Origin of the sequence: Variovorax sp. H27-G14, assembly GCF_046156345.1 — a bacterium.
GTDB lineage: Bacteria > Pseudomonadota > Gammaproteobacteria > Burkholderiales > Burkholderiaceae_C > Variovorax.
This window is the reverse complement of record NZ_JAYLVN010000005.1, coordinates 224518-280580: the sequence shown is the minus strand read 5'-3', so window position 1 is coordinate 280580 and position 56063 is coordinate 224518. Positions and strand designations below refer to the sequence as shown.

Sequence of the window (56063 nt, the reverse complement as noted above, 5' to 3'; positions counted from 1 at the left end):
GGCGCGCATGCCCGCAGCGCCTTTGGCGTGGCGCAGATCCCGATGGGTGCCTGCGTCGAGATCGAACTGATCGCCGAAGTCGGCTGACCACGGCAGCGCCTTGTAACTGACGCCCGACAGCCTCATCGCGCAGGCGATGCAGGACCCGGTCAACGCAGCGCTGGCCACCCGCCTCCCCGGCCTGGGCCTCAAGCAAGGCCACCTCACGGCGGGCTGCCTGTTTCAGGCGGTGTGGAACCACACCGCCGGCAGGCCGCCCGGCTGGGGCGTGAAGGACTACGACGTTTTCTACTTCGACGACACCGACCTGTCGTGGGAGGCGGAAGACGCCGTCATCCGCCGCGTGCATGAAGCCGTGGCCGACCTGGACGTGACCGTCGAAGTGAAGAACCAGGCGCGCGTGCACCTCTGGTACGAAAAGCGCTTCAAGACGAGCTACCCGCGCCTGGGCTCGGCGCGCGACGGCATCGACCGCTACCTGATCGCCTGCACCCGCGTGGGCATCGACCTGTCGGACGGCTCGCTCTATGCGCCCGACGGGCTCGCCGACCTGGCGGCCGGCATCCTGCGGGTGAATCCGCTGCTGCCGATGCCGGCCATGTTCCTGAAGAAAGCCGCGGACTACCGCGCGCGATGGCCCTGGCTCACCATCGAGCCCATCGCCGTCACTTCTATTTGCGCTTCCAGCTCGACACCGTGATGAACACGCCGGTCTCCTTCGCATCGCGAAGTCGAACGGTGTAGCGGCCCGCGCCGTTGTTGCCGTTGATCATGGCGCTCGCGCGCCCCACTTCCACGCTGGCGTCTTTGGCCAGCGCGCGGTATTGCTCGAGCACCGTGTCGAATGCGGCATAGCTGCGCAGCGTGACCTCGGCGTCGGGCCAGCGCGGCTCCTTCAGCTGCGCCTGTTCGTAGTCGGTGCGCATCGGCATGCCGGCCAGGGCCTTGGGCAGCACGACCTTGCCGCCGCTCGCGCTGCTGTTCACTTCGCCCTGCTGAATCAGCAAGGGCTTGAGCGACGCCGGAAAGCCCGCTGGCAGTTGCGCGTCGTGCCATCCGGGCACCGTCGGCTGACCGGTGATGTATTCGACGCTTGCAATCTGCTGTGCCTGTGCCACTTGCGCCGGGTGGTCGCTCTCGGCCATGCGCGCGTGATAACTGGGCAACTGCTTGGCCCATGCGATCAGCGGCGCGGCCTCCGCCTGCTGCGCACCGGCCGGCTGGAACACGGACAGCACCGACTTCGGCGCCGGGTTGCACACCTTCGGCGCGTCGCGCTCGGTCGACTTGCGGCAATGGCCGTTGACCAGACCCAGCGCGAGCAACCGGCCCTGCGCGTCGAGCAGCAAGGCCCCGCGTTCCTCGCCATGCCCGTCGCCGCTCACCGACGCCATCACGCGGCGGCCGTCGGGCCACACGGTGCGCGTGATGTCGTGGCGCGAGCGCATGCCGTTGAGCACCTGCTCTGCGATCAGGCTGTCGCCCTCGGTGAAGCTGCCGCGTGCGTAGCCGACCATGTCGATCACCGCGGCGCGGATCTTCGGCTGCTCGCTGAGCCGCAGCGGCGGCGCGGGAAGCTCGGTGGTAACGGGCGCACCGGACATTTCAGATGGGTCAGGCTGCGCGGCTTGGGCCGTTGCGGCGAGCGCGCAGGCCAGCATCAGCGATGCGAACGCTGGACGGGTGATGGCTTTCATTCAGAAATTTCGATCTCGATGTTGGTGACCACAGGCATGTCGCGCGGCTGCTGTGCATTGACGGAAAAGCTCACGCCATCGCGCGTGCCCAGCACATAGCCCGTGCGGCCGTCCGCGCCGGATTGCATGCCCGCCAGAGGTGGCGTCAGTTGCTTGTAGAAGGCCAGCACCTGCGCAATGCTGTCCGTCGTCTGCAGGCGCAGCACGCGCTTCGCTTTCTCATCGCTCAGCGCGTCCTGGCCGTTGCGGTAGACCACCGCGCGCGGGTACAGCGGCACCTTCGCCGAGAAGCCCTTCGGCCGCTTCACCGGCACTGCCGCGGTGTGCGCGGCGTCCAGCGTGATGTAGTCGGTACGCACGATCTTCTCGGCCTCGCCCGACTGCAAGTCTTCCTTCGGCACTCGCGTGCTCCACGCCAGCAGCGGCTGCGCGTTGGCGCGGTCGAAGCCGGGGCGCAAGAACACGACAAGCTCCGCGCGCTGGTCGTTGCCGCGGCAGGCCGCTTTGCCATCGGCACCGCAGCCGCGGTGCGCCAGCGCCGCGGCCAGCACGTCGCCGCGCGCGTCGAGCATCACTGCTGCGCGCTCACCGCCGCCGCCGGTCGAGCGGTACGACGACAGCAAGCGCGCATTGCCGGGCAAGGCAAGCTGCTGTCGATGCAGCGATGCCGACAGACCCGCGATCAATTGCTCCGCCACCAGGCCTTCGGACCAGAAGTAGGAGCCCGACGCCACGCCCGCGAAGCGCGCCACCGCGCGGTCCAGCGCGGGCGCTTGGGCGTCTTGCGACTCGCTGTCGGTGTTCAGAACCAGCACGGGGCTGGCTGCAAAGGCGGTGCCGAAAGTGGAAAGCGACAGCACGAGGCAAGCCGAAAAGGAGAGGGCAAAACGAAATCTGGAAGGCATCGAAAAAAGAAGAAGCAGAAAGAAAAAATGGAGCGTTGCGCTCCCAGCGCGCTGCGTGCAACCGCGAGGCGCCGGATTCTAGAAGGCGTGTACAAACACGTGGCTTTCCCATGGTTGTCGCTGCGCGCATTCCATCGATTCACCCTGCCCACACACCATCGCCATGTCCCGATACGTTCCACCGCCGCCCGCACCGCAGAGCGCTATCAGTGCGCTAGAAGGCAAGCTCAAAGCGCCGCTGCCGCCCGTGCTCAAGGGCCGCTACGCCGCCTCGAACGGCGGCAGCTTCGGCGACCCGCGCAACCGCGATCGCGAATGGCAGCTGCATCCGGTCTTCGATGCCAGCGACCGCAAGCAGATGAAGCGAAGCGCCGAAGACATCGCGCACTACACCCGGCTCGCATTGCAGGACAAGCGCTTTCCGCGCAACGGCATCAGCATTGCGCACAGCTTCTCGCTGCACGAGCAGCTGTTGGTGCTGCGTGACGAGGCGAGCGGTGCCATCGGCGAAGAGATCTTCTTGTTCGACGTGTACACCGCCCAGTGGTGCGCGCCGTACGCCACAGACCTGCAGGCGGCCATCGACCAGGCGCGCGTGCCCGAGGCCGTGCAACCCGACCCGGCCCGCGCGCTGCCCGCGTTTCGCTATTACGCCGACCCCTTCCAGTCCGGTGTGATGCGCACCTCCGGCGAAACCTGCGAATGCTGCGGCAAGGCCACTGGCTACATCTACAACGGCGGCTTCTATGCGGTGAGCGACGCATCTCATTTCTGCCCCTGGTGCATTGCCGACGGCTCGGCCTCAACAAAGTTCGACGGCGAATTCAACGACGCCGCCGGCGTGGGCATGAACGAGGTCGCGCTGCCCGCGCACGTCATCGACGAGGTCGCGCAACGCACGCCAGGCTTCTTCAGCTACCAGCAGGAACAGTGGTGGGCGCATTGCAACGACGCGGGGCGTTTTCTGGGCGAGATCGAGCATGTCGACCGCGCACTGCTGGCGTCCGACGCGGGCACGGAATTGATGCGCAGCACCTGCGACGAAGCACACCTGGGCGGCGACACCGACTGGCAATGGCTGCTCGACACACCGTCGCGCAAGCGCGGCATGGCCGTGTTCGTGTTCGGCTGCCTGCGTTGCGGCAAGCTGGGTGGGTATGTGGACCACAGCTGAGCCATGACCCCGCGCAAGATCGTCATCGGCACCCCGCGCTAGGCCTGGGCCGTGCGGGGCGGCGGCGCGCCTGAAGCTGTTCGCGCGATGTCGAGCTGCCCACACAGCTGTCGCATGGCAGCGGAAATCGGCGCGATCACCGGCACGCCGAAGCGCGGTGCCAACGCCAGCGCGGCCTGGCCCAGCGGGCCGCCGCCGATGATCACGGCCTGCGCGCCGTCTTCGTCGATGCAGCGCTGCACCGCGCGCGCCAGCGCCTCTTCGAGCGCCTGCGGGTCTGCAGCCAGTTCGCGCGGGTCGCCCTGCGTCAGGCGGATGCCGGTGTACAGCCCCAGCAGGCCGAGCACGCGCGCGCGCTGCTCGATGGGCGCCACCAGATCGGGCGTGACGGTGGCGATGCCGAAGCGCCGTTGCCCCTGGCTCGCCTCGCGCATCGACGCCTCCGCGATGCCGACCACCGGCACGCGCGCGTTCGCACGCACAAGGTCGATGCCCGGGTCGCCGAAGGCGCTGACGATCACGCCGTCCCAATGCGCGGAGGCGGCCTCGTGCCACACCTTGAGCACCTCGACGGCGGCGGCCTCCAGCTCGCGCTCGTTCACGATCATCTGCGGCCCGCCCACGGCGGTGCGGCCGGTCACGCAGCAGCCCGCGGGAGCCTCGGCGTTGGCGATGTTCACCATCATCTCGGTGGTGGCGCTCGACGCGTTGGGGTTGATGAGCAGGATGTGCGTCATGCAAAGTGCTTTCAGAAAATTCAGCCCGGCTGCGCCGCCTTGGCGGCCGGGGCGGTGTCTGCCACGTGGCCTTCACCGGGCAGGGGCAGCGCGTCGGGCGACTGGCCGTAGGTTTCCGGCACGCTCTGCACGCTGATGACGAACACGGCGTACATGCCCGCCGCCAAACTGAACACGCCGACCAGGCCGAAGGCATCGAACAGGCGCCCGGCCACCAGCGGCATCAGCGCGCCGGCCGCGGTGCCCGTGGCCAGAATGAACGCCGTGCCGAAGGCCCGCACGCGCGTCGGGTACAGCTCGGGCGCGAAGATCCAGATGGTGGTGTTCAGCAGCAGCACGAAGAACTGGAACACCGCACCCGCGATGAGGATCACCACGATGCTCTTGGCCACGAAGCCGATCGTCAGCGCCGCCAGGCAGGCACACACCGCGCCGGCCGTCAGCACGCGCTTGCGCGGAAAGTGAAAGCCCAGCAGCGACGCCGCAATCGCGCCCAGCAGGCTGCCGCCCTGCATCACCATGGTGAAGAGCAGGCTCTTCGACATGCTGTAGCCCAGCGTCACCAAGATGGTCGGCATCAGCGTGAGCACCGAAATTTGCGCGCCGTAGGTCATCCAGATCGTGATGCACAACGGCACGGTGCGCCGCGCCAGTGCACCGCGAAAAATCTCGGTGACGCGCACCGTCACCTTGGCCGGTTGCGCGTCCGCACCGTCCTCGTTGATGTACTGCTGCTGCGGCACTTTCTTTGCGGAAAGCCGACCCGACGCCAGCCGCGACAGCACCGCATTCGTTTCTTTCACACGCCCTTGCGAGAGCAGAAAGCGCGGCGTCTCCGGTATGTAGCGGCGGTAGAACGCGCCCAGCAGCGCCGGCACCATCAGGCACGCGAAGAGCCAGCGCCAGGCGTTGTCGCCGGGGAACATCCAGAACACCAGCAGGCCGAAGCCCGGCGCAAGAAAGTTGCCCAGCCCGCCCGCGCCCACGTTCACCAGCCCCACCGCCGTGCCGCGAAACTTGGTCGAGCAGAACTCGGCCAGCATGGTCACCGCAATGGCAATTTCACCGCCCAGCCCAAAGCCGACGATGGCGCGCCCCAGCGCCATCACCGCGAAGTTGGGCGCCATGGCGCACACGCCCGCGCCCAGCGTGAACAGCAGCAGGTCGATGGACAGCATCACGCGGCGGCCATAGCGGTCGGCAACAAAGCCCGAAATGATCCGCCCGATGGCCGCGCAGCTGAAGGTGACGGTGTTCAGCAGGCCGATGTCCGACGCGCTCAGGCCCCACTGCGCGCGCAGCATCGGCCCCACGATGCCGACGGCGTTCTGCTCGAAGCTGTCGAACAGGCAACCGATGAGGATCAGAAAGATGATGGTGTGGTGCGAGCGCGTGACACCGATCTTGTCGAGCGCGCGATCGAGCTCGGCAACCCGGGGCGAATCGGGCCCGGAGGAAAGTGCAGGTCCAGCCATGGGAAACCCCTTGAGAAAGGAAAAACTACTTGCTCGGTGCGGTGCGGGTTCGCGTGGCGGATGCTAAGTGGCGAGCCCGTTGCAGTGACATATCGATTTCACCTATATTTGCTCTGTGAAATCTGAATTTCAGTCACGGAGGGCATCAAGCAAGCGTCATGCCCGGGTTTTGGGGGCTCTGTGAGGGGGATTTCGGGCTGGATGCACCGGAACGGGTATGGCGGCGCACCGTTTGCAGCCAGCTTCAGTTCAACAGCGTCAGCGGCGACCAGATTCCGTACGCACGGCACACGGATCTCCTCTGCTGCCTTCAAGGATGAAAGGCACACCGCTGAGACAGACCGCGAAACCGAGGGTTATCCCGTAACCCGTACGTTGAAGATGGTCAGCCCCGCGGCGCGCTGCTGGTTGCTTCGGAGATGCCGTCCGCCAACTGGCGCAGCAGCGGGACATAGCGCGTTGCGACCTCCCGGTCGGACACCACGTTGCTCTGGAGAACAAGGTTGATCGCACCAATCGCATGCTCGCCGATTCGGATCGGAAACCCGATGGCGGTAACGCTCGATTCCGATGCCCATTCCCCTCTGTTGATGGCATAGCCGCGCCGCCTCGTCTCGCGCACGATGCGCTTCACATAGGCTGTGTCGCGCGCCATCTCGCCGATGGCATCCGTGCGTTGTGCCAGCAGGGCCAGCGTGGCCACACGCTCTTCTTCCGCGCACCAGCTCAGCCACGCTCGCCCCAGTGAAGACACGAGCATCGGAATTCGAATACCGATCGTGGCGCGGTGCTGCGACAGCATGCTCACTCGATGCGTCGACTCCCTCACGATCATGAAGCCCGCGTCAGGCGTGGCCAGGTCGCTGGGCCATGAGAGCGCCCGCAAATGGGCCCGCATCGCAGGCCCCGCCACCCGGTCGATCCAGTCGGCCCCGACATAGCCCTCCGACAAGCGGCGCACCTCGAAGCCCAGCGCGTAGGAAGCGCCGTCGTCCTTGTGGTGCACCAGGCCTTCTGATCTCAGTGTCTCGAGCAGGCGCTTGACCGTCGTGCGATGGATGCCGGTGACCCGTGCGAGTTCGACAACGCCACCGATACCACCAGGCAGCGCGTTCAGGGCCCGCAGCACGGCGAGGCCACGGCTCAGGCCTCTGACTTCGCGATAGAGGTGCTCCTGCGGAGCGCGCGGAAAGGTCGCCATCTCGGATCCGGTTTGGTGCACTAGGTGCACCGACTATACGTCGCCGGTTTGCGCTCGGACACTTCCTCCTGTCAGCAAAAAACCGAACGGGCCCAAGAGGCCTCTACCTGGAGACATGGAATGAACATCACCCGACGCGCGCTGTGCGCCTCGCTCGCCCTTGGCCTTGCCTTCTCCCCCGCAATGGCGCAGGAGTCCTCGAAGCAGCCCATTCGCATCGTCGTGCCGTACCCGGCGGGCGGCAACGCCGACTCGGCGGCACGGGCCGTCGCGAACCTTGCTTCCGAGACCTTGAAGCAAACGATCCTCATCGACAACCGCCCCGGCGCCTCTTCGATCATCGGCACGGAGATCGTCAGCCGTGCGCCGGCCGACGGCCTGACCATCGGCGTCGTATCGGATTCGCACGCCATCAACCAGGTCATGGCAAAGAACCCCAAGGCAGCCGACATCCTCGGCGGCAGGGTGCCCTACGACGCGGTGCGCGACTTCGTTCCGATTTCCGGAATGATCCTGGTGCCGCTGGTTCTGGTCGTGAGCCCGAAGGTGCAGGCGCGCACTGTGAAGGAAGTGGTGCAGCTCTCCAAGGGCGGCGACAAGTCTGGCCTCAATTTCGGAACGATGGGCACGGGCAGCCCCTGGTTTCTGCACATGCACCAGTTGCACGACCTCACGCAGGGCACCTTCGTCGATGTGCCATACAAGGGCCTGGCTCCGGCAGCGACCGACCTGATTGCCGGTCAGATCGACATCATGGTGATGCCCGTTCACTACGCGCAGCAGTACGTCAAGACCGGCAAGCTGATCGCCATCGCGACCCTTGGCGAGAAACGCCATCCGCTGATGCCCGATGTCCCGACGCTCGCGGAGAGCGGCTACCCGGGTCTTGCCATCTCCAACTACCTGTACTTCGTTGCGCCGGCGGCCACACCCAAGGCCACCGTGGATCGCCTGAGCGCTGCCTTCATCGCTGCCCTCAAGCAGCCCTCGATGAAGGACAAGTTGGCCGTGTCGGGCGACCCCTACCCGGCAGAGCCTGCCGAGCTGTCCGCGCGCCTGCGCAAGGACATCGAGGCTTACGGCACCGTCGTTCAAGCCACGCTCAAGTAAGAAAGAAAAGGATCCATCGTGAATCGACCGGAACAGTTCCAGACCGACGTGCTGGTGGTGGGCACGGGCCCCATGGGCGCGACGAGCGCGCTGGCGCTGGCGACCTACGGCGTGCGTGTGCACGTCGTCAACCGCTTCAACTGGACCGCAAACACGCCCCGTGCCCACATCACCAACCAGCGCGCCGTCGAGGTGCTGCGAGACCTGGGTGTGGAGAAGGAAGCACGTCTCGAAGCAACGCCGTGGGAGTGGATGGGCGACACCCTGTTCACCACCAGCCTTGCCGGCCCCGAGATTGCGCGCCTGCGCACCTGGGGCACCGGAGACGACCGCATCAGTGACTACCTGCAGGGCAGCCCCTGCACCATGCTCGACCTGCCGCAGGACAAGATGGAACCCCTGCTGGTGAAAAACGCGGCCGCTCGCGGCGCCGTTTTCTCGTTCAACACGGAGTACCTGCGCCATGAGCAGGACGGTGAAGGCGTGACCGTCTTTCTTCAAGACCGGGCCACTGGCCGCGAGTACCAGATCAGGGCTCGCTACCTGATTGGTGCCGACGGCGCTCGCTCCAAGGTGATGGACGACGCCGGGCTCCAGGTCCAGGGGCAACTGGCGCGCGCGGCAACTGCCTACGTGCTCTTCAAGGCGGACCTCTCGCGGTACGTCGCGCATCGGCCCAGCATCCTGTACTGGATCGTTACCTCCAACGCAGCGTTCGGTGAGATCGGCATGGGCCTGTTGCGTGCGATCAACCCATGGGACGAATGGATCGCGGGATGGGGTTTCGACATGAACCAGGGAGAGCCCGACTTCTCACCCGAAGAGATCAAGCGCAAGGTGCGCCTCCTCGTCGGAGACCCGGCGCTCGAGTTCGAGGTCAAGAGCACGTCGGTCTGGCACGTCAACCAGGCCCACGCGCCCGTCTATTCCAAAGGGCGTGTGTTCTGCGGGGGCGACGCAGTGCACCGTCATCCGCCGTCGTCAGGGCTCGGCTCCAACACCTGCATGCAGGACGCGTTCAATCTGGCCTGGAAGCTGGCCTTCGTGGTCAAGGGCTACGCAGGCGAGAGCCTGCTCGACTCGTACACGCTGGAGCGCGCGCCGGTTGGCGCGCAGATCGTCGCGCGCGCCAACCAATCCCGCGTCGACTACGCGCCGCTGAACCGGTGCTTCCGCGACGCGGATGCGTCCGATCCCGTCGAAGCGGGGCTGCAGAAGCTGGCGGACCCGGGGCCGGAAGGCATTGCCCGGCGCGCGGCTCTGGCAGAGGCCCTCAAGGTCAAGAACCATGAGTTCAATGCCCAGGGCGTCGAGCTCAACCAGCGCTGCATATCCGAGGCCGTGATTCCGGACGCCGATGTTGCCGACGAGGTGTGGAAGCGCGATCCGCAACTCCACGTTCAGCCGACCACGCGTCCCGGCGCGAAGCTTCCTCACGCCTGGCTGGTCGGCTCGGACGGCCGCCGCGTGTCCACGCTGGACCTCGTCGGCAAAGGGCGCTTCACCCTGGTGACGGGCATCGCCGGAAGGCCGTGGGTGGACGCCGCCGCCGCGATGGCCCGCCCTTACCTGCGAACGCTGGTGGTGGGACTGCCCGGCGCGCTGGACTCCTACTGCAGCTGGCAGGCGTTGCGCGAAGTCGACGAGGCCGGCGCGATCCTTGTGCGACCCGATGGCGTCGTGGCCTGGCGCCAGCACGCCGCCGCCGCCGATGTCGACGCCGCAACGCGCGCATTGCAAGGCGCTCTTGCATCCTTGCTCGGCTCGGCACCCGCGGAGACGCGCGCATGAGCCGCCGTGCGTTTCTCGGCATGTCGCACTCGCCGCTGATGGGGCTGAACCCGGTTCCCCCCGCGGTCGAAGGCGAACTGAAGGCCGCGATCGCACGGGCTCGCGAGCAGGTCCTGAGCTTCGACCCGGAACTCGTCGTGTTGGTGGCGCCGGATCACTACAACGGTTTCTTCAACCAGCTCATGCCGCCTTTCTGCCTCGGCACGCAGGCACGAGCGGTGGGCGACTACCTCTCGCCGGCGGGCGATCTGAACGTCGATGCCGCAACCGCTCAGGCCCTGGCCACGCATTTGATGGACGAAGACTTCGACATCGCCTTGTCGCGGCGCATGGAGGTCGACCATGGTTTCTCACAGGCCCTGCAATTGATTTGGGGTGGCCTTGCCACGCCACCGGTGATTCCTCTCTTCATGAATGCGGTGGCCCAACCAGGAATCCCACGAATGCGCCGGTGTCGGGCCCTGGGCGAAGCCATCGGCCGGTTCCTCGACGGGCGCTCGGAACGAACATTGCTCATCGGGTCGGGCGGCCTGTCGCACGAGCCACCGGTGCCGACGCTCATGCACCCCGATCCGGCGGTGCGCGAGCGCATCACCGTCAAGGTGGAACCAACGCCTGCAGATCGAGACGCGAAGACCCAGCGCGTCATGGCCGCGGGCCGCGCGCTGGCCGAGGGCTCCAGCGCCATCAAGCCCATCAACCCGGCCTGGGACCTGCGTTGGATGGAGCTTCTGTCGCAAGGCACCCAAGGGCTCGATGAACTCTGCGCCACCACCGAGCAAAGCATCGAGCAAGAGGCGGGCTTGTCCGCACACGAATCGAAGACCTGGCTGGTTGGTCGAAGCGCGTTGCGCACGGATCAAGCCATCCCCTGCACCTTGCGCCACTACCAGGCCATACCGGAATACATCGCCGGCTTCGGCCTGATGTTTCTCGAGCAGCCGCCCATTCACTGAAAGCGAACACCATGGACAAACGAATCGAACAATGGGCCGAGCGCCTGCGCCAGGCAGAGCAGCAGCGCGAACCGATCCCTCCGCTGCGCGATGAAATCGGCGACGACGCGGGCGGCGAGCTTGCCTATGCCATTCAGCAGGCCAACGTCGCGCACGCGGTCGCGCAGGGCCGGCGCGTTGTCGGGCGAAAGATCGGCCTCACATCGCTGGCCGTGCAGAAGCAACTGGGCGTCGACCAGCCCGACTTCGGCACGCTGTTTGCCGACATGCTCTACGGAGACGACGAAGTCGTGCCGCTCTCGCGCACGCTGCAACCCAAGGTAGAGGCCGAGGTCGCATTGGTGCTCGAACGCGACTTGCCGGCGGCGGACACGACCCTCGTCGAACTGATGAGTGCCGTCGCCTACGTGCTGCCGGCGATCGAAATCGTGGGCAGTCGCATCGCCAACTGGAACATCCGTTTCACCGACACGGTGGCGGACAACGCCTCCAGCGGGCTGGTGGTTCTGGGTGGCGTTCCCACCAGGCTGAACGGGCTGGACCTCAAGTTTTCCAGCATGACCATGCTGCGCGGTGACGAGTCCGTGTCGAGCGGCAGTGGAGAAGCCTGCCTCGGCCATCCGCTGAACGCCGCTGTCTGGCTGGCGCGAAAGCTCGCCGCTCTGGGGCAGCCGCTGCGCGCGGGTGACTTGGTGCTCACAGGCGCTCTGGGCCCGATGGTGCCCGTGGTCGCAGGCGACCGTTTCGAAGCGCGAATCGACGGTGTCGGCAGCGTCCGCGCGCGTTTCGGCAACGCGTAACTGGCAGCCGACCTCCTTCTTCATCCACACGAGCAGCCCGCGGGCTGCGAGAGGTATTCATGACTCGAAAACTGAAGGCCGCGATCATTGGCAGCGGCAACATCGGCACGGACCTGATGATCAAGATCCTGCGGCACGGCAGGCACATCGAAATGGGCGCAATGGTGGGAATCGATCCCACGTCCGACGGCCTGGCCCGCGCCGCGCGCATGGGCGTCGCAATCACGCATGAGGGCGTAGCCGGACTGGTCAAGCTGCCGATCTTCGCGGAGATCGATGTGGTGTTCGACGCCACCTCGGCCAGCGCGCATGTCAAGAACGATGCATTCTTGCGCCAGCACAAGCCCGAGATCCGCCTGATCGACCTGACACCGGCGGCGATAGGCCCTTACTGCATTCCGGTCGTCAACGGAGACGCTCATCTGGATGCGCCCAACGTCAACATGGTGACGTGCGGCGGGCAGGCCACCATTCCCATGGTGGCTGCGGTGTCCAGGGTGGCCAAGGTGCACTACGGCGAGATCGTCGCAAGCATCTCGAGCAAGAGCGCAGGGCCGGGCACGCGCGCCAACATCGACGAATTCACCGAAACCACTTCGAAGGCCATCGAGGTCGTCGGCGGCGCGGCAAAGGGCAAGGCCATCATCGTGCTGAACCCGGCGGAGCCGCCGTTGATGATGCGTGACACCGTCTACACGCTCAGCGAGTTGGCGAGTGAAGACGCGATCTGCGAATCCGTCGAGCGCATGGTCGGGGACGTACAGGCCTATGTGCCCGGCTACCGCCTCAAGCAACGGGTGCAGTTCGACAGGATCGAGCCCGGCAGCCCCATCCGCATTCCCGGCGTGGGCGCGCAACTGCACGGCTTGAAGACCTCGATCTTCCTGGAAGTCGAGGGTGCCGCCCACTACCTGCCGGCCTATGCCGGCAACCTCGACATCATGACCAGCGCCGCCTTGCGCACCGCCGAGTCGATGGCGGCGCGGATGCTCGCGCCTGCAAGCGTTTGAAGGAACTACCGTGAGCAACCCAGTCAAGAAAATCTATATCTCTGACGTGACGCTGCGCGACGGCAGCCACGCCATTCGCCATCAGTACAGCGTTGCACAGGCCAAACAGATTGCCAAGGCCCTGGACGACGCGAAGGTCGACTCCATCGAAGTCGCGCACGGCGATGGCCTGCAGGGCGGAAGCTTCAACTACGGTTTTGGTGCGCACACCGATGTGGAATGGATCGAGGCGGTTGCCAGCGTCATAAGCCACGCCAAGATCGCCACGCTGCTGTTGCCCGGCATCGGCACCGTGCACGACCTCAAGGCGGCGTATGACGCCGGGGCGCGCATCGTGCGTGTCGCAACGCATTGCACCGAAGCGGACATCTCCCGACAGCACATCGAATACGCGCGCCATCTCGGCATGGAGGCCGTCGGCTTCCTGATGATGAGCCACATGACCACGCCGCAGGCCCTGGCCCAGCAGGCCAGGCTGATGGAGAGCTACGGCGCGACATGCTGCTACGTGGTGGACTCCGGCGGCGCGCTCAGCATGAATGACGTGCGCGATCGCTTCCGGGCATTCAAGGACACCTTGAAACCGGAGACGCAAACCGGCATGCACGCCCACCACAACCTCAGCCTGGGCGTGGCCAACTCGATCGTGGCGGTGGAGAACGGCTGCGATCGCGTGGACGCGAGCCTCGCGGGCATGGGCGCGGGCGCGGGCAACGCACCGCTCGAAGTGTTCATCGCCGCGGCCGCCCGGCTTGGCTGGGAGCACGGCACCGACCTCTACAAGCTCATGGACGCCGCGGACGACATCGTGCGCCCGCTGCAAGACCGCCCGGTGCGGGTGGACCGCGAGACGCTCGCTCTGGGCTATGCGGGCGTGTATTCCAGCTTCCTGCGTCACTCCGAAGTGGCCGCGAAGAAGTACGGACTGAAGACCGTCGACATCCTGGTGGAGCTGGGCAAGCGCCGCATGGTCGGGGGTCAGGAAGACATGATCGTCGACGTGGCACTCGATCTTCTGGCTGGCAGACCGGCGCAGCCTGCACTGGCCGATTCGGCATCTGCGGCGCTCGCCGGTTCCTGAGATTCACCTGAAAGACAACACCACATGACCACCGACAACACCGCCATCTCCGACGCCTCGACCAGCCGCCTCGTGCGCATCAAGGAGGGCGATCTCGACCTGCAACTCCATTACAACGATGCCGGCAACGGCGAACAGACCGTGGTGATGCTCCACGGCTCCGGCCCGGGCGCAAGCGGCTGGTCCAACTTCCACCGCAACGTGGAGCCGCTTGTGGCGGCAGGCTACCGGGTGGTTCTCATGGACGCTCCCGGATGGAGCAAGAGCGACCCGATCGTGTCGAAGGGATCGCGCTCGGACCTCAATGCCACGGCGTTGAAAGGTCTGCTCGACGTCCTGAAGATCGACAAGGCTCACCTCATCGGCAATTCGATGGGGGGCCACAGCGCCGTGGCCTTTGCCCTCGCCAACCCGGCCCGCGTCGGCAAGCTCGTGCTCATGGGCGGCGGCACCGGCGGCGCCAGCTCCTTCGTTCCCATGCCCACCGAAGGCATCAAGCTCATTGGCGCGCTGTACCGAGACCCCAGCATCGAGAACCTGAAGCGGATGATGAATGTGTTCGTGTACGACACGAGCGCGCTCACCGAGGACCTGTTCCGGCTGCGGCTGGACAACATGCTGTCGCGGCGTGAACACCTCGACAACTTCGTCAGGAGCGCAGAGGCCAACCCGAAGCAGTTTCCCGACGTGGGGCATCGCCTGGGCGAGATCGCAGCCGAGTCGCTGGTGATCTGGGGACGTGACGACCGCTTCGTTCCGCTGGACACCGGGCTGCGCCTGCTAGCTGGCCTGCAGAAGGCCGACCTCCACGTCTTCAGCCGTTGCGGCCACTGGGCGCAGTGGGAGCACGCCGACAAGTTCAACCGCATGGTGATCGAGTTTCTGGGCCGCTGAGCGCCTGTCGTTTCACCACGGATGGCCGCCGCCGGCCGCCGCCCCAACCGCGCCTTCTCCCGGGGCGCGTCAAGTACCGGGCTACTGCGAATCAAGGAGACAAAAAATGACGAAATCGATGCGTGCCGCGCGCCTGCATGTCGAGGGCCAGCCTTTCCAGGTCGACAGCGTGGCAGTGCCAGAAGTGAGACCCACCGACGTTCTGGTCGAAGTGAAAGCCGCCGGCGTGGTGCCGAACCTGCGCAACGTCGTGACCCACTACTCGCAGTGGTTTCCGTTCCTTCCGCTGCCTCGCCTGCCTGCGATCTACGGACTCGACTCGGCGGGTGTCGTCTCGGCCGTGGGAAGCCAGGTGCGCTCGGTCAAGGTCGGTGACCGCGTCTACGTGAATCCGGGTCTTTCCTGCGGCAACTGCACGGCGTGCAGGCGCGGTGAACACATCAACTGCACGGCCTACACCTTCCAGGGCTACTTCGGGTTCGGCCCTGGTTCGCAGCAGATTTTCGAGGACTATCCGTACGGCGGTTTCGGCCAGTACCTCACCGCCCCCGCTGCCAACCTGGTCAAGCTTCACGACAGCATCACCTTCGAGCAAGGTGCGCGCTTCGGATACCTCGGCACGTCGTATTCCGCGTTGCGCAAGGCGCAGTTCTCGCCCGGACAAACACTGCTGGTGGATGGGGGCACCGGCACGCTCGGGCTTGGCGCGATCATGCTCGCGCTCGCCATGGGTGCATCGAAGATCTTCGCCACAGGACGCAACACCAAGCTGCTTGAGAAGCTCGGCAGCATGGACCCGCGCATCGTGCCGATCGAACTCGGCAAACACCCTGTCGCCGAGATCGTCATGCAAGCGACCGAAGGGTACGGCGTCGATGCCTTGATCGAGACGCTCGGTCCGAACGCGCCTCCGGCGACAGTTCTGGACGCGTTCAATGCGCTTCGCCGCGGCGGCAAGGCCATCAACATAGGAGGCGTTGCGGAACCGATTCCGCTCGAGCCGTTCCCGCTGATGTGCATGCAGAAATCATTCATCGGCTCGCTGTGGTTCACGACCGCCGAAGGCCAGGACATGGCCGACATGGCGCATGCCGGAACACTGGATCTCGGGGTGTTCGAGCACGAGCGTTTCTCGCTGGAACAGGTCAATGAAGCGCTCGAGGCGGTAGACAAGCGCGGTGGTGGCTTCACCAACGTCGTGATCATGCATTGAACAACGCACAGCAAGGAAAAATGCCATGGACACCAGACGCATCGTGACCGGCCACAACGCTGCCGGAAAGTCGGTCTTTGTATCGGATACGACCACCCCTCGAAATCACAAGTTCACGCATGTCCCGGGCTTCGAGACCGCACTCGTGTGGGGTACCGAACCCGGTGCCGCCGTACCGGGAGTTGCCGGCGATCCAGCCGCCCAGGCGGCGTCCTGGGTGCCGGAGAGGGGTGGTACGCGCTTCCTGGTGGTCACGTTCCCGCCCGACAGCGCGACGGGGTCGCCGGATTTCGATCCCGCCGCCGCGGGAAACGAGTACATGCAGGCCGTCCCCGGGCTCGCAGAGCGCTTCGAGATGGAAAGCCCCGGGATGCACACGACAGATACGGTCGACTACGCGATGTTGCTCGCCGGCGAAATCCACCTGGAGCTGGATGACGGTCTGAGCACGCGGCTCGCCGTCAACGACATCGTGGTGCAACAGGGCACCCGGCATGCGTGGCGCAACCACAGCACGGCGCCTGCCACGATGCTCTTCGTGCTCATCGGTGCAGAGCGGAGCGCTTGAGTTCTTTGCAGCGGCCGCACGCAGCGACCCCGCACAGCATCTCAAAACTCCCCGTTCTCCTCATGCCCAAGCTCGATCGCCGCCAGCCGCTTGCGCCCCGCCGACCCCGCGGCCTCGATCACCATCGTGGCCAGCAGGTCGCACACCCCCATCACCGCGGTGTGGTTGTCCAGCAGCCCCGGCCCTCGGCAATCGCACTGCAGTGACCACGTCGCACCCGCAAAGTCCGGCGACGCCTGGTCGCTGATGTACACGATGCGCGCGCCGATGCGACTGGCGGCTTGCAGCAGCGTGTCCATCTGCCGCGTCTGCCGCCGCGTGCCGAACACGATCACGCAATCGCGCGCACCCAGCCCGGCCAGGTGCTCGGCCAGGGTCTCCCCGGGCCCCGGAATGGCTGTCACGCGCGGCACCACCTGAATGATCTGCCAGCGCAGGTACTGCGCAAAGGCATGGCTGCTGCGGCTGCCGAAGATCAGCACCTGACCCGCGCCGATGATGGCCTTGACGATCTCGTTCATCTGCCGGTCGTCGAGCCGCTCGAAGGTGCTGGCCAGGTTGGCCTGCGACTGCTGAAAGTGCGTGGCCACCAGCTGGCCGCGCCTGGAGGCCTGGGTGGCGTTCTGGAACAGCGGGGAGCCGCTCTGCTTTTCTTCGCGCACCTGGCGGCGCGCCTCCTCGTAGTTCTCGTAGCCGATGCGGCGAATGAAGCGGCTCACCGTCGAAGGCGACACGCCCGCCAGCTCGGCCAGTTCGTTGCCCGCGTAGCTGGCCAGCTCGCCCGGAAATTCAAGAACGAAATCGGCAAGCTGGCGCTCGGTGGCGGAGAGCTGGTCGAGCTGGCTGCGCACACGGCGCACGAAGGAGTCTGTGGAAGGTGGCATGGCGGTGTTGAAACGCGATGATGCCACGGCCTGCCTGCCGCATTTCAGCCGTGGGCCGCGGCTGAAAGCAGGATTGCGGCGCCCGCCAGGCCGGCCCGCTCACACGGCCGCAGCCGCAATCTCCAGCTGGGTCAGTCGCCGCGCCATGCGGCCGACAAAGTTCTGCGTCACGTGCGGCAGCACGCGCTGCGACGGCACCACGATGCCGACCTGCAACTGCTGCAGCGCGGGCAGCTCGAACGGGCGCCAGATCAGGTCGCCGCGCTTCAGGTCTTCGATGAAGGCGATCTTCGAGAAGCAAGAGATGCCCTTGCCGGCCATGATCAGCCGCTTGAGCATGGGCGTCGAGTTGCAGGTGGCGGCCGGTTCCATGTCGTCCCAGAACGCGGCAAATTCGGGTGACAGCGCCGCGCTGATCACCGGGTGCGAGCTGGAGCGCAAGAACGGGTAGCGCGCGCACTCCTTCAGCGACACCCTCGCATGGTTGGCCAGCGGATGGCCGGGCGGCATCACCACGCCAATGGGCAGGTTGGCCAGCGCCACGGCCGCCACGCCGCCCGGCAAGCGGCTGACAAAGGTCAAGCCCACGTCGACCTGGCCCGACATCACCATCTGCGCCACGTCCATCGGCTGCACCGCGGTGATGGTGTATGTCACGGCCGGGAACACCTGCAGAAAGTCTTCCACCGCCGAGGGCAGCATCTCCTCGAAGAACGAGTCCATGGCCGCCACCTTCACGTGGCCGGTGCGCTCGCCCTTGAGCGCGTCGAGTTCGGTGCGCATCACCTGGTACTGGTGCAGCGTTTCCTGCGCGTGCTTCAGCAGGCGCTCGCCGGCGGCGTTGAGCCGCAGGCCGTTGGGCATGCGGTCGAACAGCTCCACGCCCAGTTCGTCCTCCAGCTTGTGGATCTGCCTGTTCACCGCGCTGGCCGCCACAAAGAGCCGTTCGGACGCCTTGCGCACCGAGCCGCAGCTCGCCACCTCGATGAAGTATTTGAGAATGCTGGCGTGCATCAGCCGGCCCTCACGCCGTGCGCTGGCTCAGCCGGCCAGCCTTGCAATGTCGGGGTGGTCGCAGGCCACGCGGCCGGTGTCGGCCGCGCCGCCGGGCGAGCCCAGGCCGCTGATGTGAGCCGCGAAGAAGTCGCGGTTGATGGCCGTGAAATGGGCCATTTCGGGCGGCAGCCGAAGGTCTTCGTAAATGGCCTGGGTGGGGCAGGCGGACACGCAAACGCCGCAGTCGATGCATTCATCCGGGTGAATGTACAGAGTGCGCTCGCCTTCGTAGATGCAATCGACCGGGCAGCACTTGACGCACGCGCCGTCCTTGATGTCGATGCAGGCAGCGGTGATGACGTGGGGCATGGCATCCAGCGCGGGCCTAGCGGCCCTGCCACTGCGGCTTGCGTTTTTGCTGGAACGCCAGCACGCCCTCGTTCGCGTCTTCGGACTGCAGCGCGTCCACCAGCGCCGGCAGCCGCATGCGGTGCGCCTCGGCCGGCGACAGCGTGCCGGTGCGGCGCACCACCTGCTTGATGGCCTTGAGCGACAGCGGCGCGCAAGCCAGCAGCTGCTGCACCCAGCGGCCGACGGCCGTGTCCAGCTCCGCGCGCGGCACCACCTCGTTGACCAGGCCCATCTCCAGCGCGCGCGGCGCCTTCACGCGCTGGCCGGTCAGCATCATGCCCATGGCCTGGCGGTAGGGAATCTGGCGCTGCAGCAGCAGCATGCCGCCGTCCAGCGGCAGGCGCCCGACCAGCGGCTCCGGCAGGCCGAAGCTGGCCTCCTCGCAGGCCACGACGATGTCGCAGCCCAGCACCATCTCGAACCCACCGCCCAGCGCAAAGCCGTTGACGCGCGCAATCACCGGGACGTCCAGCGTCTCGCGCAGCGCGATGCCGCCAAAGCCGCCAGGGCGCGCCGCGGCCCAGTACTCCACGCCCTTCAGGTTCGAGGTGTTCTTCAGGTCCGCGCCCGCGCAGAAAGATCGCTCGCCGGCGCCGGTGAGCACCACCGCGCGAATGTCGTTGCGCGACTCGATCTCGCACCAGATGCGCTGCAGCTCGGCCTCGGTCGGCAGGTCGACGGCGTTCAGCACCTCGGGCCGGTCGATGGTGACGGTGGCGACATGGTCTGCCACTTCGAACAGAACGCTCATGCGTCGGCCTCCTCGATCAGCGCGCGCGCTTCGGCCAGCACCTCGGCCGTGTGCTGCCCCAGCCGGGGCGGCTCGCGGCGCAGGCCGGCCTTGGCGCCCGACATGTGGATGGGGCTGGCAATGAATTTCAGCGGCCGGCCTGAAGAAGAACCGGCCTCCAGAATCATTGCGTTGTGCAGCGTCTGCGGATCGACCAGCGCCTCGCGCATGTCGCGCACGGGGGCCGAGAGCAAGTCTTGTTCTTCGAGCTTCGCGAGCCAATGCTCGCGCGTGTCGCTCGCAAAGCGCTCATGAAAAATCGCGTGCAGCGCCGTCTTGTTGGCGAACTGCGCCTTCAGCGTGGCGTAGCGTTCGTCCAGCGACAGGTCTTGCAGGCCCAGCGCGGTGCAGATGTCGCGCAGCGGGTTGGCCTTGAAGGCACCCACCAGCACCAGCGGGCCGGTCTGCGTGTCGAACACGCCGGACAGCGGCATGGCGGCCCAGTTGACCTCGGAGTCTTCCATCATCACCATGGCGGCTTCCTGCATCTGCATGGCCAGCATGGAGTTGTAGAGCGACACCGCAATCTTCTGGCCCTCGCCCGTGCGTTCGCGCTGCAGCAGCGCCAGCAGAATGCCCTGCACCATGTGCATGCCGGCCGTGTAGTCGGCCAGCGCCGTGGGGTAGATCGACACCGGCACCGACGCATCGGCGCGGCGCGCCATCACGCCGGTGAGCGCCTGCGCCAGCACGTCTTGTCCGCCCTTGTGGGCATACGGGCCGGTCTCGCCGAAGCCGGTGCCCACCGCGTACACGATGCGCGGGTTCAGCCGCTTGCAGTCTTCGTAGCCCAGGCCCAGGCGCTCCATCACGCCGGCGCGAAAGTTGTTGGTGACCACGTCGGCACCGGCAATCAGCGCCTTCACCAGCTCCATCTGCGCCGCGTCGCGCAGGTCGATTTCCACGCTGCGCTTGTTGCGGTTCAGGCTGCAGAAGATCGGGTTGTCCTGCCCCGCCACCGGCGCAAAGGTGGAGCGGCTCAGGTCGCCCGCGCCCTTGCGCTCGATCTTGATCACGTCCGCGCCATGGTCGGCCAGCATCTGCGTGCAGACCGGGCCCATCATCACCTGCGTGAAGTCGATCACGCGAATGCCGTCCAGCGGCAAGGCACCCGTGCTCATGCGGCCTCCTGGGTGAAAGAGCGCGCGATGGCGGGCACGTCGGCGTTGGGCCCCTTCTGGTCGCCGGGGTCGGCACCCTGAGCGCGCAGTGTTTTCTGCAGCTTGGCGATGTCGACTTCGCGCACCGACACGCCCGCGTTCAGCGCCAGCGCCGCGGCCGTGCCGGTGGCCTCGCCCATGGCCATGCAGGGCGGGATCTCGCGCGAAATTTTCTGCGCGGCCGAGGTGGCCGAGTAGTGGCGCCCGGCCACCAGCAGGTTCTCCACGCTGCGCGGCAGCAGCGTGCGGTACGGGTAGTAGTAGTCGCGCCCGCGCGCCACGCTGTCCTCGAAGCGCGTGCGCTGGGCCACGTCTTCCTTGGTCATCACGTAGGCGCCTTCGAGCAGGCGGGTCTGGCGAATGCCGGTCTGCGGCGCCATGTCGATCAGCGTGCACTTTGCAAAGCCCGGCAGCCTGGCGCGCACGAACTCGATCACCTTGTGGATGGTGTTGCGGCCCTGCACCTCGGCGCGCGTCAGGTCGCTCACCTTCAGGCCGTCCAGTCCCGGCATGTGGGGGCAGTTGCACCACACCACGCCCGGCAGCGGCGTCTTCAGCCACCAGGCCTCCCAGGCGCCGCCCAGCATGTGCTTGATTTCGCGGTCCAGCGCCTGCCAGGCCACGGGGTCTTCGCGCTCGAAGCGCTCGGCCTCTTCGGTGTCGACCGCGCCCAGGCGGAACACGGTCGTCACGATGTAGCTGCCGCTGATGTGCGGCGCGCCGGCCGACGCGGCCACGTCGAGGTCGCCGGTGGCATCGATCACCACCTTGCCCAGAATGGCCTCACGCCCGCCCTTGGTCTCGCAGACAACGCCCTTCACCTTGCCGTCTTCCACCAGCGTGCGCGAGAACCAAGAGTGCAGCCGCAGCTCGATGCCGGCCTGCGACACCATCTCCAGTGAGGTGCGCTTCCATGCGTCGGGGTCGAAGGCGGCGGCAAAGCAGATGGGGTGCGGCTTTTGCTTGCTGTGAAAGTCGTAGGTGCCCCAGCGCTTCCAGCGCCGCACCGACTCGGGCAGCGTGCCCCAGTCTTGCTGGCGCGGGTACTCGGCCAGGCCCAGCGCGGACATGCGCTCGATCATTTCCAGGCAGATGCCGCGCACCGAAATCTCCTGCTGGTGGCTGTCCCACATGTCGTCCAGCACCAGGACCATGCCGCCGGAGGCCAGGCCGCCCAGGTGGTTGTAGCGCTCCAGCAGCGTCACGCTCGCGCCGTTGCGCGCGGCGGCCAGCGCCGCGGCCTGGCCCGCGGGGCCGCCACCGACCACCACCACGTCCGATTCGGCTGCCACGCGCACGTCGTGCGCGCTCTCTTGCATCCAGTCGCCAATACGGCTCATAGAACTGTCTCCTGTTGAAATGTTGGGATGGGTGTGAAGCACGCGGCGCGGTTCATAGCGCGGGTGATGGCGCGCGTCACTGCGTGTTCTCGGGTTGCCAGCGAATGACCCACTTCTCCGCCAGCGTCACCAGCAGAAAGAAGAGCCCCGAGAGCGTGGCGCTCATGACGATGGCGGCGTACAGCAGCGGCGAATCGAAGTTGAAGGTGGCCTGCAGAATCATGGCGCCGATGCCCACCGTGGCACCCACCCACTCGCCCACCACCGCGCCAATGACGCACATCGACGCCGCAATGCGCAGGGCCGAGAACAGGTAGGGCAACGCGTTCAGCAGCCGCAGGCGAAAGAAGATTTCGGTCTTGCTGGCCGACAGCACCCGCATCAGCTCCATGGCCTGCGGGTTGACCGACTCCAGCCCGCGCACCATGTTCACCAGCGTCGGAAAAAAGCACACCAGCGCGGCGATGGTGATCTTCGGCTCCATGCCGTTGCCCATGATCAGCACCAGCACCGGCGCCTTGGCCACCAGCGGCACGGCGTTGAACATCAGCACCACCGGAAAGAAGATGTCCTGCAGCGTCTTGTTGTGCACGAACACCGTGGCCACCGCAATCGCGGCCAGGTTGCCGAGCACGAAGCCGCCGGCGGCCTCCATGGCGGTGGGCAGCAGGTTGTCGAGCAGCACGGCGCGCTTGGCGTAGAGCGTCTCCAGCACGGCCCAGGGCGTGGGCGCGATGAAGGGCTTGACGTCGAACACGGCAATCACGGCCCACCAAAGAAAGAGCAGGCCGCCGATGCCCAGCGCCGGCAGGATGCGCCGGCGCCACAGACGCCGTTGCCGCGCGGCGGCCCAGGCCTGGTACTCGGGGTCGGCCGGGGCGCTTGCGGCACCTGCAAGGGCTGAGGCGCCCGGTACGCCGGTATCGATGGAGCGTGTGTTCATGGCATCGGCCTCAGCAGGTTTCCAGCACGCGCCGCAGATGGCTTGTGAGGCGAATGAATTCGGGGGTTTCGCGCATTTCGAGCGTGCGCTCCGCGGGCAATTCGACGGGCACGATCTCGCGCACGCGCCCCGGGTTGGCCGCCAGCATCAGCACGCGCTGGCCAAGGAACGCGGCCTCGTGGATGCTGTGGGTGACGAAGAGAATCGTCACGCCGGTCTCGCGCCACACGCGCAATATTTCTTCGTTGAGCCGGTCGCGCGTGATCTCGTCGAGCGCGCCGAAGGGCTCGTCCATCAACAGGATCTTGGGGTCGCTGGCCAGTGCGCGGGCAATCGACACGCGCTGGCGCTGGCCGCCCGACAGCTCGTGCGGAAAGGCGCCCGCGCGGTCCTTCAGGCCCACCAGGTCGAGCAGCTCCAGCGGCGTGCGGCGGCCCCTTCGGCTTGCGCCGCCGCCCACCTGCAGCGGCAGCTCCACGTTCTGCAGCGCGGTGCGCCAGGGCAGCAGCGCCGCGTCCTGAAACACGAAGCCGATGTCGCGGTTCTTGCGCGCGGCCTGCGGCGTGGAAGACAGCACCTGAATGTGGCCGCGGCTGGGTTGCAGCAGGTCGGCCACCACGCGCAGAAAGGTCGACTTGCCGCAGCCCGACGGGCCGAGCAGCGTAAGGAACTCGCCCTGCGCCACGTCGAGGTCGAGGCTCTTGATGGCGGTAACGTCGCGGCGCTCGGTGAAAAAGCGCACGCCGATGTCGCGGCAAGTGATGGCCGGTGCGGTGATGGCCGGTGCGGCGATGGCGGATGCGGGTGGCGCGTTGAGAACGGCGGCCATCGCGTCAGCCCTTCATCGCCCGCGCGGCGGCGGTGGCCTTCAGCGCGTCGAGCGACATCACGTCTTCCACCTTGGGCGTGCGCGCAGTGAACTGGCCCAGCTCCGCGTAGGTGGCAATCTGCTCCTGCCACACGGCCGGGTCCATCGCGCCCCAGCCCTGCGTCTGCGCGGCGCCGCCAAAGGCGTATTCGAGCATCACGTCGACCGCCACGCGCTCGTCTTCGCGCTTCAGGTTGGGGTACTCCTTCACCAGCATGTCGACCGCCTCGTCGCGGTGGGCGCGCACGTGGTGCCAGCCCTTGGCCGTGGCACGCAGAAAAGCCTCGATGACCTTGGGCTGCGTCTCCAGCGTCTTGGTCGATGCGTAGTAGGGCAGCGCATACAGGCGCACGCACGCGTCCCACTGCGTGAGCGTGGCAATGTCGGGGCCCAGCACCTTGATGGCGGTGGTGTTGGTGAGCCAGCCCGTCACCACGTCGACCTGGCCGGTGAGCAGCGGCGACATGTCGGCGCCGATGGAGACGATCTTCACGTCCTTCTCGGCGATCTTGTTCTTGGCCAGCAAGGCGCGCAGCAGAATGGCCGCGGTCGACGGAATGCCCACGCGCTTGCCCACCAGATCGGCCGGCTTGCGCACCGGGTTCTTGGCCAGCGAGAAGTAGGTGTACGGGTGCTTCTGTGCGCCCACCGCAAAGCACTTGATGGGCAGGCCCTGCGACACGGCCAGCATGATCGACGGGCTGGACGACACCTGCCCCACCTCGTAGCGACCCGAGGCGATGATGGCGACGCCGTCGATGTTGGGGCCGCCCGGCTGAATGGCGAAGTCGATGCCTTCCTGCTCGTAGAAGCCCATGCGCTTGGCCACCACCTCGCCGATCTGGTTGCCCCCGACGATCCAGCCCAGCTGCATGTTGATGCGCGCCTTGCCCTGTGCGAAGGCGTCCACGCTGAGCAAGCCGCCGGCGGAGAGTCCACCGGCGATGAGGGACGTCTTCAGGAGACTTCGGCGACCGGGGTCGCGGAGCTGGGCCATGGCGAATTCCTTTGGGATGCGATGAGGTGAACGGATGCTAGGAGCGCGCGGCGAGCGCACCAAGCACCGTTTTTCGCAACGGGTGAACTAAAAAATAGGTCCCTCCCCTTCCTCGGTTCACGCCCCCAATGACATTGCGGTGCACGTGGCGCACCGGCACGCACCACATGCGGGAAAACCTGCATCCCCGGTGGGCGGCTTGCGGGGCCTCGCCCCTTTTTTCGGATGCGCTAGAACAGGCCTTGCTGCGAGGTCATGAGCGCGATGAAGCTCTCGCCCATCGGATGCAGGATGGCGTCGGCAATCGGCTGGAGCTGCTTGCTCAGGTAGTGCTCGTAGTCGATGCGGGAATGGCCCGTTTCCAGCGTTTCCAGCGGCTCGGGCCCGTTGCGGGTCATGACGTATTGAATCCACCCGCCGTTCTGGTACTGCATGGGCCGGTTGACGCTGGCGTTGTACGCGTCGGCCATGCGCGCGGCGCGCACCTGCGGCGGCACATTGACCAGGTAGTCGTCGAGCCGGTGGCGCAGGCGCTTGCGGTAGATGAGCAGGTCGTCCTTGCCGCCGGCCATCGTCGCGCGCGCGTAGTCGGTCACGAAGGCCTTGTAGGGCTCGCCCTGGAAGATGCGCGACAGCAGCCCCTGTTGAAACTGGCGCGCCAGCGGGGTCCAGTCGCTGCGCGCCATCTCCAGGCCGCGGTACACCATCTCCTGCTTGCCGGATGCATCCGTGCTCAGGCCCGCGTAGCGCTTCTTGCTGCCCACGTCGGAGCCGCGGATGGTGGGCATGAAGAACTTGCTGTAGTGGGTGTCGAACTCGATCTCCAGCAGGTTGCTCAGGTCCTGCTCTTCGCGCAGCGTGCGCGTCCACCACGCGTTGATGTCTTGCACCAGGCTGGCCGCCACGGCGTGCGCCTCGTCGTTGGTGTGGGTGCGCCGCAGCCACACGAAGATGGAGTCGGTGTCGCCGTAGATGACTTGGTAGCCGCGCTGCTCCACGAACTCGCGCGTGAGCTTCATCATTTCGTGCCCGCGCAGGGTGACGGCCGACACCAGCTTGGGGTTGAAGAAGCGGCATTCGGACGCGCCCAGCACGCCGGCGAACGAGTTCATGAGCAGCTTCAGCGCCTGGGACAGCGGCTCGTTCTTCACCCGTTTGGCTTCGTCGCGCGCGCGCCAGAGCGTGGTCACGATCTCTGGCAGGCAGTGCTTCTCGCGCGAGAAGGCGGTGTCGTCCGGCCCCATCACCACCCGGCCCGGGTCGCTGGCGTGCGAGCCTTCCGCAAAGCCCACGGGGTCGACCAGAAAGGTGCGAATGATCGAGGGGTAGAGGCTCTTGTAGTCGAGCACCACCACGGAGTCGTAGAAGCCGGGCACCGAGTCCATCACGTAGCCGCCGGGATAGGCCTTGCTGGCAATGTCGCCCACGCTGGGCGCCACGTAGCCCATTCTGTGCATGCGCGGCAGGTAGTGGTGGCTGAACGCGGCAATGGAGCCGCCGAAGTGGTCGGCCTGCAGGCCGGTGGCATGGGCCCGCTCCAGCACGAACTGCAGCAGCTTGGCCTTGTCGAAGATGCGCAGCACCAGCTCGCAGTCGCGAATGTTGTAGTGCGCGAGCGCGGGCTTGTCGTGCTGGTAGCGCCGTTCGATTTCGGCCATCTTGTCGTACTCGTCGCCAATGGACTTGCCCTCGCCCAGCAGCGTTTGCGACACGGTCTCCAGGCTGAAGGACGGAAAGCTCCACACCGCGGCCTTGAGCGCGTCGATGCCGTCGATCACCACGCGCCCCGGTGTGGGCGCGAACAGGTAGCCCTGCTTGCCCGGGTGCGTGCGCCACTCGATGCGGCTGCGCTCGCGGCCCAGCAGCAGTTGCGCGCCGCAGTCGTCGGCCGTTTTCTGCAGCACGCGCAGATCGAACTGAATGACGTTCCAGCCGATGAGCACGTCGGGGTCGTTGCGCTCGAACCAGTCGTTGAGCGACTCGATCAGGGCTTTGCGGGTCGGGCAATAGATGAGAGCGAAGTCCGTGGGCTCCTCTGGTTCGGCCGGTGGGTCGCCCAGCATGAAGACCACGCGCTCTGGCAGGCCGTCCAGCGCAATCGAATAGAGCGCCTCGTGCTGGCTCGTCTCGATGTCCAGCGACACCACCTTCAACGCCGGCCGGAACTCCGGCGCGGGCTTGAGCTTGCAGTCGATGAGGGTGGCGCGGCCCGCGGGGTCTGCGCGCCCGCCTTCCACCAAGACACCGGCAGTGATGAACCGCTCCATCAGGTAGCGGTCGTGCGGGCGCACGTCGGCTTCGAGCAGGGGAATGTCCTGTGCCTGAAGCGCACGCGCCAACCGGCCGAGCTGGCGAAAGTGCTTCGCGTACACGCCGATGACAGGGTCCTGCTGAAAGGTCTTCAGCGCCAGCTCGCGCAACGCCAGGCCAGGCATGGACGCAATCTGCGCCTGCACCGCCGCCTGGTGCCGGGTGGCGACGAACGCGACGGAGCGCCGCGAGGTCAGCACGACCTTCACCGGCCCGGCGTCTGTCGCCAGCCAGTAGGTGATGTCGGTGCCGGTGGGCGTGTCGCGCCAGTGGCGGGTGAGGATGAAGCCCTTGAGTTCGGTGGAGGCCACGGGCGCTGGGTGAGTCGGGTGAGTCGGAAGAAAAGGGCGAGCCGAAAGGGCTGAATGCAACAACACCGATTTTCCCCCGGCAACGTGCCGCGCCGAGGGAAAACGACAAGCCATTGCTGCACGTTCGTTCCTACAGTCGAATCCCTCCGTCCATGCATCCGTCCGTCCCTCGGTGCGGGCGCGAACCGCACAGAACAAAAGGAAGATGCGCCATGGAATTCGACTATGTGATCGTGGGCGGCGGCTCCGGCGGCGCCACGCTGGCCTCGCGCCTGAGCGAAGACCCCGGCGTGCAGGTCTGCCTGCTCGAGGCCGGCGGCGACGGGCGCGGCATTCTGGTGCGGGCGCCGGCCGCCACGGTGGCCATGTTGCCGGGCCGCCCGCGCATCAACAACTACGCTTACCGCACCGTGCCGCAACCGGGCCTGGACGGGCGCCGCGGCTACCAGCCGCGCGGGCGCTGCCTGGGCGGCTCCAGCGCCATCAACGCCATGCTCTATGTGCGCGGCCACCGCGAGGACTACGACGACTGGGCCCGCGCGGGCTGCGCCGGCTGGTCGTTCGACGAGGTGCTGCCGTACTTCATTCGCGCCGAAGGCAACCAGCGCGGCGCCAGCGCGCTGCACGGCGCCGACGGGCCCTTGCAGGTGGCCGAGCAGCAGAGCCCGCGCGCCATCACCGAAGACTTCGTGCGCGCCGCCGGGTCATGCGGCATTGCGCGCAACAACGACTTCAACGGCCCCGAGCAGGAAGGCGCCGGCCTCTACCAGGTCACGCAGTTCCATGGCGGCGCGAAGAACGGTGAACGCTGCTCGGTGGCCGCGGCCTACCTGCACCCCGCCATGAAGCGGCCCAACCTCACGGTGCTGACCGCCACGCAGGCGCTGCGCGTGGTGTTTGAAGGTCGGCGCGCGGTGGGCGTGGAAGTGCGGCGTGCCGGCAAGGCCGAAACGCTTTCCGCGCGGCGCGAGGTGGTGCTGTGCGGCGGCGCGTTCAACTCGCCCCAGCTGCTGATGCTGTCGGGCATCGGCGACCCGGCCGAACTTGCGCGGCACGGCATCGCGGTGCGGCATGCGCTGCCGGGCGTGGGCCGCAACCTGCAAGACCACACCGACTTCATCCTCTCGTACACCTCGAAGAACACCGACCTGTTCGGCATCGGCGTGGTCGCGGGGTGGAAGCTGATGAAGGCGGTGTTCGAGTGGCGCAAGCGCGGCACCGGCCTGGTCGCCACGCCCTTTGCCGAAGGCGGCGCGTTCATCAAGTCGTCCCCCGAACTGCGCCGGCCCGACTTGCAACTGCACTTCGTGATTGCCATCACCGACGACCATGCGCGCAAGCTGCACACGGGCTTCGGCTTCTCCTGCCATGTGTGCGTGCTGCGCCCCAAGGGCCGTGGCGACGTGCGGCTGAACGATGCAGACCCGGCGTCGGCGCCGCGCATCGACCCGCGCTTTCTGTCGGAACCCGAAGACATGGCGCTGCTGCTGGCGGGCGTGAAGAAGACGCGAGAAATTCTGCGCGCGCCGGCGCTGGCCAAGTACCGGCAGCGCGAGCTCTACACCGCCGACGCCCACACCGACGAAGACCTGGCGCGCCACATTCGCGCGCGTGCCGACACCATCTACCACCCGGTGGGCACCTGCAGGATGGGCACGGACGCCATGTCGGTGGTCGACGCGCAGCTGCGCGTGCACGGCATCGAGAACCTGCGCGTGGTCGATGCCTCGGTCATGCCCACGCTGATTGGCGGCAACACCAATGCGCCGACCGTGATGATCGCGGAGCGCGCGGCCGACTGGATGCGCGGGCCCCTCACCTTCGAGCGCGCGGTGCAGGACGCTAGGGCGCCTGCGACGAGCCCCTGACGACCAGCTCGCCCGGCAGCAGCAACTGGCGCGGCGGCACGTCGAGGCCGCGCAGCCGCTCGATCAGGCAGGTGGCGGCGGTGCGCCCGATGGCGTCGGTCGGTTGCGCCACGGTGCTCAGGCCGGGGCCGATGAGCGAGGCCCATTCGGGATCGTCGAAGCCGACAAAGCCCAGGTCTTCGCCGAACTGCCAGCCCAGCCGCGCCATGGCCTGCGCCACGCGCAGCGTGACCACCGCATTGCCGGCCACCACGGCTGCGCGCCGGCCGCGCTTGGCGCGCTGTCGCAGTGCGCGCAAGGCCTCGTCGAGGTCGTCGTGCCCGCCCTCGACGCATTCGAAAATTTCACCCGCCACGCGCGGCTCGTGCGCGGCCACGCAGGCGCCGAATGCGGCCGTGCGTTCGCGGCGCGAGCTCACGCCCTTCTGCGGCTCGGTCACGTAGAGCAGCTCCCGAAACCCGCCTTCGACCAGGTGACCGCAGGTGGCCGTCATGGCGGCGTGGTTGTCGAGCGAGACGAAGTCGGTGTGCATGCCGGTGTGGCGGCGGTCGACCAGCACGGCCGGTTTGCCGTGCAGCGTGACCGCGTCGACCATGTTGCTGCCGCGGCCCAGCGTGTTGAGGATGAAGCCGTCGACCTGGTAGCCCGCGAGTGCATTGATGGCCTCGCGCTCGCGTTCGCTTTCATTGCCCAGGTTGAACAGCATCACGAGGTAGCCAGCGTCCTGGCAGGCCTTCTCCGCACCGCGCAGCACGGCCACGGAGTACGGGTTGGTGATGTCGGCCACGATCAGCCCGATGAGCCGCGAGCGGCCATGGCTGAGCGCCTGCGCCATCGGGCTGGGCGAGTAGGCCAGCTTGGCGATGGCCACCTCGACGCGTGCGGCGATGTCGGGGCTCAGCAGGCGTTCGCGGTGGTTGAGAAAGCGGGAGACGGTGGCTTTGGAAACACCGGCCTCTTCAGCCACGTCGCCGATGGTGGCGCGCCCGGTCGGCTTCATGGTGTTGCTCCTTCCCCCTCTGGGGGAAGGCTGATGTGAGGGCCCCTCTCGCTCCCTCTCCCCTTGGGGAGAGGGCTGGGGTGAGGGCCGGCGGCGGTGGCACGGGCAGCGCTTGCACTGCGGCCGACACCCTCACCCCAACCCTCTCCCCAAGGGGAGAGGGGGCAAGACAGGGCAGTCATGCCGAAGCAGTGTCGTACGGCGCCGTCGGCTTCTCGCCCGCCAGCACCTGCAGCAGGTTGGTCGTGGCCAGTTCCGCCATCGCGTGGCGCGTTTCGATGGTGGCCGAGCCGATGTGCGGCAGCGGCGTCACGCGCGGGTGCGTGCGCAGCGCGGAGTCGGCCGGCAGCGGCTCCTTGGCGAACACGTCGAGCCCCGCGGCGCGCAGCGTGCCGTGGTCCAGCGCGTGCAGCAGCGCCTCTTCGTTCACCGTGGCACCACGCCCACCGTTGATGAAAGAAGCACCCGGCTTCATGCGCGCGAAAAAGTCGGCGTCGATCATGCCGCGCGTGGCATCGGTCAGCGGCAGCATGGCCAGCACGATGTCGGCGCTCGCCAGCAGGTCGCTCAGCGGCGTGTGCGTGGCGCGGCCTTGCAGCTCGGGCGCCTGCGTGGCCAGGTCGACCGCGCGGCGCGAGTGGTACAGCACCGGCATGCCGAAGCCCAGCGCGGCGCGGCGCGCCACGGCCTGGCCGATGCGCCCGAAGCCCAGAATGCCCAGCGTCTTGCCATGCACGTCGGTGCCGAAGAGTTCTTCGCCGATGTTCTTTGTCCAGCGGCCTTCGCGCACCAGGTTCGACAGCTCCACCACGCGGCGCTGCGTGGCCATGAGAATCGCGAACACCGTGTCTGCCACCGTTTCGGTCAACACGTCGGGCGTGTGGCACAGCACGATGCCGCGCTTGTGCAGCTCGGCCAGTGCGTAGTTGTCGACGCCGACCGACACGCTCGAAATCACCTCCAGCAGCGGCGCCGCGTCGAGCAGCGCGGCATCGACCGTGTGGCTCGAGCCGATCAGGCCGTGGGCGGTGCGCAGCGCGGCGGCAAAGGCCTCGGGCTCCCTGCGCGGGTCGACCACGCTCACATGGTGCTTCGCCTGCAGGCGCGCCAGCTGGTCTTCAGGCAAAGGCCGAAAGACAAGAACATTTTTCTGCGTCATGGTCATCAGAGTCCCGCTTCTTCAAGTTGGGCCCGCGTCGGCAGGCCTTCGGTATCGCCCAGCACCTGCACGGCGCGCGCGCCGATCCAGGCGCCACGGCGCACGGCGTCGGGCACGCTCCTGCCTTCGAGCAGGGCGCTCACCACGCCGGCGGCAAAGCCGTCGCCCGCGCCCACGGTGTCGATCACTTCCTTCACCGGGAAGCCGTCGACATGGCCGGTGCCGGCCACGTCGCTGTCGTAGTAGGCGCCCGCGGCGCCCAGCTTCACCACCACCAGCCTGGCGCCGCGTTCGCGGTAGAAGCGGGCCACGTCCTCGGGCTTGTCATGGCCGGTGAGCAGCAGGCCCTCTTCGATGCCGGGCAGCACCCAGTCGGCGCGCGAGGCCAGCTCGTTGACCCAGTGGCGCATGGTGTCGGTGGACGACCACAGCGTGGGGCGCAGGTTGGTGTCGAAGGAAATGGTGCGGCCGGCGGCACGCATCACGTCCATGGTTTTCAGCGCGGCCTGCAAGCTGGTCTCGGAGATGGCGGCGAACACGCCGGTGGCGTGCAGGTGGCGCGCGGAGCGCAGCCAGGCCTCGTCGACATCGCCCGGGCCCATGTGGCTCGCGGCCGAGCCCTTGCGGTGGTATTCGATCGGCGGGTCGCTGCCGTCGGTGACGCGGCCCTTGAACTGAAAGCCGGTGCGCTGCGCGGCGTCGGTGATCACGTGCGAGCAGTCGATGCCTTCGGCGCGCATGGCGGCCAGCAGCGCGCGGCCCATGGAGTCGGTGCCCAGGCGGCTGGCCCAGCCCACCTTCAGGCCCAGGCGCGACAGGCCGATGGCCACGTTGGTCTCGGCGCCGGCGGTGCGCTTGAAGAACGACTCTGCGTTTTCCAGCGGCCCCGGCCGGTCGGCCACGAGCAGCAGCATCGCCTCGCCAAAGAGAGCGACATCGAAGGCAGTGGGTTCTGTCATGTTGTGGTGGGTTCTCAGAATCTGCGAGCGCAACGGCTAGGCCCGCGCGGCGCGGATGAAGTCGATCTGCGCGCGGGTCACGGCCAGCAGGTCGTCGCCCAGCAGCGGGTATTCGATGGCGTGCGGCACGTCGGCCGGCAGCGCGCGCAGCACGGCGCGCCACGGTGCTACCGAGTCGGCCAGCGGCACTGCCACCCACTTGTGGGGCAGGCGCTGCGCGCCCTTGCAATGCACATAGCGCACACGCTTGCCCAGTGCCTGCGCGGCCTGCAGCGGGCACTCGCCCACCCAGTGCCAGTTGCCCATGTCGAAGGTCATGCCCAGCGACACCCCCGCGCGCTCGGCCACCTCGAAGAAGGTCTGCAGCGCGGGCAGCGTGCCGGCGCGCACCGTCTGGTCGTTCTCGATCAGCAGCTCGACGCGGGTTTCGGCCAGCTCCACCTTCAGGCCCCACAGCGAACCGTGCGACGACGCCTGGAAGTCGCCGATGGACATCTTCAGCCGCTTGGCGCCCACGCGCGTGGCAGCGGCAATGCCGCGCTTGAGCGCGGCGCTGTCGAGCCAGCCGCCTTCGGCCCACAGGCCTTCGGGGCTGGAATAGACAGAAGCAAGGCCGTTGAGCGCGGGCAGTTCCGCGACGGCATCGCGCAGCATTTCGCCACGCACTTCCACCGAATCGGCACCGGCCGCACGGGCCAGTTGCGCGCACCACAGTTGGCCGTGCCGGCCCACCTCGGCCGCGCCAAAGGACGACAGAGAAATCAAGACCTCGAAGGACATCAGTGGCCTTGGTGCGAGCTGAGAATTTGGCCGAGGAACTGGCGCGTGCGCTCGTCCTTGGGGTTGCCGAAGAATTCTTCGGGTGGCGCCTGCTCCACGATCTTGCCTTCGGCCATGAAGATCACGCGGTCGGCCACGCTGCGGGCAAAGCCCATTTCGTGCGTGACGCACAGCATGGTCATGCCGTCTTCGGCCAGGCCGATCATGGTGTCGAGCACCTCCTTCACCATCTCCGGGTCGAGCGCCGACGTGGGCTCGTCGAACAACATGATCTTGGGCGTCATGCACAGCGCGCGCGCAATGGCCACGCGCTGTTGCTGGCCACCCGAAAGCTGGCTCGGGTACTTTTTGGCCTGCTCGGGAATGCGCACGCGCGTGAGGTACTTCATGGCCACTTCCTCGGCCTGCGCCTTGGTCATGCCGCGCGAACGCATGGGCGCGAGCGTGCAGTTCTCCAGAATGGTGAGGTGCGGAAACAGGTTGAACTGCTGAAACACCATGCCCACTTCGGCACGCACTGCGTCCACGTTCTTGCCGCCTGCGGTGAGGTCGATGCCGTCGACCACGATGCGGCCCTTCTGCACCGTTTCCAGCCGGTTGATGCAGCGGATGAGCGTCGATTTGCCGGAGCCCGAAGGCCCGCAGATCACGATGCGCTCGCCCTGGCGCACCGACAGGTCGATGCCGGTCAACACCTGGAATTCACCGTACCACTTGTTGACCGCTTCCATGCGGATGATCGATTCCGTCGTCATGCCAGAGACTCCTTGCTGCGCGCGTGTGCGCTCTTATTGCATCTTGGGCAGGTCGGCCTGCAGCCACTTTTGGTAGAGCTTGTTCAGCTCGCCATTGGCGGTGTTTTTCTGCACGAATTCGTTCACCGCCTTGGCCAGCTCTTCCTGGCCGGGGCGCATCGCGATGCCCATCGATTGCTGCACCAGCGTGAACTTGTTTTCGAAGGTGTTGGCAGGCACGCGCTTGGCGATCTGCGCGGCCACGGTCACCGAGCAGCCGATGGCGTCGACCTGGCCCGAGATCAGCGCCTGCATGGCCGATGCGTCGTCGTCGAAGCGGCGAATTTCGGTGCCTTCCGGTGCGGCCTTGGTCACGGCCACGTCTTGCGTGGATGCACGGGCCACGCCCACGCGCAGGCCCTTCAGGTCGCCAGCGGCCTTGATGGGGGTCTTGGTGGCGCCGTACAGCACGATGGTGGCGGCCGCGTAGGGCTGCGAGAACTGCACCTGCTTCGAACGCTCCGGCGTGATGGCCAGCGAAGCCACCAGCACGTCGACCTTGTTGGTCAGCAGGAAGGGAATGCGGTTGGGGCCCGTCACCGGCACGATGTTGGCCTTGACGCCCCAGTCCTTGGCCAGCAGCTTGGCCACGTCAGCGTCGTAGCCGTCTGGCTGGTTCTTGGCGTCGGTGGTGCCGTAGGGCGGAAAGTCGACCAGCATGCCGATGGTGATCTCGCCCTTCTTCTTGATGTCGGCCACGGACTGGGCCGATGCGAAGGGTGCGAACACGGTCAGCGCGGCGCCGAGGCCCAGGGCTGCAATGGCAACGCGGCGGGTGGTGGTACGGGTCATGGAATTTGTCTCCTGAAGAAAGAAAGGAACGACGAGAAAGAAAAAATCTGAATCAACGGGGGAGCGAGTCAGCGGGCAAGCGCACGCCCGCGTCAGCGGGCAAGCGCACGCCCGCGTCAGCGGGCAAGCGCCCTGGCGCGCTTGCGCTCCATGTGCGACGCCAGCAGCGACAGCGGCCAGCAGATCGCAAAGTAGATGGCCGCCACCACCGAGAACACGATGAGCGGCTGAAAGGTCGCGTTGTTGACGATCTGTCCGGCCCGCGTGACCTCCACAAAGCCGATGATGGCCGCCAGCGAAGTGCCCTTGATGATCTGCACCACGTAGCCCACGGTGGGTGCCAGTGCAATCTTGAAGGCCTGCGGCAGCACCACGTCGCGCATGCGGGCGGTGTACTTCAGGCTCAGCGCCTCGGCCGCTTCCCACTGGCCGCGCGGAATGGCCTCGATGCAGCCGCGCCAGATTTCGCCCAGGAAGGCGGCGCTGTTCAGGATGAGCGCCACGCCAGCGGCCACCCACGGGTTGATGTCCAACCCCAGCACCGGGGCGCCGAAGAACACCAGAAACAATTGCAGCAGCAGCGGCGTGCCCTGAAAGATCTGGATGAAGGTGGTCGAGATGCCGCGCGCCCAGCCCGACTGCGACGTGCGCATCAGCGCAATGACGAGCCCCAGAATGGCGCCGCCCACGAACGCGATGGCCGACAGCGCCAGCGTCCACTTGGCCGCTTCGAGGATGAAAAGAAATTCGGGAAAGCCGAAGGTACGCATGATGTGTGTTGCTCCGTTCCGGGCCTGTTACCGGCGGTCCGGGTAGTTGAGCGTGCGCTTGTAGATCAGCTTGAACATGCCCGAGAAGGCCAGTGCCAGCGCCAGGTAGATGCCCGCGACCACGATGTAGATCTCGAAGCTGCGGAAGGTCTGCGACTGCAGGTTGGCGGCCACCGACGTCAGGTCGTCGGCCGAAATGACCGACACCACCGCGGAGCTCAGCATCAGCAGAATGAACTGGCTGGTGAGCGCCGGGTAGATGGCCTTCAGCGCGGGCTTGATGATCACGAAGCGAAAGATTTCCCAGGGCTTCAGGTTGAGCGCGCGGCCCGCCTCGATCTGCCCCTTGGGAATCGACTCGATGCCCGCGCGAATGATTTCCGTGGCGTAGGCGCCCAGGTTCACCACCATGGCCACCAAGGCGGCCGTTTGCGGCGACCAGCGCAGCCCGATGGCCGGCAGCGCGAAGAAGAAAAAGAACAACTGCACCAGAAACGGCGTGTTGCGGATCACCTCGATGTAGGCATTGACGATGAAGCGCAGCCAGCCCGGCCCCGAGGTCTTGCCCCAGGCGCAGAAGATGGCCACGATCAGCCCCAGCACCGTGGCGATGAGCGAGAGCTGCACCGTGATCAGCGTGCCCTTGAGCAGCAACGGCCAGGCGGCAAAGACGGCGTCGAATTGAAACTGGTAGTTCATGGTGGGCTGGCCCCGGATATGCCCCGTGTGTGGGCCGAGTGGGCGCCGGGTGGGCGCATGCATGCCTCTAAAGCAATGCTTGCAGCTTATATGAAACCGGTTTCAGAGCGCCCTAGGGATTCCCCTAGCTGGTCGCTAGTTGGTCATTTTGTCCAGGGCGCTGCCTACACTGCGCCATGCTGAACCCACCCCCTGCCACCACGCCCGCAGAGGCGAACGCACTTCATGCCAGCGCCCCCGCCGTGCAGCATTTCAGGCAGGCGCTGCTGTGGCCCCTGCGGCTGATGCCCACGCCCACCGCGCCGGACTCCAAGTCGGCGCACCACGGCCCCTGGCAAGTGCTTCGCGACATGGGCGAGGCCTCTCCCTGGCGCGAGGAGGTCGACGAATACACCGGCGACAGCAGCCGCTTTCATGAGCGGCACTACAACGAGTTCGTGAGCTTCCTGCCCTATGTGCAGCGCTTTCTGTATGGCGAGGGCCGTGCGCGCGGCGCGCCCGACGGCGCCGCGGGCAACGGCGATTCGCCCATGCGCATCTTTCGCCGCCACGACATTGCGGCGGTGCGGCTGGTCGCGCAGCCGGGCGACGCGCCCGTCACGCTGCAGGTGATTCACTGCGACCTGTACTTCTTCTTCGACATCGACGTGGTACTGCTCAACCTGGAGGTGGGCGCCGACCACCTGAGCCTTGCGCAGGCGCAGGAAATTCTCTACCGCTTCGGGCGCGCCTACCCCGCCGGCTGGGAGCCCGACGGCACCGCCCTGCACTGCATGGCCAGCGTGGAGTGGCTGGCCGCCGACGGCCGCGTGCTCGCGCGCTCCGACGCGCAACAGCGCGACGCCTTTCTGTCGCACGTGGCCCAGTACCGCGCGCCGCGCATCTCCTCGCACTGGGCGTACCTGATGCAGCCGCTGGTGACCGACTACTCCGACGAGCCCGGCGTGCTGCGCTACCGGCAGATCGAGTACTACCGCATGCCGGTGATGGCCTACCTGTCGCTGGACGACCCCCGCCGCCTCACGCGCGACGACTTCGTGCGGCTCGCGCTGGTCACTGGCGCCGGCACGCCCGACGCGCACCTGCCCTATGCGGACCACCACCTCGCCGACTTCGAGCACAGGTACTGCTACGACCGCTTCTGGGTGAACGCCGGCGCGGCGCCCAACACGCGCTACCTGTGCAACGGCCATGCGCTGGTGGTGGTGGGCGACGCGCAGTCCGAGTTCTTCTGCTGCCGCGACCGCGGCGTGCTCGCGCAGTTCAGGCACCAGCACTTTCTGCTGTTTCTCATTGCGCACTTTCAGAAGGCGTCGCTGCTGATGTTCTCCGACCAATTGGTGGAGGCACTCAAGCGGCTCGACATTCGCAGCACGCCCAGCGTGAAGCAGTTCAAGCGCGCCATTCGCGCGAGCTTCGAGCGCTTCTTGCGCTTCACGCACCGCTACTGGTTCCACGAGATTTCCGAGCAGGCGCAGGTGCGCGCGCTGTCGCACATGTGCGCCAGCCACCTGGGGCTGGACGCGCTGTACGACGAGGTCAAGGCCCGCATCGCCGACATGAACACCTACCTGGACGCCGACAGCCTGCGCCGCCAAGCCAGCACCGTGGTGCGGCTCACCGTGGTCACGCTGTTCGGCCTCATCGGCACCATTACCACCGGCTTTCTGGGCATGAACCTGCTGGCCGAGGCCGACGCGCCGCTGTGGCGCAAGGCGCTCTGGTTCGGCGTGGTGTTCGTGGCGACGACGTGGCTCACCATCTACACGATGGTGAAGTCGCAGCGCTTGTCGGACTTCATCGATGCGCTGTCGAACGACAGGCTGGGGTTCAGGGGGAAGATGGCGGCGCTGGGGCGGGTTTGGAGGTCGGGGGCGGACTGATACCGGTCAACGCACCGAGAAAGTCCGTTGGCGCTCAGCGCGAGGGCTATGAAGCAGCCGAGGCAGCAGCCCGTGCCACGCGCCGCAAGGCCTGCGGCGGTTGGCCATACACGCGCACGAACGCACGCCGCATGCGCTCCGGGTCCTCGAAGCCGGCAAGCCGCGCGACCGCCTCGATGCTGCTGTCGCCGCCCTCGATGTGTGCGCGTGCCACTTCAGCGCGGATGCGCTCGACGGCCTTGGCCGGCGTCTGCCCCGTTTCGGCCTTGAAGGCGCGCATGAACTGGCGCGGGCTCACGCAGGCCACGTCGGCGAGCCGTTCGATGCCAAGGTCTGCGGTGAGGTGTTCGCCGATGTACGCCAGCACGGCGCGCATGCGCTCGCTCTGCGGCGCAAGGTCTTGCAGCGCGGAGAACTGCGACTGCCCGCCCGTGCGCCGGTGGTACACGACCATCTCGCGCGCCACCTTGCCCGCAATGTCCGCGCCCAGATCGGCCTCGACCATGGCCAGCGCAAGGTCGATGCCCGCGGTGATGCCGGCCGAGCTCCACACGTTGCCGTCGCGCAAGAAGATGCGGTCGCTGTCGACGGTAACTGCCGGGTAGTCGCGTTGCAGCCGCGTGGCGTGCCGCCAGTGCGTGGTGACGCGGCGGCCGTCGAGCAGGCCCGCCTCGGCCAGCAGGAAAGCGCCCGTGCAGACGCTGGCCACGCGCCGCCTGGCATCGAGCGCGACGCGCAGGTGCTGCTGGAGCGCGGGCGTGGCGGCGCCGGGTTTGCGCGCGCCCAAGCCGCCGGGCACGATGAGCGTGGCAGCCTGCGTGTCGCGCCAGGTGCGCGTGTGCACCTCGATGCCGCCCGAGCATGCGACACGCCCGCCGCGCTCCGACAGCACCGCAATGTCATACGCCGGGCCGCGCCGGTTGCGGCCCGCCTCGCCCGCCACCTGGAACACCGACAGCGGGCCGGCCATGTCCAGCAGCTGAAACTCGGGCACGAGCAAGAATGCGACGGAACGGGTCATGTCGGTTTATGAGGGAAATAAGTCATTCTTGCCGCAGTGTCTTTGCATAGATTCGGTGCTGTCAAACCCCTTGTGCCCCACGCCATGACCGACACCCACACCACCACGGCCCACACTGCCACGGCCCACGCCGGCCGCCGCGACGCACGCGTGCTCGCGATCTGCCAGGGCCTGTACACCGCGGCCCTCTCCATCGACCTGACGCTCACCGCGCTGACCGGCCACATGCTCGCGCCCGACAAGTCGCTGGCCACCCTGCCCTTCGCGCTCATCACGGTGGCGGGCGCGGTGGTGACATGGTTCGCCTCGCTGCTGATGCAGCGCATCGGCCGGCGGGGCGGTTTCACCCTGGGTGCGCTGGCGGGCACGGCGGGCGGGCTGGTGTCGGTGTGGGCCGTGTTCCACAGCAACTTCTGGGTGTTCTGCGCCGGCACGGCGCTGGTGGGCGTGTACCAGGCCTTCGCGCAGTTCTACCGGCTGGCGGCGGCCGACGGCGTGGCTGTGGCGGACAAGAGCCGCGCCGTGTCGACGGTGCTGGCCGGCGGCGTGATCGCAGCCATTGCGGGGCCGGCGCTGGCGGCGTGGAGCAAGGACCTGTTCCCGCCCGTGCTGTTCGCGGGCGCCTACCTGATGGTGGCGGTGCTGGGCGCGATTTCGGTCGTGCTGATCCTTGCGTTCTACCGCGACACGCAGATGCAGGCGGCGGCGGGCGCACCGGTCGACACGCGGCCGCCGCGCCCGTTGAAGGAGATTGCACGCCAGCCCATCTTCATCGCCGCGCTGGCCAACAACGTGGTCGGCTCGGTGTCGATGATGTTCGTGATGACGGCGGCACCGCTGGCGGCCGTGGCCTGCAACCACAGCATCAATGACGGCGCGGGCATCATGCAATGGCACCTGGTGGGCATGTATGCGCCGGCGCTGTTTGCAGGCGCGCTCATCCAGCGCTGGGGCCTGCCGCGCGTGGTGAGCCTGGGCATGGCGCTGAACGTGGTGTGTTCGGTGGTGGCGATGAACTCGACCACGCTGCCCGCTTTCTATGCAGCGCTGTTCTGCCTGGGCGTGGGCTGGAACTTCATGTTCGTCGGCGGCACCACGCTGCTGGCGCAGTCTTACCGCCCTCAAGAGCGCGGCCGTGCGCAGGGCGCCGCCGAACTGCTGCGCAACGTGTGCACCGCCTGCGCGACGCTGGCCGCCGGCCCCGCGCTCGACCACTTCGGCTGGGCACCGCTCAATGCCGCGATGCTGCCGGTGGTGGCGCTGGCGGCCGTCATGACCTTCATGTGGACGCGTTCCGCGCGCCATGAGAGGGCCGCCGCCTGAGCCTCGTGAACCGCGTGAACCGCGTTGCTCGACGACGCACTTCGCTTGTATTGAACGGGCCTACGCCAGCAGTTCTTTCGCAATCATGTTCCGGTGAATCTCCGAAGCCCCCTCGTAGATGCGCAGCACCCGCAAGTCTCGGTACACCCGCTCCACGATCGTGCCGCGGCAGTAGCCCGAGCCGCCGAAGATCTGCAGCGCCTTGTCCGCGATGCGGCAGGCGGCCTCGGTGCAGATCACTTTCACCATCGACGCCTTCATGCGCGCGTCTTCCCCGCGCGCGGCGCGCCACACGGCCTCGAACAGCACCACGCGCGCGGCGTGCAGGTCCATCGCCATGTCGGCAATCATGTGCTGGATGGCCTGGTGCTCGCCCAGCGTCTGGCCGAAGGTGACGCGGGTCTTGGCGTGCGCAATGGTTTCGTCCAGCGCAATCTGCGCGGGGCCCAGCGCCTGGCAGCCGACATCGAGCCGGCCTTCGTTCAGGCCCGACATGGCATACGAGAGGCCACGGCCTTCCTCGCCCAGCAGGTTTTCCACGGGAATGCGGCAGTCGGTGAAGGCGATCTCGCACAGGCTGTTGTCCATCCAGCCCATGGTCGGCATGGTGCGCGTCACCTGAAAGCCCGGCGTGGTGGTGTCCAGCAGAAAGGCCGAAATGCCGCGCTTGCCGGCCGATCGGTCGGTGGAGGCCAGCACGGTGATCGAGTGTGCGTGGTTGGCGTTGGAGATGAAGGTCTTCACGCCGTTCAGCACGTAGTGGTCGCCGTCGCGCTTTGCCGAAGTGAGCATGCGGGCGGCGTCAGACCCCGCATGCGGCTCGGTGATGGCGATGCAGTTGCGCGAGCGGCCCGATGCAATCTCGGGCAGCCACTTCTGCTTGATCGCCTGCGAGCCATGGTCCACGATGATGTGCACGCCCGGCCCGAGCGCGGAGCGCACGAAGGGCCAGAACTGCGGCGGCAGGCGTGCCAGCTCCAGCTGCACGGCCACGCTGGTGAGGTGGTCCATCGGCATGCCGCCCCACTCCTCCGGAATGGCCATGCCGTAGAAACCCATCTCGCGCAGCGTGGTCTCCACCTGCTCGGGCACCTCGCCGGTTTCATGGAAGCGCGGCTCGAGCTTGAGCAGTGCGTCGACCGCGTCGCGCGTGGCCACCCGCATCTCTTCGGCTTCGGGGGGCAGATCGAAATTCATGACATCTCCTTGGGTTGAACGGTGAGGCGCAGGCCGCGGCTGAATCAACTCAGCTCAGCTCGGCCTGGCCGTGCGTGAGCACCAGCACGTCGCGCTCCAGCGCGCGCAGGCGAAAGGCCAGCCCGGTGCCGTTGCGCCAGCTTTCGAGCCGCAGCGTTTCGCCGGGGTAGACCGGCGCCGAGAAGCGCGCGCGCATGGCGCGCAGCCGCGCGGGGTCTGCATCCGCATGCGCCGCCAGCAGACCGCGACCGGCCATGCCCCAGGTCGCAAGGCCGTGAAGAATGGGGCGCGCAAAGCCCACCTTGGCGGCGAACGCGGGCTCGGCGTGCAGCGGATTCATGTCGCCAGACAAGCGGTACAGCAGCGCCTGCTCGGGCCGGGTCGGCAGATCGAGCAGGTGCTCGGGTGCGGCGTCAGGCACGGCGGGCGAAGGCGGTGCGGGTTCGTCGCACTGCCCATCCGCCGCCGAAAAGCCGCCGTCGCCGCGCAGGAAGTACACGCTCTCGACCGTGGCCAGCGCCTGCCCTTCGGCGTCGACCAGCTCCTTCTGCGCATGCAGGATCGCGCCCTTGCCTTCGCCTTTGTCGACCACGCGCGTGACCCGCGTGCGGCCGACGACCGTGCCCGACGGCGGCAGCGGCGCATGCAGGCGCACCGCCTGCTCGCCGTGCACGAGCTTCATGAAGTCGATGCCGATCTCCTTGCGATCGCGCATCCAGAAACCCGGCGAGGCCAGCACGGCGGCCATGGTGGGCAGTGCCACCAGCTCCTTCTCATAGACGAAGCGCAGCTGCTTCTCGTCGAGCGGGTCGGTGCCCAGGCCCAGCCCCAGGGCGTAGAGCATCGTGTCCCTGGGCGTGTAGGTGTGGCGCACGTCGCCGGAGTGCCAGTCGCGTGCCTTGCGGTAGTCGAGCATGGGTGTCCTTGCGGTTAATTCAGGCAGCCGCCGGCCAGCGGAACTGGGCCGGCTCGCGAGCGGCAAATCGCCGCACCGCTTCCTTGGCGTAGTCGCTGCCCGCGGCCAATGCCTGGCCTTGCGCTTCAGTCTGCAGCAGCGTGTGCAGGTCGTTGCTTAGCGAGCCCTGCAGCGCGCGCTTCGACAGGCCCATGGCCACGGGCGACGCGCCGGCAAAGCTGCGCGCGATGGCCTGCGCGCGCGGCAGCAGCGCGTCGGCGGGCAGCACTTCCATCGCGATGCCCAGCCGCAATGCCTCGGCCGCATCGACCTCGCGCGCCGAAAAAATCAGCTCCTTCGCGCGCTGCAGCCCCACCACGCGCGGCAGCGTGTAGTGCGCGGCCATGTCCGGGATGAGCCCGATGCGCTGGAACACCATGCACAGCCGCGCACGCTCGCTCAGCAGCACGATGTCGCACATCAGCGCAATGCTGAAGCCCGCGCCGAAGGCCACGCCGTCCACCGCCGCGATGACCGGAATGTCCAGCGCCATCAGCTCGGTGCAAACACGCGTGTAGCGCGCCATGCCGTCGCGGCGCTGCGCCTCCGTGCGCGGCCCGCCCTGCCCCATGGCCTTGACGTCACCACCCGCGCAGAACGCGCCGCCCGCACCGGCAATGACGAGCGCGCGCACCGACGCGTCCGCGCGCAGCGCAGCGAGTTGCTCGCCAAGTTCGTCGGCCATGACGGGGTCGAGCGCGTTCTTCGCCTCGGGGCGGTTCAGCGTCAGCAGCGCGACGCCTGCGTCAACGCAAAAGTCGATCGTCTTCATGGGGCGGGCTCCTCCAGCACGGAGATGGGTGTGCCGTTGACCATCACGTCGCAGTACTCCGACATGCCGAGCACGCGGCGGCCTTCGCAGCTGTACTCGGTGATGGCTTCGGTGATGCGGGTGTACGAGGCTTCTTCTCCGGTCTCGCCCACACCGCCCGTCCCGCCCACACCGCCCACACCGCCCGCACGCTTGTGCCGCAGCGGCACCAGCGCGCCGACCTTTCCCAGCAGCGTGTAGCTGCGCTCGGCGGTGCGCAGGTGCGCGGTGAAGCTGCGCGGAAAGTAGCGCGCGTCATAGACCGTGTCGATGCGCCCATCGAGCACCGGCTCGTGGCGGCCGTTGCGCAACACGTTGCCACTGACGTGGTTGGCCTGCCCCTTGCGCCCCTTCACCGACAGCAGCACCCCGAAGTCGCGGTCGAAGGTCACGGGCAGCCACTTGTACCAATAGAAGCTGTGCCAGTGGCGCGGCCCCCACGACTTGTCGCGGTAGCCGGTGCCGTCGATCTCGAAGCGCTGGCCGTCCACGGCGATGTGGCCGCGCACCGCCATGCTTTGTTCGGTGTGGCCGCGGTACACGGCGGTCGCGGGGTCGAGCGCGAGGCGGCTGCCGTCGGGCGCGACGATTTCGCCGCCGTGCATCGGCGACACGCCCTCGAAGTCGAGCGCCATCGACGCGGGCCGCTTGGGGTAGCGCTTGAAGGCGCTGCCGGGGTCGGCCATGGCGTGCGGGTCGTCCATCAGCAGCAGCTCGCCTTCATACGTTGCGCGCAAGCGCTCGAAGGGCGCGATCACCTCGAAGCGCAGGCCGCCGGCGTGCATGGCGTCGTTGTTCGCGATCTTCGGGCGGGCATGCATGAAGCCGACGCGCCCATCTGGCAGGTAGACGCAGCAACTCATTTCCGCATGGCCTTCGTGGGGCCGGTTGCCCAGCCGCATCCACGCACCGATGCCGCGCGCGGTGTCGAACGCGTTCGCGTACATGCTCTCGCTGTAGTTGGCGGCCTCTTCGGGCGCGTGGGTGTACTCGTCCCGCGGGTCGAGGCGCAGCGTGCTGCCGGGCGGCATGTACATGGCCGGCCGATCACAGGCTGATGTGAAAGCCGCCGTTCACGCCCAGGTGCTGGCCCGTGATGTAAGAGGCCGCGTCTGACATCAAGAAGCACACCGTCTTCACCACCTCTTGCGGCGTCGACCAGCGGCCCAGCGGAATCTGCGCGAGCATGCCGTCGCGGAATTTCTCGCCGCGCACCACCTCGGTCATGGGCGTTTCCACCACGCCGAAGCAGATGGAGTTGGTGCGGATGTTGTAGCGCCCCCATTCGCGCGCGGCCGTCATGGTCACGCCCAGCATGCCGGCCTTGGCCGCCGCGTAGTTGACCTGGCCGATGGAGCCCTTGCGGCCCGCGTCCGACGAAATGTTGACGATGGCGCCGCCCGTGGTGTCGCCGCCCTTTGCGCGCGCCACCATGTGGCGGCCCACGGCCTGCAGCCAGTAGAAGGTGCCGGTGAGGTGCACGTCGATCACCTCCTGCCACTGCGTGGGCGTCATCTTCTCGATCATGGCGGGGCGCGTGATGCCCGCGTTGTTGACCAGCCCGTGCACGGCGCCAAAGCGCTGCACGGCCGCCTCCACGGCGCTGGCGGCCAGCGCCGCGTCGGTCACGCTGCCCACCACCTGCTGCACGCGCGCGGCGGGCAGCGCGGCCATGGCGGCCTGCAGCGTTTCAGTGTTCAGGTCGAGCGCGACCACGTTTCCGCCGAGTTCGATCACCAGCTCGGCAACGGCCTTGCCGATGCCCTGCCCCGCACCGGTGACGACGATGGTGCGGCCTTTGAGAGTGACAAGGTTCTGCATGGGTTGTTCGCTCATATTCAGTTTGGTTGAACCAATGATAAGCAACTTGCCGCCAGCGATCAAGCGGGCGCGCGCGAGGCCTTGGCGCGCTCGGCGTCCTGCAGCTGGCGCCAGGCGATCTTTCCGGTGGCGGTCTTGGGCAGCTCGCTCACAAACTCCACGATGCGCGGGTACTTGTAGGCGGCCATCCGCTGCCTGGCCCATTCGATGATGTCGTCCTCGCCCACCTTCGCACCCACCTGCGCGCCAACCTGTTTGCCCAGCCCTTCGCGCAGCACCACCACCGCCTTGACGGTCTCGCCGCGGTAGGCGTCGAAGGCCGCGATCACGCAGGCCTCCGCAATGGCCGGGTGCTCGTGCAGCATCGCCTCCACCTCGGCCGGCCACACCTTGAAGCCCGACGCATTGACCATGCGCTTGAGCCGATCGACGATGAAGAAGTAGCCCTCTTCGTCGCGCCGCCCCAGGTCGCCGCTGCGCACGAAGCGCCGTCCGTCGATCTGCAACGTGGCCGCGCGCGTGGCCTCCTCGTTGCGCCAGTAGCCGGTGAACACCTGCGGCCCGGCCATCACGATCTCGCCGACTTCACCGGGCGGCAGCTCGGCCAGCGTGTCGGGGTCGACGATGCGCAGGTCGGTGTTGAACAGCGGTACGCCCAGGCACTGGCGCTTGAACGCGTCCGGCGGGTTACCCGACACGTGCGCGGTTTCCGAGAGACCGTAGCCTTCCAGAAAGTCGAGCCCGGTCAGCGCCTTCAGCCGCTCGCCCACCGCCTCGGGCATGCCGGCGCCGCCGCCACCGATGCGGCGCACCGAGCGCAGGTCGTACTCGTGCAAGCGCGGGCTCGCCAGAAAGTCGATCACCATGGTGGGCATCGCGGTCCAGTGGCTGACCTGGTGGCGCGCGATGAGCGCGGCCGCCTCGTCGCGCTGCCAGCGCTTCATCAGCACCAGGGTGCCGCCGCCGTACAGCGGCGCGTTCAGCAGGTTCTGCATGCCGGTGATGTGAAAGTAAGGCAACGCCACCAGCTGCACCGAATGCGGCACCAGCCCCATCCAGTGCGCGACGCACACCGTGCTGGCCATGAGCGTGCGGTGCGTGTGGATGCAGCCCTTGGGCGCGCCGGTGGAGCCGGAGCTGTAGAGGATGAGGGCCAGCGCATCGGGCAGGTGCTCGAGCGGCGCCAACGGCCGCGGCGCCATGGCCAGCACGCGGCGCAGGCCGATGGTGCGCGCGGGGTTGGGTGCGGCTTCCAGGGCGGCGTCAGCCAAGGCATCGGCCGGCCCCGGGTTGCCCACGATGACCACGCGCCGCAGCTGCTGCGCACCCGGCACCGCAAGCAGCTCGGCCACGTTGTCGGACCCGCAGAAGGCCGCCACCGCGCCGGTGTCGCCAAGGTAGTGCGCCAGCTCGTCGCGCTTGTTCATCGGGTTGACCGGCACCACCACCGCGTTGAGCCGCAGGATGGCGTAGTACGCCGCCACCCAGCCGCGCCCGTTCTGCAGGCAGATGAGCACGCGGTCGCCGCGCTGCACGCCCAGCTCGTGGTGCAGAAAGGCCGCGATGCGCTCCACCTGCTCGACCAGATCCGCATAGGCCAGGCTGCCGAAGTCGTCGACCAGCGCTGCGCGCTGCGGTGAGCGCATGGCCGACACCAGCAGGTTGGTGCACAGGTTGGTGGGCGGAACGTCGATGTCGCGCGGCAGGTTGCGCGGCCAGGTGCTCAGTTGATGCGGGGTCACGCTTGTCTTTCTTTGTGCTTCACGCCTGGCATGCCGGAAAGGCTAAAAAGCTCAACCGGCAGTTCGCCATCTTGCATTGATTTGGTTGAACCAATGATAATGATGCCGACAATCCACTGTCAACACGGAGCAAACCGAATGAGCATCAAACGGCAGGCCTGCATAGCGGGCGCTTTCGAACACCCCACGCGCAAGGCGCCCGACAAAACGGTGGCGCAACTGCATGCCGAATGCGCGCGCGGCGCGCTGGCCGACGCCGGCCTCACGCTGCAGGACGTCGACGGCTACTTCTGCGCCGGCGACGCGCCCGGCCTGGGGCCGCTGAGCATGGTCGACTACCTGGGCCTGAAGGTGCGCCATGTCGACAGCACCGACACCGGCGGCTCGGCCTACCTGGTGCAGGTGTCGCATGCCGCGCAGGCCATTGCGGCGGGCAAGTGCAACGTGGCGCTGATCACGCTGGCGGGCCGGCCGCGCAGCGAGGCCAGCGGCGTGGGCACCGGCCCGCGCAACGTAACTGCGGCCACGCCAGACGTGCCGTGGGAAATGCCCTATGCACCGGTCACCGTCAACATGTACGCGCTGGCCGCGGCGCGCCACATGCACCAATTCGGCACCACCAGCGAGCAGCTTGCGTGGATCAAGGTGGCCGCCGCCGCGCATGCGCAGCACAACCCGAACGCGATGCTGCGAGAGCCGGTCACGGTCGAAGACGTGCTGGCCTCGCCGATGATTTCAGACCCGCTGCACAAGCTCGACTGTTGCGTGGTCAGCGACGGCGGCGGTGCGTTGCTGGTGGTGCGGCCGGAGATTGCGCGCGCGCTCAAGCGCCCCATCGTCACCCTGCTGGGCGCGGGCGAAACCGTGAAGGGCCAGGCCAACGGGCAGGTCGACCTCACGTATTCCGGCGCGGCCGTGTCGGGCCCGATCGCCTTTGCCGAAGCGGGCGTGACGCCGGCCGACATTCAGTACGCGTCGATCTACGACAGCTTCACCATCACCGTGCTCATTCAGCTCGAAGACCTGGGCTTCTGCAAGAAGGGCGAAGGCGGCCGGTTTGTGATGGACGGCAACCTGATCTCCGGCATCGGCAAGCTGCCCTTCAACACCGACGGCGGCGGCCTGTGCAACAACCATCCGGCCAACCGCGGCGGCATCACCAAGGTGATAGAGGCGGTGCGCCAACTGCGCGGCGAGGCGCACCCCAAGGTGCAGGTGCCCGACTGCCGCCTCGCCCTGGCGCAGGGCACCGGCGGGCTGCTGGGCTCGCGCCACGGCAGCGCCACATTGATCATGGAAAGGAGCTGAAATGACCACGCTGTACCAAGAACGCACCCTGGGCACGCCCATCGTCGATGCCGCGACTGAGGCTTACTGGAACGCCGCGAAGGAAGGCGTTCTGCGCATCAAGCGCTGCACCGCCTGCGCCAAGCTGCACTGGTATCCGCGCGCGCTGTGCCCCTACTGTCTGGGCGACACCGAATGGGTCGATGCCTCGGGCCTGGGCACCGTCTACAGCGTGAGCGTGACGCGCCGCGCCGGCCCCATTCCCTACGCCATTGCTTACGTGACGCTCGACGAAGGCGTGACCATGCTGACAAACATCGTCGACTGCGACCTCGATGCGGTGCGCATCGGCGACCGCGTCAAGGCGTGCTTCAAGCCGGCCGAGGGCGGGTTCGCGGTGCCGATGTTCGCGCCGCTCTCCGCCTGAGTCAGCGCGCCGTTATTCCGACTTGATATTCGCCTCGCGAATCACCGAGGTCCACGTCGCATATTCCTCGGTGATGCGCGCACCCAGCTGCTCGGGCGTGCTGCCGGTGGCGGACGCGCCGGCGGTCTCGAACTTCTCCTTCACCTCGGGCAGCGCCAGCGCCTTGACGATGGCCTCGTTCAGCTTGGCCACCACCTCGCGCGGCGTGCCGGCCGGCGCGAACAGGCCGAACCACACCTCGGGGTTGAAGCCGGCCAGCGTGTTGGCGATGGGCGGCGCGCCCGGCGCCAAGGGCGAGGGCTGCAGCGACGTCACGCCCAGCAAGCGCACCTTGCCGTCCTTGATGAAGGCGTTCATCTGCGACGAGCTGGTGCTCAGCAGCACCTTCGATTCACCCGTGAGGATGGCCTGCGTGGTCGGCGCCTGGCCCTTGTAGGGAATGTGCGTCATCTCGATGCCGGCGCGGCGGCTGAAAAGCTCGGTGGCCAGGTGGCCGAAAGACGCGGGGCCGGCGGTCGCAAAGTCGAGCTTGTGCGGGTTGGCCTTGGCGTAGTCGATGAGCTCTTTCACCGACTTGGCCGGCACCGACGGGTTGACCACCAGAATCATCGGCTGCAGCGACACCAGCGACACGGGCGCGAAGTCTTTCAGCGGCGCGTAGTCGGCATCTTTAGACACCTGCGGCGAAATGACCAGCCCGTTGTTGGGGAACAGCAGCGTGTAGCCGTTGGGCGAAGCCTTGGCCACGAACTTGGTGCCCAGCACGGCCGACGCGCCGGCCTTGTTCTCGATGATCACCGGCTGCTTCAGAAAGCGCTGCAGCGGCTCCTGCAGCACGCGCGCGAGCACGTCGGTGGTGCCGCCCGGCGGATACGGCACGACGATGGTGATGGGCTTGGTCGGAAAGTCCGACGCCTGCGCGATGCCGGCCTGCGGCAGCGCCAGGGCGCCGGCCGCAAGAAGTGCGGCGCACAGCGCCCGGGCGTTTCGCGCGATGAGGCGCTTCAACCTGCTTGTCATGTCTTGTCTCCTTCGTTGTTCGAACCGCAAGCGCGGCGGTGTCAGCCGTTCACATGCAGCGTGCGGCTTTCCCTCAGCGCGCTGATGCGTTCCGCGCTCAGGCCCAGCAGGCTGCCGAGCAGCGCGGGGCCGTCGCCACCCAGCATGGGCACGCTGCCGCGGGCATGCGCGGCGGTGTGGGCAAACCGAAAGGCGGGGTTGGGCACCTGGAATGCGCCTGCGCCGTCGTCGATGGTCTGAAAGGCCTGGCGCTCGACCAGCGGCGGCAGCTTCATCGCCTCGCGCACGGTGAAGTAGCGCGAGCACGGCACGCCGGCGGCGTTCATCTCGGCCTCGCATTCGGCGGCGGTGCGCGAGGCGGCCCAGTCGTCGAGCAGCTGCATCAGCTGGCCCCAGTGGTGCTCGCGCTCCTGGCTGGTGAAAAAGCGCGGGTCGGTGATCCACTCCGGGTGGCCGGTGCCGTGCGCCAGCGCCTCGAAGTTGTTCTGGCTCACGGGAGCGATGAGCAGAAAGCCGTCTTTGGCCTTCGTGGGGCGGTAGAGCGGGCGCCGCCGCTCGGCCGGGAATTGCGCCTCCTGGCATTCATAGACCAGCAGGCCGAGCATGGCGTCCATCAGCGACAGGTCGACATGGTCGCCCTCGCCGGTGCGCGCGGCGCGGAACAGCGCACTTTGAATGGCGCCGAAGGCCAGCGAGCCGCCCAGCACGTCGGCCACGAAGATGCCGTTTTTCAACGGCCGTTCGACGTCGCCTTCCTGGTAGTCGAGGTTGGCCATGTCGTAGCCGCTGGCGGCATGCAGCACCGGCGCATAGGCGCTGCGGCCCGACCATGCGCCCTGTTGCCCAAAGCCGGAGATGGAGCAGTACACAAGCTTGGGGTTGAGCGCACACAGCGTGTCGTAGTCGAGCCCGAGCCGCTTCATCACGCCGGGCCGGTAGTTCTCTACCAGCACGTCGCACTGCGCCACCATGTCGTGCACCAGCGCAATGGCCTCGGGCTTCTTCAGGTCGAGCGACAGGCTTTTCTTGCCCGCGTTGAGTTGCGCGAAGTAGGTGCTGCGGCCTTCGCGGCGCGGTGGGCGCATGCGGATGTGGTCGCCTTCGGGCGGCTCCACCTTGATGACCTCCGCGCCCAGGTCGGCCATGAGGCGGGTGCAGTACGGCCCCGACATCATGGCGGTGAAGTCGAGGACGCGAATGCCGTCGAGGATGCCGGGCTTGGGCTTGGTGGGCGTGCCGGTCTTGCTGGCGTCTGCTGTATTGCTGTTGCTCATGGGGTGCCCTTCAGGCGAGGTTCGATTCGGACACCGCGAGCGCCGCGAGCCGTGCGCCGCCCAGCGCATCAAGGTAGTCGGGATGCGCGGCCGCACCGCTCGCATAGCGCTTCAGGTAGGCGGCAAAAGCCTCTTCGCTGGCGCTGGCCTTCACGTACTCCTTCAGGTGTCGCTCGTCGGCGCGGTAGAGCGAGGGCGAGGCGGTCGGGTGCGCGCCGTACGGTGCCTCGACCACCGCGTCGACCATCACGCTCGGCAGCTTGGTGAGGTGGTTGGCGCGGCGAATGGTGTCGCTCGACACGATGCGGTCGACCGACACGATCACATGGCGCGAAGCCTGCGCGAGCATCGCGTCGAAGAAGGGCGTGGCCAGAAACTGCACGTTGCCGTATTCGTCGGCCTGCTGCGCGTGGAGCAGGCACACGTCGGGCTTGATGGCGGCGGCCGCGAGCATCTTGCGTTCGCCGGGCTTGGAAGGCAGCGGCCAGTAATGCTCGGGCGTGTGGCGCGGCAGGTCGGTGCCCAGGTCGGGAATGGCGGTCCAGGGCATGTCGCAGATGCCGGCGCGCAGGCCGCCCGCGATGCCGGGGCCGTCGAGCTCGTACACCTTCAGCGTGCCGGCCTCGGCCTGGCGGCGAAAGTGCGGCGCCAGGCCGAATTGCTCGAAGCTGATGAACACGCAGGCCGTGCTGCGCGCGCAGCCCGCGCCAATCAGCATGTCGGGCGCAATGGAGCCGGGCGCGGGCACCAGGTCGAGGTTGCGCGCGCCCTTGCGGATCAGCGCGCGCACCAGCGCCATGGGCTGGGCGTTGAAGATCCAGCCGCCCAGGCCGACCTTGTCGCCGTCTTTCACAGCGGACACCGCTTCGTCGAGCGAGATGAGTTTGCTTTTGTTGCTCATGGGGGTTGCGCCTGGCTTATGGGAACTTATGGGAACTTGCGGCGAAGCGTGCCGCGCGTGTCGACACGGGTGCGAAGCAGCCGCAGCTCTTCGGCGGTGGGCATGGTGGTGACGGGCGGCGTGCCGTCCACGCGCATGTCGAAGCCGGTGGCGGCCTGGACCTGCGCGAGCGTGACGCCCGGGTGCACGGAGCGCACGCGCATCGCCTTGCTGACGGGCTCGAAGTCGAACACGCCCAGTGGCGACACCACCAGCTTTGGCCCGCCCGCGGGCAGCCCGGCCTCTTCGCGCGAGTTGCCGCCTTGCATGTGGCCGGGGCCGCAGAGAAAGTCGACGCGCGGCACGAAAGCGCTTTGGTCGTGCCGCGTGAGCGCCACGTAGAAGCGCCTGGCCAGCCCGCACAGCGCGCTGATGCCCACGGTGCCCGGCCCGCGCACCTTGGGCCGCGCGTGGTCGCCGACCACCACGGTGTTGATGTTGCCGAAGCGGTCGACCTGCAGCGCGGAGAGGATCGCGAAGTCGAAGAAGTGGATCTTCCAGTCGATGAAGTCGATCATGTTGGGCAGGTCCATCCAGGCCTCGGCCGAGCCGATGTTGTCGGAATCGGCGGTCGACAGCAGGTGGTCGCGCACCGGGTTGACCATGCCGCCGGGCCCGGAGATCCACCACAGACGCGGCGCCTGCATCTGGCGCGCCAGGTTGCAGGCGGCCAGCTGGATGTCGGAGTTGGTGCCGATGATGACTTTTTCGCCGTCCTCGAAGTCGCGTGCCAGGAGCACCGCGAGCAGCTCGCCGGTCGAGGGCTGGCCGTCGGCTGGCAGGTCGGCCTGTGGGGTTGAGAGTGTTGTTGGTTGAACCATTGCTAAATGCTAGGAATCAACCACGGGCCTGTCAAGCGGGGTTCGCCTTGGAGCGGGCAAAAAAAGACCGCCGGCCTTTCGGCGAGCGGTCGGGTGGGGGCGGCGCGAAGAGGCGCGCGCGGGTCAGCGCGGTGTTTTCGGGGCGGGCTTGGCTGCTGGCCTGGCTGGGCTTTTTGCGGGTGCCTTGGCTGCCGGCTTGGTTGCTGGCTTGGGGGCGGTCTTGGCAGCAGGCTTGGCGGCGGGCTTTGCCCGTGCCTTCGCTGCGGCGGGCGCCTCGGCCGCTTCTTCGTCCGCGCCGCCCTCCACCTTCGACAGGTAGCTGCGCTGCAGCCGCTTGAGGATCGACTCCATCTCCGCCACGGCCGCGTCCGAGTCCCTGGCGCTCAGGTGCTTCAGAAAGCGACGGCGCGACGGCAGCACGTAGGCGTTGTCGGAATGCCCCACCTGCCCGATGAACTCGGCCAGCACGTTGAGCACGCCGTTCATCACGATCACCATGATCGGGTTGCCCGTCATGCGCGCAAGGATGCGGTGAAATTCGAGGTTGGTGGCCGCGCGCGCCGGAAAGTCGTTGTTGCGGGTGGCCTCCTCGGCCGCGTCGATGTTGTTGCTCAGCGCCTCGATGTCCGCCGGCGTGGCGCGCGCGCAGGCTTCGCGCACCAGAATCGACTCCAGCCAGATGCGTGCCTCGGTCAGTTGCGCCGGCTGAATGGCACCCATGTGATACATGTCCATGAGGCCGGTGGCAATGGCGTCGCCGCTGCGCCCGCTGATGAAGGCGCCGCCGGTGGCGCCCTTCTGCAGGCGAATGAGGCCCGCGTGCTCCAGCGAGCGCAGCGCCTCGCGCAGCGTGTTGCGCGACACGCCGAACTGCTCGGACAGCGCGCGCTCCGACGGCAGGCGCGTGCCCACCTTGAGGCGGCCCTGGGCGAGCTCGGCGCGAATCTGCTGGGCAATTTCCTCGAAGGCGCGCGCGGAGCGAATGGCCTTGAACTTGGTGGCGGGCGCCGCGGTTTTCTCTGTCTGGGGCGGTTGCGGTTCTTTGGCGGTCATTGGAATCTCCCGGGAAAAATGAAACGTTGGACCTTTGAGCCAATGATAAATGCCGCCTTCACGCGCCCACGCCCCTGAGGACCTCTTCAACCGATATTGCAATGGTTGTACCATTGCAATATCGAAGCACGGAGAACCCCATGACGCCCCAGCCCCTGCCCAGCGACGAAGAACGCGCCATGCTGCGCGATGCAGTGCGCGGCTTTCTCGCCAGGCACTGGCCTGCCGCCACCGCCGTACACAGCGCGCGCGACCCGGCCCGCGTGCAGGCCGCATGGCATCAGTTGGCCGGCCAGGGCCTCACCGCGCTGGGCAGCGACGCCGCCGAAGGCGGCCTGCGCGAGATATTGATCGTGATGGAAGAGATGGGCCGCGCGGCCTGCCCGGTGCCGGTGCACCACGCCGCGCTGCTGAACCTGGCGGCCTTGCGCACGCCCGAGGGCGACCCGCCGCCACTGCTGAGCGCCGCGCACACCGGCAGCGCGCGCGTGGTGCTGGCGCTTGGCGCGTTCGACGGCGACCACGGCGCGGGCAGTGCGGTACTGACGGACGGACAGCTCAGCGGCGAGTTGGCTTTCGTCGAATGCGCTGCGAGCGCCACGCACTTCGCGGTGGCGGTGGCCGGGCCTGCGCCCACGCTGGCCATCGTCGAGGCCACGGCGCCCGGCGTGCGCATGGAGGCGACGCCCGCCATGGGCACCGAAGGCCTGAGCCGCATCACCCTGCGCAACGTGCCGGCCACGCGGGTCGACCTGTCCGCCGATGCGCTGCGCGATCTGCGCACGATGGCGCAACTGGCGCTGTGCGCGCGCGCCACCGGTGCCGCCACGCGCGCCTTCGAAATGGCCGTGGCCTACGCCGGCGAGCGGCGCCAGTTCGGCCGGCTCATCGGCAGCTTCCAGGCGGTGCAGCACAAGCTTGCGAACAACCACATCGCGCTGATGGGCGCGCGCCTCACGCAGGCCCATGCCGCGCGGCAGCACGACACCGGTGCCGCCGACTGGCGCGTGTCCGCCTCGGCGGCCTGCGCGCTCGCGGGCGCCACGCTGCGGCAGGTGGCGCTGGAAACGCAGCACACCTTCGGCGCCATCGGCTACAGCGAGGAGCACGAGGCCCCGCGCCATTTCAAGCAGGTGCACCTCGATGTGCTGCGGCACGGCGGCATGCGCCGCGCCAGGGAAGACTTGGCCGAGCACTTTCTGGGCGACGAGCCCCATGCGCTGCCGCGGTACGACCTGGGCCCGCAAGGCAATGCTTTTCGCGAGGAGGTGCGCGCCTGGCTGCGGCAGCACTGGTCGGGTGAGCGCAAGGCCGCGCACGACCGGCTCGGCTTCAAGCAGCGCGAGTTCGACCGCGACTTCGCACGCGCGATGGGCCAGACCGGCTGGATCGGACTGGGCTGGCCGGAGCGCTTCGGCGGACAGGCGCGCGGGGCCTTCGAGCAACTGGCCTTCGTCGAGGAAATGGAGCGCGCGGAGGCGCCGCGCGCCGGCGCGCCCGTGCAGGCCGCCATGCTGCAGGTGCACGGCACGCCGGCGCAGCAGGACCGCTACCTGCCTGAGATATTGCGCGGCGAGGCCATCTACGGCATGGGCTACAGCGAGCCCGACGCGGGCTCCGACCTGGCCTCGATGCGCACGCGCGCGGTGCGCGACGGCGACCACTACGTCATCGACGGCCAGAAGATCTGGACCACCACCTACTGGGGCGACTACATGCTGCTGGCCGCCCGCACCAACCCCAACGCCAGCCCGCCGCACGCGGGGCTGAGCCTGTTCATCGTGCCGATGGACACGCCCGGCATCACCGTCAAGACCTCCACCACGATGTACGGCGGCAGCTTTGCCAACGTGTTCTACGACAACGTGCGCGTGCCGGCCGACGCCATGGTGGGCGAGCCCGACGGCGGCTGGAAGGTGCTGGTGGGCGCGCTGGCCACCGAGCGCGGCTTCATCGGCGGCGGCATCGTGATGAAGGTGGCGCATGCGTTCGAACTGCTGTGCGAGCACATCCGCGGCGCGCAGATCGACGGGCGGCCGATGCGG

Annotated in this window: 53 protein-coding genes (2 of these 53 only partly in view); 18 read left to right on the top strand and 35 right to left on the bottom strand. The window is 67.5% G+C overall.

What is annotated here, in order from left to right:
• Nucleotides 1–87: the end of a RidA family protein gene (locus tag VLK31_RS16570; RefSeq protein WP_409169509.1), read on the top strand. 372 nt of this gene lie to the left of the window's left edge; only the last 87 of its 459 coding nucleotides appear in the window; its start codon lies off the left edge, out of view; the stop codon is at nt 85–87.
• Nucleotides 88–136: 49 nt separating this feature from the next.
• Nucleotides 137–700: a nucleotidyltransferase family protein gene (locus VLK31_RS16565; RefSeq protein WP_409169508.1), complete on the top strand. Its 564-nt coding sequence runs from the start codon at nt 137–139 to the stop codon at nt 698–700.
• On the opposite strand, the gene VLK31_RS16560 is transcribed toward VLK31_RS16565, so the two are convergent.
• Together VLK31_RS16560 and VLK31_RS16555 are read right to left on the bottom strand one after the other, a co-directional pair.
• Nucleotides 672–1697 (bottom strand): hypothetical protein, encoded by a 1026-nt coding sequence (locus VLK31_RS16560; protein WP_409169507.1) that lies wholly within the window; start codon nt 1695–1697, stop codon nt 672–674. The genes VLK31_RS16565 and VLK31_RS16560 overlap by 29 nt on opposite strands.
• Nucleotides 1694–2557 carry a hypothetical protein gene (locus VLK31_RS16555; RefSeq protein WP_409169506.1) on the bottom strand — a complete coding sequence of 288 codons (864 nt, stop codon included), beginning with the start codon at nt 2555–2557 and terminating at the stop codon, nt 1694–1696. The genes VLK31_RS16560 and VLK31_RS16555 overlap by 4 nt, the downstream gene beginning before the upstream one ends.
• Before the next feature lie 208 nt (nt 2558–2765).
• Here VLK31_RS16555 and VLK31_RS16550 point away from each other — a divergent pair, with 208 nt between their 5' ends.
• On the top strand, nt 2766–3776 hold the full coding sequence (locus VLK31_RS16550; RefSeq protein ID WP_409169505.1) for a CbrC family protein: 1011 nt from the start codon (nt 2766–2768) through the stop codon (nt 3774–3776).
• A gap of 38 nt (nt 3777–3814) precedes the next feature.
• Here VLK31_RS16550 and VLK31_RS16545 read toward each other — a convergent pair whose 3' ends face one another.
• The 3 genes from VLK31_RS16545 to VLK31_RS16535 all read right to left on the bottom strand — a co-directional run bounded on the left by VLK31_RS16545 (nt 3815) and on the right by VLK31_RS16535 (nt 7189).
• Nucleotides 3815–4513, bottom strand: coding sequence for an aspartate/glutamate racemase family protein (locus VLK31_RS16545; RefSeq protein WP_409169504.1), 699 nt, complete (start codon nt 4511–4513; stop codon nt 3815–3817).
• 20 nt (nt 4514–4533) lie between these two features.
• Complete coding sequence (locus tag VLK31_RS16540) at nt 4534–5988, bottom strand: MFS transporter (protein ID WP_409169503.1); 1455 nt, start codon at nt 5986–5988, stop codon at nt 4534–4536.
• A gap of 385 nt (nt 5989–6373) precedes the next feature.
• Nucleotides 6374–7189 carry a DNA-binding transcriptional regulator gene (locus tag VLK31_RS16535; RefSeq protein WP_409169502.1) on the bottom strand — a complete coding sequence of 272 codons (816 nt, stop codon included), beginning with the start codon at nt 7187–7189 and terminating at the stop codon, nt 6374–6376.
• A 120-nt stretch (nt 7190–7309) separates the two neighbouring features.
• Between VLK31_RS16535 and VLK31_RS16530 the strand changes: the two genes are divergently transcribed.
• The 9 genes from VLK31_RS16530 (at nt 7310) to VLK31_RS16490 (ending at nt 16612) form a co-directional block, all read left to right on the top strand.
• On the top strand, nt 7310–8299 hold the full coding sequence (locus tag VLK31_RS16530; protein WP_409169501.1) for a Bug family tripartite tricarboxylate transporter substrate binding protein: 990 nt from the start codon (nt 7310–7312) through the stop codon (nt 8297–8299).
• An 18-nt stretch (nt 8300–8317) separates the two neighbouring features.
• Nucleotides 8318–10090 carry an FAD-dependent oxidoreductase gene (locus VLK31_RS16525; protein ID WP_409169500.1) on the top strand — a complete coding sequence of 591 codons (1773 nt, stop codon included), beginning with the start codon at nt 8318–8320 and terminating at the stop codon, nt 10088–10090.
• Entirely contained in the window at nt 10087–11046 is a 960-nt protein-coding gene (locus VLK31_RS16520; protein WP_409169499.1) for a 3-carboxyethylcatechol 2,3-dioxygenase, read from the top strand. The genes VLK31_RS16525 and VLK31_RS16520 overlap by 4 nt, the downstream gene beginning before the upstream one ends.
• A gap of 11 nt (nt 11047–11057) precedes the next feature.
• The gene (gene mhpD, locus VLK31_RS16515; RefSeq protein ID WP_409169498.1) at nt 11058–11846 is read left to right on the top strand and encodes a 2-keto-4-pentenoate hydratase; all 789 of its coding nucleotides are present in this window, start codon (nt 11058–11060) and stop codon (nt 11844–11846) included.
• Nucleotides 11847–11905: 59 nt separating this feature from the next.
• A complete protein-coding gene (locus VLK31_RS16510; protein WP_409169497.1) occupies nt 11906–12856 on the top strand; it encodes an acetaldehyde dehydrogenase (acetylating) in 951 nt (316 codons plus the stop codon).
• Nucleotides 12857–12866: 10 nt separating this feature from the next.
• Entirely contained in the window at nt 12867–13937 is a 1071-nt protein-coding gene (dmpG, locus tag VLK31_RS16505; RefSeq protein ID WP_409169496.1) for a 4-hydroxy-2-oxovalerate aldolase, read from the top strand.
• Nucleotides 13938–13961: 24 nt separating this feature from the next.
• The gene (locus VLK31_RS16500; protein ID WP_409169495.1) at nt 13962–14831 is read left to right on the top strand and encodes an alpha/beta fold hydrolase; all 870 of its coding nucleotides are present in this window, start codon (nt 13962–13964) and stop codon (nt 14829–14831) included.
• A 106-nt stretch (nt 14832–14937) separates the two neighbouring features.
• On the top strand, nt 14938–16044 hold the full coding sequence (locus tag VLK31_RS16495) for an alcohol dehydrogenase catalytic domain-containing protein (protein ID WP_409169494.1): 1107 nt from the start codon (nt 14938–14940) through the stop codon (nt 16042–16044).
• A gap of 25 nt (nt 16045–16069) precedes the next feature.
• Nucleotides 16070–16612 (top strand): cupin domain-containing protein, encoded by a 543-nt coding sequence (locus VLK31_RS16490; protein WP_409169493.1) that lies wholly within the window; start codon nt 16070–16072, stop codon nt 16610–16612.
• Between the two features lie 41 nt (nt 16613–16653).
• On the opposite strand, the gene VLK31_RS16485 is transcribed toward VLK31_RS16490, so the two are convergent.
• The 10 genes from VLK31_RS16485 to VLK31_RS16440 form a co-directional block, all read right to left on the bottom strand.
• On the bottom strand, nt 16654–17496 hold the full coding sequence (locus VLK31_RS16485) for a MurR/RpiR family transcriptional regulator (RefSeq protein ID WP_409169492.1): 843 nt from the start codon (nt 17494–17496) through the stop codon (nt 16654–16656).
• Nucleotides 17497–17595: 99 nt separating this feature from the next.
• Nucleotides 17596–18510, bottom strand: a complete 915-nt coding sequence (locus tag VLK31_RS16480) for a LysR family transcriptional regulator (RefSeq protein WP_409169491.1) — start codon at nt 18508–18510, stop codon at nt 17596–17598.
• A gap of 27 nt (nt 18511–18537) precedes the next feature.
• Entirely contained in the window at nt 18538–18861 is a 324-nt protein-coding gene (gene fdxA / locus VLK31_RS16475; protein WP_409169490.1) for a ferredoxin, read from the bottom strand.
• Nucleotides 18862–18877: 16 nt separating this feature from the next.
• Nucleotides 18878–19654, bottom strand: coding sequence for an enoyl-CoA hydratase-related protein (locus VLK31_RS16470; RefSeq protein ID WP_409169489.1), 777 nt, complete (start codon nt 19652–19654; stop codon nt 18878–18880).
• Complete coding sequence (locus tag VLK31_RS16465; protein ID WP_409169488.1) at nt 19651–20814, bottom strand: CaiB/BaiF CoA transferase family protein; 1164 nt, start codon at nt 20812–20814, stop codon at nt 19651–19653. Before VLK31_RS16465 ends, VLK31_RS16470 begins: the two co-directional genes overlap by 4 nt.
• Nucleotides 20811–22193, bottom strand: a complete 1383-nt coding sequence (locus VLK31_RS16460; RefSeq protein WP_409169487.1) for an FAD-dependent oxidoreductase — start codon at nt 22191–22193, stop codon at nt 20811–20813. Before VLK31_RS16460 ends, VLK31_RS16465 begins: the two co-directional genes overlap by 4 nt.
• Nucleotides 22194–22269: 76 nt before the next feature.
• A complete protein-coding gene (locus tag VLK31_RS16455) occupies nt 22270–23136 on the bottom strand; it encodes an ABC transporter permease (RefSeq protein WP_409169486.1) in 867 nt (288 codons plus the stop codon).
• A 10-nt stretch (nt 23137–23146) separates the two neighbouring features.
• Nucleotides 23147–23965, bottom strand: a complete 819-nt coding sequence (locus VLK31_RS16450) for an ABC transporter ATP-binding protein (protein WP_409169485.1) — start codon at nt 23963–23965, stop codon at nt 23147–23149.
• A 4-nt stretch (nt 23966–23969) separates the two neighbouring features.
• Complete coding sequence (locus VLK31_RS16445) at nt 23970–25001, bottom strand: ABC transporter substrate-binding protein (RefSeq protein ID WP_409169484.1); 1032 nt, start codon at nt 24999–25001, stop codon at nt 23970–23972.
• Nucleotides 25002–25231: 230 nt separating this feature from the next.
• On the bottom strand, nt 25232–27622 hold the full coding sequence (locus tag VLK31_RS16440) for a DNA polymerase II (RefSeq protein WP_409169483.1): 2391 nt from the start codon (nt 27620–27622) through the stop codon (nt 25232–25234).
• A 212-nt stretch (nt 27623–27834) separates the two neighbouring features.
• Here VLK31_RS16440 and VLK31_RS16435 point away from each other — a divergent pair, with 212 nt between their 5' ends.
• Nucleotides 27835–29490 carry a GMC family oxidoreductase gene (locus tag VLK31_RS16435; RefSeq protein ID WP_409169482.1) on the top strand — a complete coding sequence of 552 codons (1656 nt, stop codon included), beginning with the start codon at nt 27835–27837 and terminating at the stop codon, nt 29488–29490.
• On the opposite strand, the gene VLK31_RS16430 is transcribed toward VLK31_RS16435, so the two are convergent.
• From VLK31_RS16430 to VLK31_RS16395, 8 genes are all read right to left on the bottom strand, one after another.
• The gene (locus tag VLK31_RS16430) at nt 29465–30490 is read right to left on the bottom strand and encodes a LacI family DNA-binding transcriptional regulator (RefSeq protein WP_409169481.1); all 1026 of its coding nucleotides are present in this window, start codon (nt 30488–30490) and stop codon (nt 29465–29467) included. The two genes, VLK31_RS16435 and VLK31_RS16430, sit on opposite strands and share 26 nt — an antisense overlap.
• 178 nt (nt 30491–30668) lie before the next feature.
• Nucleotides 30669–31655 carry a 2-hydroxyacid dehydrogenase gene (locus tag VLK31_RS16425; RefSeq protein WP_409169480.1) on the bottom strand — a complete coding sequence of 329 codons (987 nt, stop codon included), beginning with the start codon at nt 31653–31655 and terminating at the stop codon, nt 30669–30671.
• Nucleotides 31655–32608, bottom strand: coding sequence for a sugar kinase (locus tag VLK31_RS16420; protein WP_409169479.1), 954 nt, complete (start codon nt 32606–32608; stop codon nt 31655–31657). The genes VLK31_RS16425 and VLK31_RS16420 overlap by 1 nt, the downstream gene beginning before the upstream one ends.
• Before the next feature lie 36 nt (nt 32609–32644).
• A complete protein-coding gene (locus VLK31_RS16415) occupies nt 32645–33388 on the bottom strand; it encodes a sugar phosphate isomerase/epimerase family protein (protein ID WP_409169478.1) in 744 nt (247 codons plus the stop codon).
• Nucleotides 33388–34143 carry an amino acid ABC transporter ATP-binding protein gene (locus tag VLK31_RS16410; RefSeq protein WP_409169477.1) on the bottom strand — a complete coding sequence of 252 codons (756 nt, stop codon included), beginning with the start codon at nt 34141–34143 and terminating at the stop codon, nt 33388–33390. The genes VLK31_RS16415 and VLK31_RS16410 overlap by 1 nt, the downstream gene beginning before the upstream one ends.
• Nucleotides 34144–34176: 33 nt before the next feature.
• Nucleotides 34177–34974 (bottom strand): transporter substrate-binding domain-containing protein, encoded by a 798-nt coding sequence (locus VLK31_RS16405; protein ID WP_409169476.1) that lies wholly within the window; start codon nt 34972–34974, stop codon nt 34177–34179.
• Nucleotides 34975–35090: 116 nt separating this feature from the next.
• Nucleotides 35091–35744, bottom strand: a complete 654-nt coding sequence (locus VLK31_RS16400) for an amino acid ABC transporter permease (protein WP_409169475.1) — start codon at nt 35742–35744, stop codon at nt 35091–35093.
• A 27-nt stretch (nt 35745–35771) separates the two neighbouring features.
• The gene (locus VLK31_RS16395) at nt 35772–36443 is read right to left on the bottom strand and encodes an amino acid ABC transporter permease (RefSeq protein ID WP_409169474.1); all 672 of its coding nucleotides are present in this window, start codon (nt 36441–36443) and stop codon (nt 35772–35774) included.
• A gap of 176 nt (nt 36444–36619) precedes the next feature.
• Between VLK31_RS16395 and VLK31_RS16390 the strand changes: the two genes are divergently transcribed.
• Nucleotides 36620–38326, top strand: a complete 1707-nt coding sequence (locus VLK31_RS16390; protein ID WP_409169473.1) for a hypothetical protein — start codon at nt 36620–36622, stop codon at nt 38324–38326.
• A gap of 46 nt (nt 38327–38372) precedes the next feature.
• Here VLK31_RS16390 and VLK31_RS16385 read toward each other — a convergent pair whose 3' ends face one another.
• On the bottom strand, nt 38373–39347 hold the full coding sequence (locus VLK31_RS16385) for a GlxA family transcriptional regulator (protein WP_409169472.1): 975 nt from the start codon (nt 39345–39347) through the stop codon (nt 38373–38375).
• Between the two features lie 84 nt (nt 39348–39431).
• Between VLK31_RS16385 and VLK31_RS16380 the strand changes: the two genes are divergently transcribed.
• Nucleotides 39432–40670, top strand: a complete 1239-nt coding sequence (locus VLK31_RS16380; RefSeq protein ID WP_409169471.1) for an MFS transporter — start codon at nt 39432–39434, stop codon at nt 40668–40670.
• 60 nt (nt 40671–40730) lie between these two features.
• On the opposite strand, the gene VLK31_RS16375 is transcribed toward VLK31_RS16380, so the two are convergent.
• Genes VLK31_RS16375 through VLK31_RS16350 form a run of 6 tightly spaced genes read right to left on the bottom strand, consistent with a single transcriptional unit; the run spans nt 40731 to nt 47196 of the window.
• Complete coding sequence (locus VLK31_RS16375; protein WP_409169470.1) at nt 40731–41867, bottom strand: acyl-CoA dehydrogenase family protein; 1137 nt, start codon at nt 41865–41867, stop codon at nt 40731–40733.
• A 49-nt stretch (nt 41868–41916) separates the two neighbouring features.
• A complete protein-coding gene (locus VLK31_RS16370) occupies nt 41917–42783 on the bottom strand; it encodes a MaoC/PaaZ C-terminal domain-containing protein (protein WP_409169469.1) in 867 nt (288 codons plus the stop codon).
• 19 nt (nt 42784–42802) lie between these two features.
• Nucleotides 42803–43594, bottom strand: coding sequence for an enoyl-CoA hydratase/isomerase family protein (locus VLK31_RS16365; RefSeq protein WP_409169468.1), 792 nt, complete (start codon nt 43592–43594; stop codon nt 42803–42805).
• Nucleotides 43591–44670: a hypothetical protein gene (locus VLK31_RS16360; RefSeq protein WP_409169467.1), complete on the bottom strand. Its 1080-nt coding sequence runs from the start codon at nt 44668–44670 to the stop codon at nt 43591–43593. Before VLK31_RS16360 ends, VLK31_RS16365 begins: the two co-directional genes overlap by 4 nt.
• A 10-nt stretch (nt 44671–44680) precedes the next feature.
• The gene (locus VLK31_RS16355; RefSeq protein ID WP_409169466.1) at nt 44681–45469 is read right to left on the bottom strand and encodes an SDR family NAD(P)-dependent oxidoreductase; all 789 of its coding nucleotides are present in this window, start codon (nt 45467–45469) and stop codon (nt 44681–44683) included.
• Between the two features lie 44 nt (nt 45470–45513).
• A complete protein-coding gene (locus tag VLK31_RS16350; protein ID WP_409169465.1) occupies nt 45514–47196 on the bottom strand; it encodes a long-chain-fatty-acid--CoA ligase in 1683 nt (560 codons plus the stop codon).
• A 138-nt stretch (nt 47197–47334) separates the two neighbouring features.
• Between VLK31_RS16350 and VLK31_RS16345 the strand changes: the two genes are divergently transcribed.
• Both VLK31_RS16345 and VLK31_RS16340 read left to right on the top strand, forming a co-directional pair.
• Nucleotides 47335–48504, top strand: coding sequence for a thiolase domain-containing protein (locus VLK31_RS16345; RefSeq protein WP_409169464.1), 1170 nt, complete (start codon nt 47335–47337; stop codon nt 48502–48504).
• Between the two features lies 1 nt (nt 48505).
• Nucleotides 48506–48910 carry a Zn-ribbon domain-containing OB-fold protein gene (locus VLK31_RS16340; RefSeq protein WP_409169463.1) on the top strand — a complete coding sequence of 135 codons (405 nt, stop codon included), beginning with the start codon at nt 48506–48508 and terminating at the stop codon, nt 48908–48910.
• A 12-nt stretch (nt 48911–48922) separates the two neighbouring features.
• Here VLK31_RS16340 and VLK31_RS16335 read toward each other — a convergent pair whose 3' ends face one another.
• The 5 genes from VLK31_RS16335 to VLK31_RS16315 form a co-directional block, all read right to left on the bottom strand.
• Nucleotides 48923–49930, bottom strand: coding sequence for a Bug family tripartite tricarboxylate transporter substrate binding protein (locus VLK31_RS16335; protein WP_409169462.1), 1008 nt, complete (start codon nt 49928–49930; stop codon nt 48923–48925).
• Between the two features lie 41 nt (nt 49931–49971).
• Nucleotides 49972–51204: a CaiB/BaiF CoA transferase family protein gene (locus VLK31_RS16330; protein WP_409169461.1), complete on the bottom strand. Its 1233-nt coding sequence runs from the start codon at nt 51202–51204 to the stop codon at nt 49972–49974.
• A gap of 10 nt (nt 51205–51214) precedes the next feature.
• Nucleotides 51215–52105: a CoA transferase subunit A gene (locus VLK31_RS16325; RefSeq protein ID WP_409169460.1), complete on the bottom strand. Its 891-nt coding sequence runs from the start codon at nt 52103–52105 to the stop codon at nt 51215–51217.
• Nucleotides 52106–52131: 26 nt separating this feature from the next.
• The gene (locus VLK31_RS16320) at nt 52132–52965 is read right to left on the bottom strand and encodes a CoA-transferase subunit beta (protein WP_409169459.1); all 834 of its coding nucleotides are present in this window, start codon (nt 52963–52965) and stop codon (nt 52132–52134) included.
• Nucleotides 52966–53088: 123 nt separating this feature from the next.
• On the bottom strand, nt 53089–54018 hold the full coding sequence (locus tag VLK31_RS16315) for a FadR/GntR family transcriptional regulator (RefSeq protein WP_409169458.1): 930 nt from the start codon (nt 54016–54018) through the stop codon (nt 53089–53091).
• A gap of 140 nt (nt 54019–54158) precedes the next feature.
• On the opposite strand from VLK31_RS16315, the gene VLK31_RS16310 reads away from it, so the two are divergent.
• Nucleotides 54159–56063, top strand: the 5' portion of a protein-coding gene (locus VLK31_RS16310; protein ID WP_409169457.1) for an acyl-CoA dehydrogenase family protein. 345 nt of this gene lie beyond the right edge of the window; only the first 1905 of its 2250 coding nucleotides appear in the window; it begins with the start codon at nt 54159–54161; its stop codon lies off the right edge, out of view.

Bases quoted from the DNA above. Each gene is read 5' to 3' on its own strand.
- VLK31_RS16565 (WP_409169508.1), top strand. From the start codon at position 137: ATGCAGGACCCGGTCAACGCAGCGCTGGCCACCCGCCTCCCCGGCCTG.
- VLK31_RS16560 (WP_409169507.1), bottom strand. From the start codon at position 1,697: ATGAAAGCCATCACCCGTCCAGCGTTCGCATCGCTGATGCTGGCCTGC.
- VLK31_RS16550 (WP_409169505.1), top strand. From the start codon at position 2,766: ATGTCCCGATACGTTCCACCGCCGCCCGCACCGCAGAGCGCTATCAGT.
- VLK31_RS16545 (WP_409169504.1), bottom strand. From the start codon at position 4,513: ATGACGCACATCCTGCTCATCAACCCCAACGCGTCGAGCGCCACCACC.
- VLK31_RS16540 (WP_409169503.1), bottom strand. From the start codon at position 5,988: ATGGCTGGACCTGCACTTTCCTCCGGGCCCGATTCGCCCCGGGTTGCC.
- VLK31_RS16535 (WP_409169502.1), bottom strand. From the start codon at position 7,189: ATGGCGACCTTTCCGCGCGCTCCGCAGGAGCACCTCTATCGCGAAGTC.
- VLK31_RS16530 (WP_409169501.1), top strand. From the start codon at position 7,310: ATGAACATCACCCGACGCGCGCTGTGCGCCTCGCTCGCCCTTGGCCTT.
- VLK31_RS16520 (WP_409169499.1), top strand. From the start codon at position 10,087: ATGAGCCGCCGTGCGTTTCTCGGCATGTCGCACTCGCCGCTGATGGGG.
- mhpD (WP_409169498.1), top strand. From the start codon at position 11,058: ATGGACAAACGAATCGAACAATGGGCCGAGCGCCTGCGCCAGGCAGAG.
- VLK31_RS16510 (WP_409169497.1), top strand. From the start codon at position 11,906: ATGACTCGAAAACTGAAGGCCGCGATCATTGGCAGCGGCAACATCGGC.
- VLK31_RS16500 (WP_409169495.1), top strand. From the start codon at position 13,962: ATGACCACCGACAACACCGCCATCTCCGACGCCTCGACCAGCCGCCTC.
- VLK31_RS16495 (WP_409169494.1), top strand. From the start codon at position 14,938: ATGACGAAATCGATGCGTGCCGCGCGCCTGCATGTCGAGGGCCAGCCT.
- VLK31_RS16490 (WP_409169493.1), top strand. From the start codon at position 16,070: ATGGACACCAGACGCATCGTGACCGGCCACAACGCTGCCGGAAAGTCG.
- VLK31_RS16485 (WP_409169492.1), bottom strand. From the start codon at position 17,496: ATGCCACCTTCCACAGACTCCTTCGTGCGCCGTGTGCGCAGCCAGCTC.
- VLK31_RS16480 (WP_409169491.1), bottom strand. From the start codon at position 18,510: ATGCACGCCAGCATTCTCAAATACTTCATCGAGGTGGCGAGCTGCGGC.
- fdxA (WP_409169490.1), bottom strand. From the start codon at position 18,861: ATGCCCCACGTCATCACCGCTGCCTGCATCGACATCAAGGACGGCGCG.
- VLK31_RS16470 (WP_409169489.1), bottom strand. From the start codon at position 19,654: ATGAGCGTTCTGTTCGAAGTGGCAGACCATGTCGCCACCGTCACCATC.
- VLK31_RS16465 (WP_409169488.1), bottom strand. From the start codon at position 20,814: ATGAGCACGGGTGCCTTGCCGCTGGACGGCATTCGCGTGATCGACTTC.
- VLK31_RS16460 (WP_409169487.1), bottom strand. From the start codon at position 22,193: ATGAGCCGTATTGGCGACTGGATGCAAGAGAGCGCGCACGACGTGCGC.
- VLK31_RS16455 (WP_409169486.1), bottom strand. From the start codon at position 23,136: ATGAACACACGCTCCATCGATACCGGCGTACCGGGCGCCTCAGCCCTT.
- VLK31_RS16450 (WP_409169485.1), bottom strand. From the start codon at position 23,965: ATGGCCGCCGTTCTCAACGCGCCACCCGCATCCGCCATCGCCGCACCG.
- VLK31_RS16445 (WP_409169484.1), bottom strand. From the start codon at position 25,001: ATGGCCCAGCTCCGCGACCCCGGTCGCCGAAGTCTCCTGAAGACGTCC.
- VLK31_RS16435 (WP_409169482.1), top strand. From the start codon at position 27,835: ATGGAATTCGACTATGTGATCGTGGGCGGCGGCTCCGGCGGCGCCACG.
- VLK31_RS16430 (WP_409169481.1), bottom strand. From the start codon at position 30,490: ATGAAGCCGACCGGGCGCGCCACCATCGGCGACGTGGCTGAAGAGGCC.
- VLK31_RS16425 (WP_409169480.1), bottom strand. From the start codon at position 31,655: ATGACCATGACGCAGAAAAATGTTCTTGTCTTTCGGCCTTTGCCTGAA.
- VLK31_RS16420 (WP_409169479.1), bottom strand. From the start codon at position 32,608: ATGACAGAACCCACTGCCTTCGATGTCGCTCTCTTTGGCGAGGCGATG.
- VLK31_RS16415 (WP_409169478.1), bottom strand. From the start codon at position 33,388: ATGTCCTTCGAGGTCTTGATTTCTCTGTCGTCCTTTGGCGCGGCCGAG.
- VLK31_RS16410 (WP_409169477.1), bottom strand. From the start codon at position 34,143: ATGACGACGGAATCGATCATCCGCATGGAAGCGGTCAACAAGTGGTAC.
- VLK31_RS16405 (WP_409169476.1), bottom strand. From the start codon at position 34,974: ATGACCCGTACCACCACCCGCCGCGTTGCCATTGCAGCCCTGGGCCTC.
- VLK31_RS16400 (WP_409169475.1), bottom strand. From the start codon at position 35,744: ATGCGTACCTTCGGCTTTCCCGAATTTCTTTTCATCCTCGAAGCGGCC.
- VLK31_RS16395 (WP_409169474.1), bottom strand. From the start codon at position 36,443: ATGAACTACCAGTTTCAATTCGACGCCGTCTTTGCCGCCTGGCCGTTG.
- VLK31_RS16390 (WP_409169473.1), top strand. From the start codon at position 36,620: ATGCTGAACCCACCCCCTGCCACCACGCCCGCAGAGGCGAACGCACTT.
- VLK31_RS16385 (WP_409169472.1), bottom strand. From the start codon at position 39,347: ATGACCCGTTCCGTCGCATTCTTGCTCGTGCCCGAGTTTCAGCTGCTG.
- VLK31_RS16380 (WP_409169471.1), top strand. From the start codon at position 39,432: ATGACCGACACCCACACCACCACGGCCCACACTGCCACGGCCCACGCC.
- VLK31_RS16375 (WP_409169470.1), bottom strand. From the start codon at position 41,867: ATGAATTTCGATCTGCCCCCCGAAGCCGAAGAGATGCGGGTGGCCACG.
- VLK31_RS16370 (WP_409169469.1), bottom strand. From the start codon at position 42,783: ATGCTCGACTACCGCAAGGCACGCGACTGGCACTCCGGCGACGTGCGC.
- VLK31_RS16365 (WP_409169468.1), bottom strand. From the start codon at position 43,594: ATGAAGACGATCGACTTTTGCGTTGACGCAGGCGTCGCGCTGCTGACG.
- VLK31_RS16360 (WP_409169467.1), bottom strand. From the start codon at position 44,670: ATGTACATGCCGCCCGGCAGCACGCTGCGCCTCGACCCGCGGGACGAG.
- VLK31_RS16355 (WP_409169466.1), bottom strand. From the start codon at position 45,469: ATGAGCGAACAACCCATGCAGAACCTTGTCACTCTCAAAGGCCGCACC.
- VLK31_RS16345 (WP_409169464.1), top strand. From the start codon at position 47,335: ATGAGCATCAAACGGCAGGCCTGCATAGCGGGCGCTTTCGAACACCCC.
- VLK31_RS16340 (WP_409169463.1), top strand. From the start codon at position 48,506: ATGACCACGCTGTACCAAGAACGCACCCTGGGCACGCCCATCGTCGAT.
- VLK31_RS16335 (WP_409169462.1), bottom strand. From the start codon at position 49,930: ATGACAAGCAGGTTGAAGCGCCTCATCGCGCGAAACGCCCGGGCGCTG.
- VLK31_RS16330 (WP_409169461.1), bottom strand. From the start codon at position 51,204: ATGAGCAACAGCAATACAGCAGACGCCAGCAAGACCGGCACGCCCACC.
- VLK31_RS16325 (WP_409169460.1), bottom strand. From the start codon at position 52,105: ATGAGCAACAAAAGCAAACTCATCTCGCTCGACGAAGCGGTGTCCGCT.
- VLK31_RS16320 (WP_409169459.1), bottom strand. From the start codon at position 52,965: ATGGTTCAACCAACAACACTCTCAACCCCACAGGCCGACCTGCCAGCC.
- VLK31_RS16315 (WP_409169458.1), bottom strand. From the start codon at position 54,018: ATGACCGCCAAAGAACCGCAACCGCCCCAGACAGAGAAAACCGCGGCG.